Here is a 57671-nt window from a genome sequence, read left to right as displayed (position 1 = left end):
TTGATGTAGTGAAAGAACAGCTTTTGCAGCTCGAACAAAAAGGGGCGTTTTTTAGAGCTAACGGCCTGCTGGCATCGGTGAACGTCGACGGGCCAACACTCATTGCGATGCGCCAGGATGCTGACGTTCTGAAAATCATCGAATGTCTGCCGTGGTTGCGCTTTGAACTGGTGGAGCACATCCGCTTACCGAAGGGGTCGTCGTTCGCCTCAATGTGCGAGTTTGGCCCGCTCTGGCTGGATGATTTTGGTACCGGAATGGCGAACTTCTCGGCCCTAAGCGAAGTGAGCTATGACTATATCAAAGTGGCGCGGGATCTGTTTGTCATGCTGCGCCAGACGCCGGAAGGTCGCAATCTCTTCACGCTGCTATTACAGCTGATGAATCGCTATTGCCGCGGCGTGATTGTCGAAGGCGTTGAAACGCTGGAAGAGTGGCGCGATGTCCAAAACTCACCGGCTTTTGCTGCGCAAGGCTATTTTCTTTCTCGTCCATTGCCTCTTGATACCCTCGAAGACGTGATGCTGTCGCTTTGATGAAGATGTAGAACACCTCCTTTTTTCCTGCTGGGCTATCTTTAGGACAGGCAAGGAAGGAAATAAGGAGGTTAGACATGACGAAAACAGGCAAAATAACCACTTCAATAATAGGGGTTTTCTTGTTGTTGATCGTCGTACTCATCATTGTGATTGCGACATTTGACTGGAATCGGCTCAAACCGACCATCAACCAGAAAGTCTCTACAGAACTCAATCGGCCCTTCGCTATACGGGGTGACCTGGGCGTGGTTTGGGAACGCCAAAAGCAGGAAACCGGCTGGCGTAGCTGGGTTCCGTGGCCGCATATTCATGCCGAAGATATCATCCTTGGCAACCCGCCGGATATTCCTGACGTTACCATGGTGCATCTCCCGCGCGTTGAAGCCACGCTCGCCCCACTGGCATTGCTGACAAAGACAGTCTGGCTCCCGTGGATCAAGCTGGTAAAACCCGATGCGCGGCTGATCCGTCTGTCGGAGAAAAACAATAACTGGACCTTTAACTTCGCTGGGGACGAAAACCGCGACCCTAATCCGTCGCCATCCGCATGGTCTTTCCGGCTGGATAACATTTTGTTCGATCAAGGGCGGATCGCCATTAACGATAAAGTGACGAAGTCGGAGCTTGAGATCCTGATCGATCCGCTGGGGAAACCATTGCCCTTTAGCGAAGTGACTGGCACAAAAGGTAAAGAGAGCAACGTTCGCGTTGAGGACTATGTGTTTGGTCTGAAAGCGCAAGGGCGATATAACGGCGAACCGCTAAGCGGTAGCGGAAAAATTGGCGGAATGCTGGCGCTGCGCGGCGAAGGAACCTCTTTCCCGATTCAGGCTGATTTCCGTTCGGGCAGTACGCGCGTGGCGTTTATGGGTACGATAAACGATCCAATGAATATGGGCGGAGCGGATCTGCGACTTAAATTCTCGGGAGATTCGCTAGGGGATTTGTACGATTTGACCGGCGTGCTGCTCCCGGATACACCGCCGTTTGAAACTGACGGGCGTCTGATTGCTAAAATTGATCCGGAAAAATCCTCTGTTTTTGATTATCGCGATTTCAATGGCCGCATTGGCGACAGCGATATTCACGGAACGCTGACCTATACCACCGGTAAACCGCGACCCATGCTGAAGGGGGATGTTGAATCGCGCCAACTGAGGCTGGCAGACTTGGGGCCGCTGATCGGAGTGGATTCAGGCAAAGGGGCGGAGCGGGCAAAACAGTCTGAGCAGCGCAAAGGCGAGAAGAGCGTCCAGCCAGCGGACAAGGTTTTGCCATATGACCGATTTGAAACCGACAAATGGAACGTGATGGATGCTGACGTACGTTTCAAAGGGCGACGTATCGAACACGGCAGTAGTTTGCCGATCAGCGCTCTCTCCACACATATCATCCTGAAAAATGCCGACCTACGGCTGCAACCGCTAAAATTTGGCCTCGCGGGGGGCAGCATTGTCTCCAGCATCCACCTGGAAGGGGGCAAAAAGCCGATGCGGGGGCAGGCGGACATTCAGGCTCGACGCCTGAAGCTAAAAGCGCTGATGCCGGATGTAGAGTTGATGCAGAAAACGCTTGGAGAAATGAACGGTGACGCCAGGTTTAGCGGGAGTGGAAACTCGATCGCTGCGCTGCTGGGTAACAGCAATGGCAATCTGAAGCTGCTGATGAATGATGGGTTAATCAGCCGGAATCTGATGGAAATTGTTGGCTTGAATTTGGGCAATTATATCGTCGGACAGATATTTGGTGATGATGAGGTGCGGGTAAACTGCGCGGCAGCGAATCTGGATATTGTTAACGGGGTGGCGCGTCCGCAGATTTTTGCTTTCGACACCGAAAACGCGGTCATCAATGTCACCGGTACGGCGAGCTTTGCGTCGGAGCAACTGGATTTAACCATCGATCCGGAGAGCAAAGGTATCCGTATTATTACCCTGCGTTCGCCGCTGTATGTCCGTGGAACCTTTAAAAATCCACAGGCTGGCGTGAAGGCCGGACCGCTGATTGCGCGCGGTGCGGTTGCTGCCGCGCTGGCAACGCTGGTGACGCCAGCGGCAGCTCTGCTGGCGCTGATTTCGCCGTCAGAGGGGGACGCGAATCAGTGTCGGACGATCCTGTCGCAGATGAAGAAGTGATGAGAGCACCGGATGCGGTGTCACTACCGCATCCGGCAAAAGAATCACAACGACTGATGGCGGGTTTCGTGAGTTAATAGCAGCGCAATCAGTGTTAACGCCGCCATCGATGCCAGATACGTACCAACTGCCGCCAGGCCGTAATTCGCCTGCAGCCATGCGGCAATGTAAGGGGCAACGGACGCACCAAGAATCGATGACACGTTGTACGAGAACGACGCTCCCGTATAGCGCACTTCAGTCGGGAACAGCTCCGGCAGCAGCGCGCCCATCGGACCAAATGTCAGACCCATCAGGCTCAGGCCAAGCAACAGGAAGGCGAACACCAGCACCGGATTGCCAGAACCGAGCAGCGGTTTAAAGGCAAACAGCGCAAACAGAATGATAAGCGTGGTGATGATGAGCATGCTCTTGCGACGACCAAACGCATCGGCCAGCAGGCCCGCCACCGGCACCATTACGCCAAAGCCAATAACCGCCATCATCAGCATCCACAACACTTCATTACGCGGCAGGCCAAGCCCTACGGGGGCAGCGGCGGTGCTGAACGTCATTGAATAGACGGTCATGATATAAAACAGCGTATAGGTCGCCAGCATGATGAATGTGCCGAGGATCGTCACACGAACATGTTTTGTCAGCAGAGTACCCAGCGGGATTTTCACCTGTTTTTTCGCCGCAGCCACTTTGGCGAAGACCGGGGATTCATGCAGCGACACGCGAACGTACAAACCGATAATCACCAGTACCGCAGAGAAGATAAACGGTACGCGCCAGCCCCAGCTCATAAACTGTTCGTCGGTCAACAGCCAGGAAAGCAACAGGAACGTGCCGTTAGCAAAGAAGAAGCCGATAGGCGCGCCCAACTGCGGGAATGAGCCGTACAGCGCGCGCTTACGCGGTGGTGCGTTTTCCGTCGCCAGCAACGCCGCGCCGCCCCATTCACCGCCCAGACCTAAACCCTGACCAAAACGCGCCAGCGCCAGCAGCAACGGGGCGAAAATGCCGATTGTTTCATAGCCCGGCAGCAGGCCAATGACAACCGTCGAGATCCCCATGGTGAGCAGTGAGGCAACCAGCGTGACTTTACGCCCTACGCGATCGCCGAAATGCCCGAATACAGCAGAACCTATCGGCCTGGCCACAAAGGCGATAGCAAAGGTTGCGAGAGACTGCAGCGTTGCTGCGGTCGGATCCCCCTGCGGGAAGAAGATATGAGGAAACACGATCACCGCGGCGGTGGCGTAGATATAGAAGTCGAAGAACTCAATGGCAGTGCCAATGAGTGAAGCGACGACGACTTTATTGCGCGAGTTGACCGGGGTGTGTTCCTGTTCATTGTCGAGCGTTGTGGCTGTTGCTTGCATAATATTTTCTTATTTTTGGCCGAACGAAAGGCCATATTACGCACAGCAAAAGCGACATTTCAATCTGTAACAAACCTTGCGAGAGGTCAAAAAAAGAGCAAAAAGGGGATAATTTTTAGGCTGGAGATTTCACTTCCATGAAATGCTTCACATAATTTAAAACTTGGATGATAAAACTGGTTTTCGGTTAAATAAAAGTTACGGTCTGGATTTTAATTCTGATAATGCGGTTGATTTCGAATTAAGCATTGGTCAGGCCGGATAAGCGAGCGTTATCCGGCAGTATTTGATGAATTAGCGGTGGGTTTTCCCCGGCATACGCGGGTCATCTTTGTATTCCGCTGTGGCAATCCAGGCGGCGCAAAATAGGGTCAAACGAGCGAAGAAGTAAAAGAATGCCATCAGTCCAAGCACTGAACCAAACGCCGCGCCGGAAGGGGATTTTACCAACGATGGCAGCGTGTAGGTCATGACGATCTTAATCACTTCAAAGCCAATAGCCGCAATAAATGTCCCGCGAATCAGCGCCTTTTTACGCGGGCGGTGACGCGGTAGCCGCCAGAAAATCCAGAAGAACAGTAAGTAGTTGGCGAAAATGGAGATGGTCAGACCGATCAGCCGCCAGGCGGGCTTCAGCCATTCGATACCGTCGAGATACAGCGCGGAGATAATCATTTGCTGGGCGGAACCGGCAATGGAGGTAATGGACAGGGTAACAATTAGCGCAATCAGTAAGCCAATCAATGAGATAAAATCACGCAGATATTTAACCCAAATTTTTTCCTGATCCTGCGGAGTACGCTCCCAGACATCGCGCGACTGGGCACGAATAGCTTCGCGCAGGTTTCCCATCCAGTTAATGCCGGAATAGAGCGCGATACCAAGCCCTACCAGACCGACGGTGGTACGTTGCTGTACGGCGGTGTTAATGGTGTTTTTCAGCGTAGAGGCGAGTGTCGGATCGCTGACGTTGAGCAGAATTTTGCCGAAGATATCCTGCAACAGCGTAGGATGCGAAGCGAGAATAAAACCCGCGGCGGCAAACGACACCATCAGAATAGGGATCATCGACAGAAACGAGAAGTAGGTGATCGCGGCGCCAAACTGATTTCCCATGCGATCGTTAAACCGCTCCGCAGCGCGAATCAGATGGGCAATCATGGGCTGACGTTGAATTTTTTCAGCGAAGGTCAGGGCAGTTTTCAACGCCTGGTTAGTCTTACCGTTGGTCTCTGTATTTTCACGCTCCAGGGTCTCAATTTTTGGGATGGGAGCGTGCTCAAGTTCCTGAATGGGGCGTTTAATCTCTTTTTCCTGCGTCATCAGGGCAATAATCCTTGTTCTGTTCATTCTCAGGACAGTATAGCTTGTCAGTCCACGTAGTCTTTCATCACGCCGGTTAGCCATTCCATAAACAGATGTACTCGACGGGAGAGGTTGCGACGGTGCGGATAGAGCAAGGAAACCGGTAATGGCTCGGCACGATATTGCGGTAATACTTCTACCAGCGTACCGGCACGCAGGGCATCACGCACGCCCACGCGCGGTACCTGAATAATGCCCAGACCGGCAAGACATGCCGCATGATAGGTTTCGGTACTGTTCACTGTTAGCATGCCGCCGGTTTTGACCCATTTAGCGCCGTTGTCTGTCGCCACTTCGAATCCTTGCGCACGCGTTCCCAAATTGACCGAATAGTGCACCACCGCGTGCGAGGTTAAATCCTCCAGGCTTTCTGGATACCCAAAGCGGGCGAGGTATTGCGGGCTGGCGCAATTGATCTGCGTGAGTTTTCCCAGCGGACGCGCAATCAGGCCTGAATCTTTCAGCGTTCCTATGCGTACCACACAGTCGAAGCCTTCGCGGATCAAATCCACCAGGCGGTCGCTGCTGCTGAGTTCGAGCTCAAGGCCTGGATACTGATGCAAGAAAGTGGGTAAGCGGGGCATCACCAGATTTTTTGCTACGCCAACCGGCATATCGACGCGCAGCTTGCCGCTGATGCTGGAGGGATCGTGATGAAATAGTCCATCCAGTTCATCCAGATTGCTCAGCAAATCTTTTGCGCGTTCGTAATAGATCATGCCGTCTTGTGTGAGCTGAACGCGGCGGGTAGTGCGGTGCAATAACTGCGTGCCGAGATGATTTTCCAGGGCCTGGATTTGGCGGGATACGCTACCTTTAGGTAGACCGAGAGTGTCTGCCGCGCGTGAAAAACTCTCCAGTTCCGCGACGCGGATGAACAACTGCATTGCGTGAATTTTATCCATTCTCATGCCCTATTGTTGTTCCAGATGAAACAGTAATGCGCAACAGGCGATATTTATTGTTTTTCTATCACCTAATAAGCTTTATCTCAATCATCACAACGTCGGAAATGAGGTTTCTTATGACGCAACGTATTGCATTAGTGACTGGTGGTAGTCGTGGACTCGGTAAAAATGCCGCACTTAAGCTGGCAGACAGAGGAACGGACATTATCTTCACCTACAACAGCCAGCTGCAGGCGGCACTGGATGTGGTTGCTGAGATTGAGCGAAAAGGCAGAAAAGCTGCGGCAATACAACTGAATGTCAGCGATGTGGCTGGCTTTGAGTCCTTTGCCCGTGAGGTGCAAGCGCAGCTGAAAAGCATGTGGAATCGTGAATCATTTGATTATTTAGTGAACAATGCCGGTATTGGTCTGTATGGCACTTTTGCCGATACCTCCGAAGCGATGTTTGATCAATTAGTGAACATTCACTTTAAGGGCCCCTTCTTCCTGACCCAGCGTCTGTTGCCGTTGATCCAGAATGGCGGCAGGATCCTGAATGTCTCATCGGGACTGGCGCGTTTTGCGCTGCCAGGATATGCCGCCTATGCCTCAATGAAAGGGGCGATGGAAGTACTGACGCGTTATCAGGCGAAAGAACTGGGAGAGCGGGGGATTTCAGTAAACATCATCGCGCCTGGGGCGATTGAAACCGATTTTGGCGGTGGTCGACTGCGGGATAATCAAGAGCTGAATGCGTATGTAGCATCGCAAACGGCACTGGGGCGCGCGGGTTTGCCGGATGATATTGGCGACGCGATCGCCGCGTTGCTCAGTGATGAGTTGGCCTGGATGACAGCGCAGCGTATCGAAGTATCGGGCGGAATGTTCCTGTAAGTCGCGCGTATCTTATTCAACTTTTAAGCAATAGAAAACCGGCGCGCCACCCCAGGTAAAAATATAGCTGGTGGCGTTTACCGGTATTATCTGGAATCTAATATCCCGATCGCGGTGCGGAAAGAAATCCGGGATAAACGTTCTGAATTAAGTATTTTCTTCGGCAGCGGATTTGCCTCAGAAGAAACCATGGCACCTCCCCATCTCCATGCCAGTATATAAACGTCACTTGATTGCTGACGGATTGTGACTGTGCGCCATTTTCTTGATATTCTCCACGTATCAGGATTTAATTCTTTAAAATGTGTAAAATTCGACATTAAAAATTGAGTGCTTGATCGCTTATATGAAAACATGGTACATGTGCTGAAAATTTCGCATAGGAAGAATAATAAACCGTGAAATTCATTTATAACCTCAAATCTACCATAAACGAATACTAAACGACCGGTTCCTCATAGTACATTGGGATGTAGATTGGAAAGTATTTATAGCAGCCATATAATCCACCATACAAACGGTATGGATTATCTCAACGCTTATATGTAGAGGTGCATGTTCGTCTTCATTTAACGTGGGTATAAGATATGGGCTATCGTCTATATGGATTTATGATTGGTGCTGAAATTCATTTTGATATTTCTAATCGCCGACTGTATCGGCTTACGGGTAGCCATACCGAGAAAAACATCGCTTTTGCGTCAATTTACTTTAATGAAACAATGCTAAGGCTTTTTCTGTATTTATTAATAAATGCCAGAAGCCAGCCAGTAACGAAAGAAGAATTATTTGAAAAAATCTGGGAGGCGCATAATCTGAGCCCCTCTGCGCAACGATTATGGCAAGTCCTGCACAATCTTAATAATAAACTTGGCCTGCTGGGATTACCCAGAGATTTTATCCTTAATATAAGAGGTCAGGGTTATGTCATCAATTATCCTGATGTCATTCCCGTTTATTACAAAGTGAGTGAACTCCCGACTCATGCTGTCAAAAAAAGGGAGAAGATAGATAACCTGAGTGAGTGATGTCAACCCAGGTATTTGCCCTGAGCATGCTGTGCGAGGGGCTTTTTTTTATCGTTATCTTTTCTATTTATTTTCAACTAATGTTCGCTAAATAGCGTTATGGTTCGATAGATATCAAAAACGGCCCGGACGACAGGGTCAGATTCTGATGGTTGCCGAAGGCGTTGAGACTCAGGTTCAGGCCAACTATTTGCACTTAAAGAACTGTGACTTTTTCAAGGGTATTATTTATGCAGACCTGTCTCTTTGAAGACCTGATCACAGTGATGCAATCACCCGGAGCCTTCCGTATCGATTGATATACCAACGCTGCCAGGCAGCAAATCACAGGTGATGATCATTTGATGCGACATTTCGTTTTGTAACATTTTTTTCTGTTATCGTGAGTTTATTATTTTTAGTAAAGAATATAAACTTCGAAGAATTAATATTAATAAGCCGAGCTTTATCTCAAAACATTAAGGATTTCCTTAATATTTGGCGCCACATTTGTCCCTTTGTGTGATTATTTGGTTTGATCTGTAACTATTTTCGATTTCTACTTTTTTCTTCTCCGTCTATCGGTAAAATGGCCCCCGCCAAATGGTGACTTCTTATTTTACCTCTCGGGTAATACCCTTCCGCGTGTTAAGGCTAGTATCTTATTCAGACGGAGATAAGTAATGCAGGTAATAATGTTTGACAGGCAGTCGATATTTATTCATGGAATGAATGTAAGTTTGCAAGGGCGTATTCCAGGAGTTGATGTTCAGGGTGTCAGTCAGGCAGATGACCTTTGGCAGAAACTGGAAGAAACCCCTGATGCGCTGGTCATGCTGGATGGCGACCAGGACGCTGAGTTCTGCCGTAACTTGCTACAGCAGATAGCGCAACGCTTTTCGACGGTAAAAGTGCTGGTGACAGCAACGGACTGCCGTAAAAAATGGCTGCAGGAGGTTACGCAATTGAACGTGCTGGCTATTGTTCCACGCGACTCTGACGCGGAAACCTTCACGTTGGCACTCAATAGCGTTGCGATGGGAATGGTATTCATCCCCAGAGATTGTATGACAACTCCCGAGGGCAGCGGGCAAAATATCAGATCGCTTAGTGCGCGTCAGCGAGAGATTCTGACTATGCTTGCCGCCGGAGAATCAAATAAACAAATTGGTCGGTTGTTAAATATCAGCACCGGAACGGTCAAAGCCCATCTTGAGTCGCTGTATCAGCGCCTTGAGGTAAAAAACCGTACGCAAGCGGCAATGATGTTAAACGACGCCATTTAATGGGCGAATATTTCACAGTCAGAACGATTCTGGCTGTGAAAAAGTCCCCGAGCAGAATTCTGCAGCACAAAACCGGCTTATCCCAACGCTGAGAATCCACGCAATTAACGCTTCCTGTTGAAACCTTTCTTTTATTTGCGGCATTTTCTGGTGTATGAATTCCTCGCAGATTTCCAGATCCGCGAGCAGTAGTGTTTCTGCCTGCGTTACCGAAACAGGCGCAGGAAAGCTTTCATCGAATGTGATTTCATGCCCGTAGCCAATCACCCAGACACCATTTTTATCCTGATACTTTTCAAGTGACAGACCTTGCCATTGTTTAATAAATGCAACACAGGCGGGTGTGAAATGCGTTGAATTGAGTGGCATATTCATCTCTGTACAAAGAGACCTATTTTAAGAAACCGTCTCCGTTACGCCAGTTGCCATACAGCCCGTTTTTTCAGCAAAACGTCTTATGCTGCGGGTGACTGATAGTCGTGTTTTAACAGGCCGAAAATCCAGTCATCATTCCAGGTTTGATGCAGCCAGTAGCTTTCCCGCAGCGTGCCTTCGTGAATGAACCCGACCTTTTCCAGTAGACGTCGCGAAGCGTCGTTTCCTGCGGTGACGCAAGCCGTAAGCCGGCGTAGCCCTCCGGTGGTAAATGCAAAATCGCAAACGGCATGCAGGGATTCAGCACCATAACCTTTCCCCTGTGCTTCAGGGGCGAGCAGAAAACCGACCTCGGCACATTCATTGTTTTCATGAATATATCCAGTCACCCCAAGCGGTGCTCCCGATGCCTTATCGCACAGGACCAGACATAGCCAGTGCGGGCTGCCGGGAGACCATTCAGGCAGGCGGGAGTCAAAGGCTGCCCGTATCTCATCTTCAGTACGCGCGTCAGCGACAAAACGCATCACATCTGAATTCTGCTGTAACGTTAAGAAGAACGCCTAGTCGTCATTTGTCAGCGGACGGCAGATCAGACGCGAGGTTTTCAGTACAGGCACAGGCTTCCCTCCAGAATAGTTTTCAATGATTGTGCGGAAGTCACTGTAAAACATATTTATTTGCTATATGAATATGTTTTAGTCTACACCGGCACAGCGCTGCATTTAAAAAAGATAACGACAAACCATGATGAGGCCGCTTTTTTTTGGGTCCTTTTAGGGAAGATAATGACCAATAGCGCGTTACAGGCGACATGCACACCATTCGAACATTGTTTAGGGATAATCCGCCAGGCCTCGGTAGAAATTTTGCTGATGCTAGGCGTACGCATATCAGAAGGTAAAGATCCACGCTGGTTTCTCGAACAACTTGACCAGGCGCGACTGAATCTGGGCGGTTGGGGCGTTGTCGCCAGACGGTTACAAATGAATGATGCGCAATTGAGCCAGTTCACTCTACGGCTACGCCATCTTCAGCAGAGCGTGCCACAATATGAAAATGGCCAGGACGTCAGCGAAAACCAGCTGATTTCTGCGCTGCGCTTTGTCGCTTCTCTGGAGCAATTACGCCAGCAACAGCCCATCCTGAAGTATCAAACCGAAATTGCACCTGTAGAGCCGGATGCGCAGATGCGCGCGCAGCGTCAGCTTCGTGCATTAGAATTAACCCTCAAGTCACTGATTGCAAAGGTATGGCCGGATCAACATCCGCTCAATAGCTTCCTGAAACAGCACTTTGGCGGTGAACGCTTGCGTCGCTGGCTAAAGTTGGGGGAAGGGCATGATGCGTTGGACGGCATGATGTTTAGTGAACTGGCGCTAATGGTCGTTGATAAGAAGTTATTCGTTCGGCATTTTAGCGATATCTTTAACGATACTTCGGTGCTCATGTCGTTTGTTGAACCACGCATCACGCTGCGGATGTTTCTGGATGACTGCCGCCTGTCGCGTAACTGCGTTATCGCGCAACAACCGCTAACCTCAGTACAATTGCTGTTGCTGGAATACCAGTATCGGCAGATTACTCACCCTGTGCAGCGCGCATTTGAAGAACGGCGTACGCGTATTAATCCCGCGTCGTATCTGGAGTCCGATGAGGCGATGGTTCGCCAGTTTTGGCAAGCCGCAAAGCAAAAAGACGAGCAGGCGGGGGGCGATAAGCAGGAAATCGCAGACAGTATCGATCCGCCGGAGAAGCGAGCCAAACGCACGGCAGAAGAACGTGAACAGCTGATTTCCGGCATGTTGTGGGTTGCGGTCGGCGTGATGGTGCTGGTGATTTCGCTGGGAGCATTTTGGTTATTTACTTCGCCATCGCCGCAGGCGTCTTCCGGCCAGTCCGTTGAAATCGTACAGGAGGAGCCACGGCGTGATGCTCCCACTGCGCGGGAGGCAGTAACCCGAATGGGCATAACCTGGGATGCCTTTAACATGCGGGCGGCTATCGAGCGTAACGATACTCGCGTGACGTCACTGTTCCTGCAGGGCGGGATGGACTGGAGGCTGGCGTGGACAGAGCCGGCGTTCGCGGCAGGCAATACTGAGGTATTGAGGCTGCTGCTGCGTTATCCTTCGCAGATGAGTGAAAGTAAACCCTGTCGACAGTTTATGACTTCACTCAGCCACGCGATGTTGAATGGGACGTCACTCACATCGCTACATAAAAGCTATCTACAAAGTTTTTGTTCGGTTCCGGCGGTCATCGCACGTCAGCAATATGATCTTGAACAGGCTGAGCTGCGCGTTCGCGCACAGCCAAGCTCCGAGAACAAGAAATGGCAGAAAATTCATGCTGAGCTCTACGACGCAATTAACTGACGGTCGGATAACTCATACTGTCAACTGTTAGGGTTCGCCATACAGACCGATGAGACGGCGTACCACGCCGTTTGTCCAGCCAAAGCCGTCCTGCAACGGATATTCCCCGCCGCCGCCTTCGCGCGGCGCGGCGTCGGCTATATGGTATTTTTCGATTAGTTTGTGATGTTCCTGATAAAAGAGGTTCACCGTTTTTAACCAGTTTCGGGCAATTTCGTCCCCGAGATGGTCGTCGCCGTAAAGTTTGAAACCCTGGATCGCCATCCACTGCAGCGGGGCCCAGCCGTTGGGTTTATCCCACTGCTCACCGGTTTCATGCTCGGTTGCTAAGATCCCGCCCGGCGTGAGCAGGCGGCTGCGTACCGCATTGGCGAGTCGGTCGGCTTGTTCATGCGTTGCCATACCGACATACAGTGGCACAATACTGGCGGCAGAGAAAAGGGCCATTTGTTCGCGTCGCCAGTCGTAATCGCGGTAGCAGCCGTTTTCATCGTCCCACAGATAGCGGTTCACCGCATCTCGGCGGTCATTGGCTTTCTGGCGAAACTGCGCTTCCGTTTCTTTGTCGCCTTTCAGCGCGGAAATATTGGCGATAGTGCTTTCCAGCTTGTAGAGGAAGGCGTTCAGATCAATCGGGATGAACTGAGTGGTGCGTATGCTGGCAAGGCGGCCTGAATCGCGTAGCCACCGCGAGGAGTAATCCCAGCCGGAGGCCGCGCCCGCGCGCAAATCCCGATACACTTCATTGGGCGGACGGCCTGAATGCTTGGCGGTCTCAACATCTTCAAGCCATGACTCATCACGCGGCGTATCACGATCGTCCCAATAGCGGTTGAGCAGAGAGCCGTCCGACATTCTGATCACGTGACGGTAGGCCTGGTTGAGCACCAGGGAATCGGCGCCATCCATCCAGAATGCGTATTCCATTTTCAGATGTTCAAGGTAACGACGTGCGCCGCGTACGCCATCCTCTTCAAACAGTTCCACCATCAGCGCAAAGACCGGCGGCTGCGAACGGCTCAGGTAGTAAGTACGGTTACCGTTGGGGATGTGGCCATAGTTTTCAATCATCCAGGCAAAGTTATCCGCCATACATTTCAGCAGGTCTTCGCGACCGCTCTCTGCCAGACCCAGCATGGTAAAGTAGGAATCCCAGTAGTAGGTTTCGCTAAAACGTCCGCCGGGCACAATATATGACTGTGGTAACGCCAGCAGTGAGGACCAGGGAATGTGATCCTGCGGTTCGCGCGTCAGCACCGGCCACAGTTGATCGATATGCTCTTTCAGCGAGCTTGCCGGATCGGACACATATTCACTGGAGGGCGTTTCCGGTAGCCAGAAATGATTCTCGACGAAACGTCGCAGATCAAAGTCGCGGTGGCGTTTAACTTTGCGATAGCGGATCAGAATGTCTAACGGGTCCATTTTGGGCGCACAATCGGGGAAGGTTTTGCTATCGGCAAACAGTTTCGACGACTGAACGTGTTCGAACAATTCGAGGTAACGATCGGCTGGGGTTAACGCATCTGAGGCGGGTAACCCTGCAATCATCTCCGGCTCAGGCTCTGCCTCAATCATTTCATCCAGCTTTAACTCGCACGGATCCATTTCATAAAGCAGATCGATGTCGATCGTCAATTCTTCTGAAGGGGCGTGGGGTAGTTTCTGGTTGAGCATAATGAGAAAGACCTCCGATGGACGTTGAAAGATTAAGGCTATTGCCCGGTCGTCAGTTAAGCGTAGACATTCGCTTCGGTATCTGGTGAGTAAAGCGTGCGGTTGATCACGTTTTAGTGCAGCGTAATATTTAGAAAATAAGACTATCCCAATGAATATAATGAAAAAATCATAGTTTAGCGCAACCTGAAGATATTTCATTTTCAGAACATTCGATTGCAACGAGGTGTGAACGGAAAACCATAACGGCTTATCTCCGTAATAGGCACAGGCTATTCTATCGATAGTTATCCCCCATGTAATTGCTTGATACTTATCAAAATAATAAATCCCTTACTTTCTATGATGGTTAAGTCTGATAAAGACTATGCACTCATTTTTCTAATTTCTCTGGGTCACAATAACTCACAACGGTGAGGGTAAAATAATGAAAATCATTACCCGTCTTACCGCGATAGCCATAGCTGGCGTCGTGATTTGTTATTTTGGATTATCCGGTTATGTGTGGTATCACGATAATCAACGGAGTAAACAGGCTGATGTTCAGGCCTCTACGCTGGAAGAAAATAATAAAGTACTGGGATTTTTACGTGAAAAGGGATGTGATTATTGCCACACCCCTTCCGCGGAATTACCTTTCTATGCATCATTTCCCGTTGCAAAACAGTTGATGAATTACGATATTCAACTGGGATATAAGTCATTCAATCTTGAGGCTGTTCGTGCAGCGCTGGTCGCAGATAAACCCGTTTCGCAAAGCGACCTGAATAAAATTGAATGGGTGATGCAGTACGACACCATGCCGCCGACGCGTTATACCGCATTGCATTGGGCTGGCCAGGTAAGCGATACGGAGCGAGCAGAGATCCTGGGCTGGATTGCGAAACAGCGCGAGCAGTATTACGCCAGTAACGATACCGCCGCACAGCATCGTAATGAGCCAGTGCAGCCGATACCGGAAAGCATCCCGACTGATGCCCGTAAAGTGGCGCTGGGCTTTACGCTTTACCACGACCCGCGTATTTCCGGTGACAGCACGATTTCTTGCGCGCACTGCCACGCCCTGAATGCGGGCGGCGTGGATGGCCGCAAAACGTCAATCGGCGTAGGCGGCGCGGTTGGCCCTATCAATGCGCCGACGGTATTTAACTCGGTCTTTAACGTGGAACAATTCTGGGATGGCCGTGCGCCAACATTGCAGGCGCAGGCTGGCGGTCCACCGTTGAACCCGATCGAAATGGCGTCTAAATCCTGGGATGAAATTATCCAGAAACTGGATAAGGATCCGCAACTCAAACAAGAGTTTATCGCGGTTTATCCGCAGGGATTCAGCGGGGATAATATTACCGATGCGATTGCTGAGTTTGAGAAAACGCTGATTACGCCAAATTCACCGTTTGATAAATGGCTACGTGGTGATGAAGCGGCGTTAACTGCCCAGCAAAAACATGGCTATCAGCTGTTTAAAGATAATAAGTGTGCGACCTGTCATGGCGGTATTATTCTGGGCGGACGCTCATTTGAGCCATTGGGTTTGAAAAAGGACTTTAATTTCGGCGAGGTCACTGCCGCAGATATTGGCCGCATGAACGTCACTAATGAATTACGTGACAAACTGCGTCAGAAAGTTCCTGGTTTGCGCAACGTTGCGCTGACTGCACCTTATTTCCATCGCGGTGATGTGCCGACGCTTGATGGTGCGGTAAAACTGATGCTGCGTTATCAGGTAGGCAAAGAACTGCCGCAGGAAGATATCGACGATATCGTGGCGTTTCTTGAGAGTCTGAACGGGGTGTATACGCCGTATATGCAGGGTAAATAAGAGAAAACCGGATGGCAAAGCGCCATCCGGTATTTTATTGATTAACGCATGGTAACGAACTCTTCTGCTGCCGTTGGGTGAATCGCAACGGTGTTATCAAAGTCTTTCTTGGTGGCGCCCATTTTCAGTGCGACCGCGAAGCCTTGCAGCATTTCATCCATTCCAAAACCAATACCGTGAATACCGACAATCTTCTCTTCCGGACCGACGCAAACCAGCTTCATGCGGCACGGCTGACGATGTGAAGTGACAGCGGTATACATCGCGGTAAACGAGGATTTATACACTTTCACCTGGTCATCGCCGTGCTGTTCACGAGCCTGCTGCTCGGTCAGGCCCACCGTGCCAATTGGCGGATGGCTGAAGACCACGGTCGGGATGTTGCTGTAGTCCAGATGTTCGTCCGGTTTGTTGTTAAACAGACGCTCGGACAGGCGACGGCCTGCAGCGACGGCAACTGGCGTCAGCTCAACGGCACCGGTGTTATCGCCGACGGCATAAATTCCCGGAACACTGGTGTTCTGGTATTTATCCACGACGATGTAGCCTTTTTCGTTGGTTTTCACGCCAGTAACCGCCAGGTTGAAGTTGTCGGTGGCAGGTTCACGACCGATCGCCCAAATCAGGCAATCTACTGTTTCGCTACGACCATCTTCCAGTTGCAGGGTCAGGCTGCCGTCAGCGTTTTTAACAACCGCTTTCGGGATTGCGTGCGTATGCAGGGTCGGGCCTTCGGCGTTCATCACCTCAACCAGCGTGTCGACGATCATCGGATCGAAGCTGCGCAGCGGCGCGTGTTTACGCACAAACAGATGCGTTTGGGCGCCCAGGCCGTTAATCACGCCCGCCAGCTCAACGGCGATGTAACCTGCGCCGACGACCGCAACGCGTTTCGGCAGCGCGGGCAACTCAAAGAAGCCATCGGAGTCGATCCCGTATTCCACACCCGGAATGCTCGGATGGCTCGGGCGACCACCGGTGGCGATCAAAATATGATCGGCAGTAATGGTTTCACCGTTTACTTCAATGGTTTTGGCATCCACAAAACGGGCAAAGCCTTTAATCACATCGACGTTATTTTTACCCAGCACGTTGTCGTATGAGGTATGAATGCGATCAATGTAAGCGGTACGTGTGGCGATCAGTTTATCCCAATCGAACTTATTGATGGTGGTGTCGAAACCGTAATCCGGCCCGTACATGTGGATCGCTTCGCGGACCTGGGCGGCATGCCACATCACTTTTTTCGGTACGCAGCCCACGTTAACGCAGGTGCCGCCCAGTTCTTTGGCTTCAATCAGTGCGCATTTCTGGCCGTACATTGCTGCACGGTTAATGGAGGCAATACCGCCGCTGCCGCCGCCAATAGCGATGTAATCATAGTGCTTGGTCATGACCGCTCCTTCATGTTCATTGTAGGGCGGAGAAGCGTTACGCCATCCGCCAAAATATTCGCGATTGTATACCTGATATTAAAAGGTTCCACCGATGGCTGCGATTACTCAGGCACGATCCAGCTTACTGAGGTATGACCGGTTCCTGCCGGAACCAGTTTGCTGTGCAACCACGGCAGAACGCTGTTCATCTGTTGCTCCAGCTTCCACGGCGGGTTAATGACAATCATGCCTGACGCAGTCATACCACGCTGATCGCTGTCCGGGCGCACTGCCAGTTCAATTTGCAGAATTTTGCGGATGCCGGTCTCTTCCAGGTCGTGGACCATGCGCTTGATTTGCTGACGCAGAACCACCGGATACCACAGCGCATAGGTGCCGGTCGCGAAACGCTTGTAGCCTTCGTTAATACCGGTCACCACCGCCTGGTAGTCGCTTTTGATCTCGTAGGGGGGATCGATAAGGATCAACCCGCGACGGGAAACCGGCGGTAATTTCGCTTTTAGCTGCTGATAACCATCGGCCTTGGCCACGCGTGCGCGCTCATCTTTCTGAAATTCGCCGCGCAGCAGAGGAAAGTCGCTCGGGTGCAGTTCAGTTAACTGCAGGCTGTCCTGCTCGCGCAGCAACTGGCGAGCAATCAACGGAGAGCCAGGGTAGTAGCGCAACTGACCGCTACGGTTGAAGTGCTGCACCACGCCAATGTAGGGTTCCAGTTCGGCAGGCAAATCGTCCTGCTGCCAGATACGGGCGATCCCTTCCAGATATTCACCGGTACGTTCGGCATGCTCACTGCTCAGCTGATAACGGCCAGCGCCAGCATGGGTATCCAGATAGAGAAACGGTTTTTCTTTCTCTTTGAGCGACTCGATGATCAGGCTCTGGACGGTGTGTTTCAGGACGTCGGCGTGGTTGCCAGCGTGATAACTGTGGCGATAACTGAGCATGGGTAAACGTGTTCCAGGTTATAAACGTAGGCCCGAAAACAGCGCGATATCGGGCGAAAATAAAGCGTATCGCCACAGTATACAGAAAAGTCGTCACTGCCGCGAAAGCGCAACGCCTGGCATTGAAATCCTCTACACTTAACCCCATTGTACAAATTAATATGCACAGCGCCGGATACGCGCTTCATTCACTCTTTTCAACAGGACCGCGCTAATGACCAATCCATTGCTGACTCCCTTCGAACTGCCGCCGTTTTCTAAAATTCAGCCTGAGCACGTCGTGCCTGCCGTCACTAAGGCGCTGAACGATTGCCGCGAAAACGTTGAACGCGTGGTTGCGCAGGGCGCGCCGTACACCTGGGAAAATCTCTGTCAGCCGTTGGCGGAAGTTGACGATGTGCTGGGGCGTATTTTCTCTCCTGTTAGCCACCTGAACTCGGTGAAAAACAGCCCGGAACTGCGCGAAGCCTACGAACAAACGCTACCGCTGCTGTCTGAATACAGCACCTGGGTTGGACAACATGAAGGCCTGTACAAAGCGTACCGCGACCTGCGTGATGGCGATCATTACGCCACCCTGAGTACCGCGCAGAAAAAAGCGGTCGATAACGCGCTGCGCGATTTTGAGCTTTCTGGTATTGGTCTGCCGAAGGAAAAACAGCAGCGTTATGGTGAAATCGCCACCCGTCTGTCTGAGCTCGGCAACTTGTACAGCAATAACGTCCTCGATGCTACGATGGGCTGGACCAAACTGGTGACTGACGAAGCGGAACTTGCCGGGATGCCGGAAAGTGCGCTGGCTGCGGCGAAGGCTCAGGCGGAAGCCAAAGAGCAAAAAGGCTATCTGTTAACGCTGGATATTCCAAGTTACCTGCCGGTGATGACCTACTGTGACAACCAGGGACTGCGTGAAGAGATGTATCGCGCTTACTCCACCCGCGCGTCTGACCAGGGGCCGAACGCTGGCAAATGGGATAACAGCCCGATAATGGAAGAGATCCTCGCGCTGCGCCACGAACTGGCACAGCTGCTGGGCTTTGAAAGCTACGCCTTTAAATCTCTGGCGACCAAAATGGCGGAAAACCCGCAGCAGGTCCTCGACTTCCTGACCGATCTGGCGAAACGCGCCCGTCCGCAGGGGGAGAAAGAGCTGGCTCAACTGCGCGCCTTCGCGAAAGCGAAATTTGGTGTTGATGAGTTGCAGCCGTGGGATATCGCTTACTACAGCGAGAAACAAAAACAGCATCTCTACAGTATCAGCGACGAGCAACTGCGTCCTTATTTCCCGGAGAACAAAGCCGTTAACGGTCTGTTTGAAGTGGTTAAACGTATTTATGGCATCATTGCCAAAGAGCGCACCGATGTTGACGTCTGGCATCCGGAAGTTCGTTTCTTCGAGTTGTATGACGAAAACAACGAGCTGCGCGGCAGCTTCTACCTCGACCTGTATGCCCGTGAACATAAACGCGGCGGGGCGTGGATGGATGACTGCGTCGGCCAGATGCGTAAAAGTGACGGCACGTTGCAAAAACCGGTTGCCTACCTGACCTGTAACTTTAACCGTCCGGTGAACGGTAAACCTGCGCTGTTTACCCACGATGAAGTGATTACCCTGTTCCACGAGTTCGGCCACGGTCTGCACCATATGCTGACCCGTATCGAAACCGCGGGCGTTTCCGGTATCAACGGTGTGCCATGGGATGCGGTCGAACTGCCGAGCCAGTTTATGGAAAACTGGTGTTGGGAGCCGGAAGCGTTGGCGTTTATCTCCGGCCATTATGAAACCGGCGAACCGCTGCCGAAGGAACTGCTGGATAAAATGCTGGCGGCGAAAAACTACCAGGCGGCGCTGTTTATTCTGCGTCAACTGGAGTTCGGTCTGTTTGATTTCCGTCTGCACGCGGAATTTAACCCGCAGCAAGGGGCTAAAATCCTCGACACGCTGGCGGAAATTAAAAAACAGGTCGCAGTGGTGCCGGGCCCAACCTGGGGCCGCTTCCCACATGCCTTCAGCCACATTTTTGCTGGTGGCTACGCGGCGGGTTACTACAGCTATCTGTGGGCCGACGTACTGGCGGCGGATGCCTTCTCTCGCTTCGAAGATGAAGGGATTTTCAACCGTGAAACCGGACAGTCGTTCCTCGATAACATCCTCACCCGTGGCGGTTCTGAAGAGCCTATGGCGCTGTTCAAACGCTTCCGTGGCCGTGAGCCGCAGCTGGATGCGATGCTGGAGCATTACGGGATTAAAGGCTGATTATTCACGTGAAAATCTGCTTAGTCGATGAAACAGGCGCCGGAGACGGCGCCTTATCTGTTCTTGCCGCCCGTTGGGGACTGGAACACGATGAAGATAACCTGATGGCGCTGGTGATGACGACAGCACATCTGGAACTGCGCAAACGCGATGAACCCAAGCTCGGCGGTATCTTCGTCGATTTTGTTGGCGGCGCAATGGCTCACCGGCGCAAGTTTGGTGGCGGTCGCGGCGAAGCGGTGGCGAAAGCGGTCGGTATTAAAGGCGATTACCTGCCGGATGTGGTTGATGCCACTGCCGGGCTGGGGCGCGATGCGTTCGTGCTGGCCTCGGTGGGCTGTCGTGTGCGGATGCTGGAACGAAATCCGGTGGTCGCTGCGCTGCTTGATGATGGCCTGGCGCGGGGCTATGCGGACCCGGAAATCGGCCCGTGGCTGCAGGAACGTTTACAGCTAATCCACGCCTCAAGCCTGACGGCATTAACCGATATCACGCCACGTCCGCAGGTGGTCTATCTCGATCCGATGTTCCCACATAAGCAGAAAAGTGCGCTGGTTAAGAAAGAGATGCGCGTGTTTCAGTCGCTGGTGGGGCCGGACCTCGACGCCGATGGGCTACTGGAGCCGGCACGTCAATTGGCCACTAAACGCGTGGTAGTGAAGCGCCCGGACTACGCGCCACCGCTGGCGGATGTCGCCACGCCGAACGCGGTAGTTACGAAAGGGCATCGGTTTGATATTTATGCGGGGACGGCGTAGTTTCCAGGCCGGATAAGGCGGTAGCCGTATCCGGCATTACGGCTTAAACAAACGGCGCGTACGGATCGGCAACTTCAAACGCTGCCGCACGCTCTGCCTTCGGCGGGTAAATCAGCTCGCTGACAATCGACACCTTCAGCTTTTTCGCTTCTGCTCGCGTCAGTTTCACCTGTTGGTCCCATCCTTCGGTATACACCGCGCCCCACGCGCCGAGATCCAGACAGGTGACGTACATTTCCTGGCGATACGGCAGTGGTGCCACGTTCAGCAAGCTGGCGGCAGCATTGTTACCGGCGAATTTACCCAGCAAGATGGCGTGCTGGCAGGTCATCAGCGCATGATTGCCTTTGTCATCGGTGGCCGCATAGGCGACATCACCGGTGGCGTAGATATCCTCATGGCCCACCACCTGCAGATTGCCGTTTACATGCAGTCGACCCTGACGATCGCGCGGGGCGTTAATCTGCCCGGTCAGGCCGCTAGCCTGAACACCGACGGTCCAGATAACCGTTTGAGAGGCAATAACCTGCCCATCTTTCAGCGTGACGCCGCAGGCATCCACGCACTCTACTTCCGCATTAACCAGCCATTCAACGCCCAGTTCAGCGGAGGCTTCGATAATCACGTCGCGTAATTCCTGGCTCCAGCGTCCGCCAGGCTGAGCACCGCGCTCAACTACGACAATTCTGGTCTTAGCATCAGTACCCAAAATCTCGCGCAGACGGCCCGGTAATTCCAGCGCCATCTCAATCCCGGTAAAGCCGCCACCGCAGACCACGACCGTATTGCGAGCCTCGCTCTCTGGCTGCTGCGCCAGATCCTTAATGTGTTGCTCCAGTACGGCGGCGCTTTCGAGCTGGTCGAGGTCAAACGCGTACTCGGCAGCACCGGCAACGGCGTCGCGGTTTACGTGACTGCCGCTGGCGAGTACCAGGCGGTCGTAGCGGCGTAAATGAATTTCACCGTTGGCATCTTGCCAACTGACTTCTTTAGAGTCCGGGAGGATCTGCTCGACGTGACCTTGCAGGAAGTTGACGCCAGTGACGTCAAACAAGGGTTGCAGCGGTGCGACCAGGGTTTGAACGGCGCTTTCATAAAAGCGCGGGCGGACACGCAGCTCTGGCTGTGGCGCAATCACTGTAATATCAATGGGCTGCTGGTGTTTGTCCGCCAGTCGCGCGGCGCTTAATGCTGCCCACATACCGGCAAAGCCGGCGCCCACGATCAGAATTTGTTTATGCATTGGTTTTTTCTCACTGGTGACTACGAATTATTTACTCGGATTTTATTTGTCGTAGTTAAGGATTGCAATGCGATCGAGATCCTTTTTGCCTTAAAGGGTGGGGGTTTTTATTATCTGTTTGATAAATATGTATTTAAATTTTAATTGTGAAGAGGGGTACTTTGCTGTCTGGAATGAGTGAAACGAAAAAGCTACAATCAACTCAGATTAATTTTGGCTGAGATAAGAGAATGGCATTCTACAGTTCCGGGGTTGAGTACGGTATTCATAGCCTGATGTGTATGGTCGACAGTAAGGGCGACGCGCGGGATATGAGCGTGCGGGAAATTGCCGAACTGCAAAGCGTACCGTATGACTATCTGGCGAAAATTTTCACCCGTCTGTCGAAAGCGGGCCTGGTACGCAGCATTGAGGGTAAGGGCGGTGGTTTCCAGTTGGCTAAACCCGCTGAACACATCACGGTGCTGGATGTGGTGAATGCCATTGATGGCGATAAACGCATCTTTGAATGTCGTGAAATTCGCCAGCGGCTGGCGGTATTTGAGGAACATCCGCCCCAGTGGGCCTGTGAAGGCATTTGTGGTGTACGTTCGGTAATGGACATGGCCCAGCAGCGGATGGAAGAAGCGCTCGGTCAGCATACGATACTGGACTTGGCGCGCAAAATGTACCGCAAAGCGCCGGACACCTTTGTGGTGGAAGTGCAAGAGTGGATAGACGCGCGTAAAGGGTAGTGAGTGAAAATGCCCGATAGCGCAAGGCGATCGGGCATGTTGAATGTAGGCCGGATTGGGCAATAGCCTCCATCCGGCACTGAAGGTTATTGCTCGGTGCTTGGCGTATTAATCATGCGGTTCAGCCATGGCACCATAATCGCCATCACCACCGTTACGGCCAGGGTCACCAGACCAATCTTACTGAAGACGTTGGTGTAGATAGGCAACGTTTGCAGCGGGTCGGTGATGTTCTCAGGTACAGCGGTGAACGTCGCGACATAACCCCCCATCAGGAAGGCGGCGGCCTGCGTCAGGAACCACATCCCGAGAATGAAGCCCATCAGATGCTGCGGCACGAGAGCAGCGACCATCGCCAGTCCCAGGGCGCTAATCAGTAGTTCTCCCAGACTCTGGAACAGATACACCAGCACGATAAACCACGGCGATGTCAGCCCCTGCGCATCAGCAAACCACATCCCGGCAGCGGCAGCCGTCAGGAAGCCCAACGAGCACAGGAACATACCGAGCGTAAATTTCATCGGCATGGTCAGGTCTTTGCCTTTGTTTCCCAGACGGGTATAGATTGCGGCCAGCACCGGACTCGCCAGTACCACCCAGAACGGGTTCAATGCCTGGAAGCTTACCGGGTTGATGGCGAAACCAAGAATTTCATGATGCACGTTATTGATAGCAAAGAAGTTCAGCGAAGTTGGCATCTGCGCGTACAGCACGTAGAACACCACCGCTTCCAGCATCAGGATAAAGGCCACGAACATCTTGTTGCGCCCGGTTTTATCCAGTTTGAATGCCTGACGAAAGAAGATGATGGTCACGGCAATCGACAGGACGATCAGCACCAGGTTGGCAATCTGCACGTTATGCATCAGCCAGGCACAGATAAATACCATCACTACCGTACCAGCCAGCACGTACAGCAGATTCCGGAAATTCAGCGGCTTATGGTCCGGCTCTGAACCGATATTCTTCACCATTCCACGGCAGGCAAAGTAGACCAACAGCGCGACAATAAGCCCGGCCCCACACAGGTTGTAGGTCACCGCGTAGCCAAACTTATCGGCAATCACCGGTGCCAGCGACAGCGATAGCAGCGAGCCGATGTTAATCGACATATAAAACAGAGTGAAAGCCCCGTCCAGACGAGCGTCTTTCGGTGGATAGCATTTTGACAGCAGGCTTGCCGGGTTGGCTTTAAAAAGCCCGTTACCGACGGCAATGGTACCCAAAGCAATAAAGATCAGATCGGGCTTAAGCAGTGACATCCCGGTCATGAAGTAGCCTATCGCCAGCACAATGGCGCCAAGCACCAGCGTGCGCTTGGTGCCTAAAAGGTGGTCGCCGACGTAGCCGCCGATCGAGATCAGACCGTAGACCAGCGCGGCAAATGCACCAAAGGTGACAAACGCCTGTTCCTGCGAAAAGCCGAGCTGCTTAACAAAAAATACCGCCAGGATGCCCTGAACGCCGTAATAGCCAAATCGTTCCCATAATTCCACAAAGAAGATCATGAAGAACGGACGAGGTTGCTGCAGCAAGCCCGTAGGTGCAGTTTTATTCATATTCCATCGCCTTTCAAAGCCATCCCGAAAAGTATGAACGCGTATGCTTAAACGCGCCGAAAAAGTCTTATTTTGTTATAGACTGCGGTTATTGACCGCAAGCGTAGAGTATTATAGAGATAGTTTTCGATCCAATTAGTTGATCACACTAATTATGATTTATTTGTTGGATTGATGTACTAATTGCGTCTGGATGATAAAAACAAAAACGCCCGCACAGGCGGGCGTTTACAGGCTTTACGACTTGCAGCGCGCCGGGTTATCTCCCGACGGCCAGCGTTTTATGCTTCTTCGTCGTCACGCAACGGAACAATCAACATGTCGACGTGGACGGTGTTGATCAGTTGGCGTGCGGAGGACATCAGTTTGCTCCAGAAATCCTGGTGGTGGCCACAAACGACCAGATCCATGTCGTATTTTTTGATGGCATCAACCAGAACCTGACCCAGGTCGCCGCTACCGCTCAGGGTTTCGGTGATAGGGTAGCCTGCATTTGTGGAAAGCTCGGTTAGCGCGTGGTGGGTTTCTTCAGAAATGCGTTTCTGCATGTCGCCCAGATTCACGTCGATAAGCCCGGTGTACAGGTCGGAATAGTTTACGTCAACGTGGATAAGGGAGACTTTAGCATTGTAAGGCCGCGCCATAGAGACCGCTTTTTCAACCAGAACTTTGCTTTCCGGAGAAAGATCAACCGCGATAAGAATGTGTTTATAAGCCATAGTGTTACTCCTTCCATAAGTTGTCGATGACTAGCCTGCTGGCATTTACCTGCCGCCGCGTCATCCGCGTCCTGCGAACCTTGCGCGCGGGGCTAGCCCAGTCGTAAAAACGTACCATATAAGGACTATCCTTACATTATAGCGACCAGGATAATCCGTCAATCCACCTTGCTTGCCAAGCAGTTAAACAAATTTTTTAGTTAATTGCATTGATAGCGATTAACCTTCTGGCAAAAAAATTAACTAATCTCCTACACTATCTAGAGAGGCGTTCGGATGCGTGATACTAATACGAACGGTTCGACAGAACTCTTCACTGAATGATTTGGCAGGGTATCGGGGAGCGGTAGTCCCGGAAAGGAGTTCCGTGGGCGGGTCGCCGGGGAGGAGGTATGATTAGCACCATTGCATTGTTCTGGGCTTTATGTGTCGTTTGCATTGTTAATATGGCGCGCTATTTTTCTTCGTTACGCGCACTGTTAGTGGTACTTCGTGGTTGCGATCCATTGCTTTACCAGTATGTAGATGGTGGGGGCTTTTTTACCTCGCATGGGCAACCAAACAAGCAGATGCGTCTGGTGTGGTATATCTACGCTCAGCGTTACCGCGATCATCATGATGATGAGTTTATTCGCCGCTGTGAGCGGGTTCGCGGTCAGTTCATTCTCACCAGCGCGCTATGTGGCCTGGTGCTAATCAGCATGATTGCGCTGATTATCTGGCACTGATGCCAACGACAGATACAAAAAAAGCGGGCCAGTTTTCTGACCCGCTTTTTTTCCGTACATTCGCTTAGATAAGCTTCAGAGAGAGCCAGTAAAGCCCGCCGGAAAGAAGAATTGCGGCTGGCAGGGTGAAGACCCAGGCCATCAGAATGCTGGTCACCGTTTTACGCTGTAAACCGCCGCCATCAACAACCATCGTTCCTGCAACGGAAGAGGAGAGAACGTGCGTGGTGGAAACAGGCATACCGGTGTAGCTGGCGAGACCGATAGAGACTGCGGCGGTCATCTGCGCCGACATCCCCTGAGCATAGGTCATGCCTTTCTTACCGATTTTCTCACCGATAGTCGTCGCCACACGACGCCAGCCAATCATGGTACCAATGCCCAGCGCCAGTGCGACGGCCATAATGATCCAGATAGGTGCATACTCAATGGTGCTCAGCATGTCAGCTTTCAGTTTCTTCAGCAGACGCTGGTCGTCAGCGCTTACGCCAGGCAGTTTCACCACTTTATCGGTGGTATCAGAGATGCACAGCATAATGCGACGCAGTTGACCGCGCTGTTCAACGCTTAACTTGTCGAAAGTTTCCAGATTCGCCAGCATACCTTTCGCACGCTCCAGCGCGTTAATAGTATTAGCCGGGTGACAATGGAACTCGTTAGCTTGCGTTGGTGCGCCCGCTTCCGGAGATGGAATCAACTGATCCACGCCGGTGGCTTGCTTCAGCAGGTCAGGGCGTTGCTGGAAGAAGATTTCGACGTTATTGATTGCATCGCGGGTACGGGTAATTTCGTAACCGGAAGCATTCATATTTACTACGAAACCAGCGGGGGCGACGCCAATCAGCACCAGCATCACCAGACCAATGCCTTTCTGCCCGTCGTTAGCGCCATGAGAGAACGCTACGCCGATAGCGGAGAGGATCAGTGCAATACGCGTCCAGAACGGCGGCTTTTTCTTACCGTCTTTCTTTTCACGTTCTGCTGGCGTCAGGTGGATACGGGCACGTTTTTTCGTACCGCTCCAGTAGCGACGCAGAATGAAAATGAGACCACCTGCAACCACCAGACCGACAATCGGCGAGATGATAAGCGAGGCAAAAATACCCATTACTTTCGGAATGTTAAGTGCATCTACCACAGAAGTGCCGGTCATCAGCGCATTGGTTAAACCAATACCGATAATGGCACCAATTAGCGTGTGGGAGCTGGATGCAGGCAAACCAAAGTACCAGGTACCCAGGTTCCAGATAATTGCTGCCAGCAGCATGGAGAACACCATGGCGAGGCCATGTGACGATCCCATATTGAGCAGCAGATCCGTTGGCAGCATATGCACGATGGCATATGCCACGCTGAGACCGCCCAGCAAAACACCAAAGAAGTTGAACACCGCAGCCATGACCACCGCCAATTGCGAACGCATTGCACGGGTATAGATCACGGTTGCGACAGCATTTGCTGTATCATGGAAGCCGTTAATCGCTTCGTAGAACAGCACAAAAGCCAGAGCAAGCAATAGTAAAAGCCCGGTATGTAAATCCAGGCCAGCAAACAAATGTAGCATAGGACGTTACGCCATTTTGAGGACATGAACGCGGCGCATTATCAGTGACTTTGGCGGCGCGGGCAAAGTGAAATATAGAGTTTTTTTGATTTATCTCCTGCTTTGTTTTACACCACTAAAGAATTATCCTATATATTTCAGATAAATACCCTTTATCGATAGTTTGGTGCTGGTGCGACCACTGAGGAATCTTTACAATTCACACCCGCTTTTTTGAGAGGATCGCAACGTGGAAAGGTTTGATACCGTTATTATAGGCGCTGGCGCAGCAGGTATGTTTTGTGCCGCGCAGGCAGGACAAGCAGGTAGTCGTGTACTGCTGATTGATAATGGTAAAAAGCCTGGACGTAAGATTCTCATGTCTGGCGGGGGCCGATGCAACTTTACCAACCTTTATGTCGAACCGGCCGCATATTTGAGCCAAAACCCGCATTTTTGCAAATCGGCGCTGGCGCGTTATACGCAGTGGGATTTTATCGATCTGGTGGGCAAACACGGCATTGCCTGGCATGAAAAAACGCTGGGTCAGCTGTTTTGTGATGATTCCGCCCAACAAATTGTCGATATGCTGGTGGCGGAATGCGAAAAAGGTAACGTAACTATGCGGTTACGTAGCGAAGTCCTGAGCGTCGGGCGAGAGGGTGATGCTTTCATCCTCGAATTGAACGGGATGACCGTGGGCACGAAAAAGCTGGTTATTGCCTCTGGTGGTCTCTCTATGCCGGGTCTGGGCGCGACGCCGTTTGGTTATAAAATTGCCGAGCAGTTCGGCCTGAACGTATTGCCAACGCGCGCAGGTCTGGTGCCTTTCACCTTACACAAGCCGCTGCTGGAGCAGCTTCAGGTTCTCTCTGGCGTATCCGTTTCCTCCGTTATCACCGCCGAGGACGGCACCGTCTTTCGTGAAAATCTGCTCTTTACGCACCGTGGGCTTTCTGGCCCGGCCGTGCTGCAGATTTCCAGTTTTTGGCAACCTGGTGAATTTGTCAGCATTAATTTGTTGCCAGATGTTGACCTCGCGAGCTTCCTCGATGACCAACGCAGTGCTCATCCTAACCAGAGCTTAAAGAACACCCTGGCAATGCAGTTGCCAAAGCGGCTGGTGGAATGTTTGCAACAGCTTGGACAAATCCCGGATGTTTCGCTTAAGCAGCTTAATGTGCGCGATCAGCAAACGTTGGTCGAGACACTAACCGAGTGGCGGGTACAGCCGAACGGTACGGAAGGGTATCGTACCGCTGAAGTCACGTTGGGCGGCGTTGATACCAATGAGCTGTCATCGCGCACGATGGAAGCACGTAAAGTACCGGGACTCTATTTTATCGGCGAAGTTATGGACGTCACCGGTTGGCTGGGCGGCTATAACTTCCAGTGGGCATGGTCGAGTGCCTGGGCGTGCGCGCAGGATTTGGCGCCAGCCTGACTGTGATGCCCGACAACCTGAGCTGTCGGGCGTTATCATTAGTTCAGACCCAGAAAATACTGGGCGATTTTAAAGTAGATAATTAACCCGGTACCGTCGATAAGCGTGGCGATAAACGGGGCCGAAACCACGGCGGGATCAATGCCGATACGCTTGAGCACCATGGGGATCACTGATGACACCACGGCGCTCCACAGCGTAATGCAAACCAGCGTCAGGCTGACGATCAGCGTGATTTCCATGCCGATACCCATCATCCACGCGCGCAAGCACCCTGCCAGACCCAGCGTCAGAGCGATCAGCAGCGAAGTTGAAACTTCTTTGCGGATCACCCGGCCCATATCGCGCAGCCGCACTTCCCCCAGCGCCATTGAACGTACCAGCGTCGAAGTGATCTGCGTACCGCTGTTGCCACCAGTACCAATTAATAGCGGAATAAAAAAGGCCAGGGCAATTGCGGATTCCAGCGCTTCTTCAAAATGCTGAAGCACGCTGCTGGTATAGGCTTCTGCGACAAACAGCAGCAGGAGCCAGACCGAACGTTTTTTCCACAATGTCCACGGACTAATTTCCAGATAGGGTTTTTCCAGCGGCAGCGTGGCGCCCTGAAGCTGAACGTCTTCGGTAACATCATCTTCCTGTAGATGAGCGATCTCTTTTTCCATCAGACAACCAATCAGCTCGCCTTTCTCAACGACAGCAACCAGGTCGACTTCGCGTTCGGCTAACTCGGCAACGACCTGCGCCCGTTCATCATCAGGCTTTACATGAAATAAACAGCTGTCCGTAAGATGGTTGATGTTAAGCGACGTATCTTTTTCCTGTAATAAGCGCTTGATGGATAACACCCCGCGCAGCGCTTTTCCTGCCACAACAAAGACCTGGCCTGGAATATCATCTGTTGTGAGTTGGGAAACAAAGTATTCGCGAGCGCCGTTCACGCTGAGATGGTCGGGTAGAGTAATAAAATCGGTGCGCATATATTGCGCGATAGCGTCGCCATTGAAATCCGGCATAGGATGATGGGCGGCGCAGAGTGGCATAGATGACATGATGTAATTCCCTATAAAAAATCTCTCATAGGGGCGAACAAGACAGGGGTTAGCGCAGGCAGATCCCTACGTCCTGGTTTTAGCACTGAACAACGTATCTGTCCGATGGTGAAATCGTCAGAAGTTACCTTGGCAACACCTTGATTCGATGGATGCCTGTATTTCCCTGAGTGGTCTCTCTCGATACCAGCAGGGCGGTAACTTGTATTTGTACAGGAGCCTCGCCATAACGAGATCGGTAAATGAGCCGCTATTATAGGGATGCCTAATCATTGATTATGTTTATAGTTGCGATTGTTTATCAATCGTTGATATACGAAATATTCCTTGTGCCAGGTCTGAACTGGAAACGACAACCGAATAGACATATTGAATCCAGGTGTTAGTATTCAATAGACAACAGTTATGAGTATGCGTGTTTCATTTCCGGCCAGGAACGCTGATGATGACAACATTACTACCCGATTTCACAGCATTTTCGTCACTCACGTCCTTCGCGGTGTGCGTTGCTTTCACGCCTGTCCGCACTCTGGCCATTATTTCTCATTCCTTCTCATCCCGGATGGAATCTCCCGCTGAATAGCTGTTCAGTGGGCTTTGTGACACGCATCGTTTGATAACAGGGATTACGGCGGGTCGGATATGGATAAGATTAAGCGTCATCTGGTGTGGTGGGGCGCGGGTATTGTGGTAGCGGTTGCCGCAATAGCGTGGTGGATGTTACGTCCTGCGGGAATTCCGGAAGGTTTCGCGGCCAGCAACGGCAGAATTGAAGCTACCGAAGTGGATATTGCCACCAAGATTGCCGGACGAATTGACACAATCCTCGTCTCGGAAGGGCAGTTCGTTCGCCAGGGCGACGTGCTGGCGAAAATGGATACCCGTGTGCTGCAGGAGCAGCGACTGGAAGCTGTCGCGCAAATCAAAGAAGCCGAAAGCGCGGTGGCGGCGGCACGAGCGCTGCTGGAACAGAGGCAAAGTGAAATGCGCGCCGCGCAGTCGGTGGTAAAGCAGCGCGAGGCGGAACTGCAATCGGTCTCTAAACGTCACGTACGTTCCCGCTCGCTGTCCCAGCGTGGGGCTGTGTCTGAGCAACAGCTGGATGACGACAGGGCTGCGGCGGAAAGCGCGCGCGCGGCGCTGGAATCCGCAAAGGCGCAGGTCTCTGCGGCAAAAGCCGCGATTGAAGCCGCCCGCACCAGCATTATTCAGGCGCAAACCCGCGTAGAAGCCGCGCAGGCCACCGAACGTCGTATTGCAGCTGATATTGATGACAGCGAACTGAAAGCCCCGCGCGATGGTCGCGTACAGTACCGCGTAGCCGAACCGGGTGAGGTCCTTTCCGCGGGGGGGCGCGTGCTGAATATGGTCGATCTCAGTGATGTTTACATGACGTTCTTCTTACCGACTGAACAGGCCGGTTTATTAAAGATTGGCGGTGAAGCCCGCCTGGTGCTGGACGCTGCACCGGATCTGCGTATTCCGGCGACCATCAGCTTTGTGGCAAGCGTGGCGCAGTTCACGCCGAAAACGGTCGAAACCAGCGATGAACGACTGAAGCTGATGTTCCGTGTTAAAGCGCGTATCCCGCCAGAACTGTTGCAGCAGCATCTGGAGTATGTGAAAACCGGTCTACCGGGCATGGCGTGGGTGCGTGTCGATGAAAATCGCCCCTGGCCTGACGACCTGGTCGTGAGGTTGCCGCAATGACGCATCTGGCGCGCCTTCCCGTTCCTCCCGTGGCGCACCTTGACGGCGTGAGTCAGCATTACGGGAAAACGGTAGCGCTGAACAATATCACGCTGGATATTCCCGCCCGCTGTATGGTGGGGCTGATTGGTCCGGATGGCGTCGGAAAATCGAGTCTGCTGTCGCTCATCTCCGGCGCGCGGGTCATTGAACACGGCAACGTGATGGTGCTGGGCGGCGATATGCGTGACCCGAAACATCGCCAGGATGTCTGTCCGCGTATTGCCTGGATGCCGCAGGGATTAGGGAAAAACCTGTACCATACGTTGTCGGTATATGAGAACGTCGATTTCTTTGCCCGGCTGTTTGGCCATGACAAAGCGGAACGCGAAGCGCGGATAACCGAGCTGCTGAACAGCACCGGACTGGCGCCGTTTCGCGACCGTCCCGCCGGGAAACTCTCAGGTGGGATGAAGCAAAAGCTGGGACTGTGCTGCGCGTTAATTCACGACCCGGAACTGTTAATTCTCGATGAACCCACCACCGGGGTCGATCCGCTGTCCCGCGCCCAGTTCTGGGATCTGATTAACAGCATTCGCCAGCGGCAGACCAACATGAGCGTGCTGGTTGCGACCGCCTACATGGAAGAAGCCGAGCGCTTTGACTGGCTGGTGGCGATGAACGCCGGGGAAGTATTAGCCACCGGGAGCGCCCAGCAGCTGCGTGAACAAACCAACAGCGACACGCTGGAGCAGGCGTTTATCGCGCTGTTACCCGAAGCCCAGCGTCAGGCGCATAAGCCGGTGGTGATCCCGCCGTATCACGCTGAACACGAAGAGATTGCTATTGAAGCGAAAGATCTGACTATGCGCTTCGGTAAGTTTGTTGCCGTTGACCACGTTAACTTTCGTATTCCGCGCGGGGAGATCTTCGGTTTTCTCGGCTCCAACGGGTGCGGTAAATCCACCACCATGAAGATGCTCACTGGTCTGCTGCCCGCAAGCGAAGGTGAGGCATGGTTGTTTGGGCAAGCGGTAGATCCGAAGAATATCGATACCCGCAGCCGGGTAGGCTATATGTCGCAGGCGTTTTCGCTTTACAGCGAGCTGACCGTGCGGCAAAACCTTGAGCTGCACGCGCGACTGTTCCATATCCCCGAGGCAGAAATCCCGGGACGGGTACAAGAGATGAGCGAGCGCTTTTCGCTGACCGATGTCGAAGACGCGTTGCCTGGCGCGCTGCCGTTGGGGATCCGTCAACGCCTGTCGCTGGCGGTGGCGGTGATCCATCGTCCGGAAATGCTCATTCTTGATGAGCCGACCTCCGGGGTCGATCCGGTGGCGAGGGACATGTTCTGGCAACTGATGGTCGATCTGTCGCGGCAGGACAAAGTGACCATTTTTATCTCCACCCACTTTATGAACGAAGCGGAGCGCTGCGACCGGATGTCGCTGATGCACGCCGGAAAAGTACTCGCCAGCGGCACGCCGCAGGAACTGGTGAAACAGCGTGGTGCCGCCAGTCTGGAAGAGGCGTTTATCTCCTGGTTACAGGAAGCGGCAGGCCCGGTACCGGAAGCTCAGTTACCGCCAGCCAATGTTCCGAAAGCGCATGAAAATAGTCAGCCGCCGCGGCAGGGCTTTAGCCTACGGCGCTTGTTTAGCTACAGCCGACGTGAAGCGCTGGAGCTGCGACGTGACCCGGTTCGTTCAACGCTGGCGCTGATGGGCACAGTGATCCTGATGCTGATCATGGGCTACGGCATCAGCATGGATGTGGAAAACCTGCGTTTTTCGGTGCTCGATCGTGACCAGACCGTCAGCAGCCAGGCGTGGACGCTCAATCTGGCGGGATCGCGTTATTTTATCGAACAGCCGCCGCTCACCAGTTATGACGAGCTGGACAAACGGATGCGTTCGGGCGAAGTAGCGGTAGCAATAGAGATCCCGCCAAACTTTGGCCGCGATATCGCGCGTGGCACGCCGGTGAAGATTGGCGTCTGGGTCGATGGCGCAATGCCGAGCCGTGCTGAAACGGTCAGAGGCTATGTGCAGGCGATGCACCAGACCTGGCTACAGGACGTGATGGCACGTCAACCCAATGCCAGAGGGCAAAATGGGCTGATGACCATTGAAACTCGCTATCGCTACAACCCCGATGTGAAGAGTTTGCCGGCGATTGTTCCAGCAGTCATCCCGCTGCTGCTGATGATGATCCCTTCTATGCTCAGCGCCTTGAGCGTGGTGCGCGAGAAAGAACTTGGATCGATTATCAACCTGTACGTTACGCCCACCACCCGCAGCGAGTTTTTACTCGGTAAACAGTTGCCTTACATCGTGCTGGGCATGCTGAACTTCCTGCTGCTGTGCGCGCTGTCGGTGTTTGTGTTCGGCGTCCCGCATAAGGGCAGCTTTATGACCCTGACGCTGGCCGCGCTGCTGTACGTCACCATTGCCACCGGGCTTGGGCTATTCATCTCCACGTTTATGAAAAGCCAGATCGCGGCCATTTTTGGTACGGCAATTATTACGCTGATCCCGGCGACGCAGTTTTCCGGGATGATTGACCCGGTCGCCTCGCTCGAAGGGCCTGGACGCTGGATTGGCGAAATTTACCCGACCAGCCATTTTCTGACCATCGCGCGCGGGACGTTCTCTAAAGCGCTGGATCTGACGGATCTCTGGCAGCTGTTTATGCCGCTGGCGATAGCCATTCCGGTGGTGATTGGTTTGAGCGTATTACTGCTGAAAAAACAGGAGGGGTGATGCGCCGACTACGTAATATTTATAACCTCGGTATCAAAGAGTTACGCAGCCTGCTAGGCGACAAGGCGATGCTGACGCTGATTGTCTTCGCCTTCACGATTTCGGTTTACTCCTCCGCCACCGTCCTTCCGGGCTCGTTGCACCTGGCACCGATTGCCATCGCCGATATGGACCAGTCGCAGTTGTCGAATCGGATTGTGAACAGCTTTTATCGCCCGTGGTTTTTACCGCCGGAGATGATCACCGCCGATGAGATGGATGCCGGGCTGGATGCCGGACGCTATACCTTCGCCGTGAATATTCCGCCTGATTTTCAGCGTGATGTGTTGGCCGGGCGTCAGCCGGATATTCAGGTTAACGTCGATGCCACGCGGATGAGCCAGGCTTTTACCGGCAACAGCTATATCCAGAACATCATCAGCGGCGAGGTGAACAGCTTTGTGGCCCGTTACCGTGACAACAGTGAGCCGCCGGTGGCGCTGGAAATGCGCATGCGCTTTAACCCCAATCTGGAACCTGCACGCTTCGGTGCGGTGATGGCAATTATCAACAACATCACCATGCTGGCGATTGTGCTCACTGGCTCGGCGCTAATTCGCGAGCGCGAGCACGGGACAATAGAACATCTGCTGGTGATGCCGGTGACGCCGTTTGAGATCATGATGGCAAAAATCTGGTCGATGGGGCTGGTGGTGCTGGTGGTTTCCGGTCTGTCGCTGATGCTGATGGTAAAAGGCGTGCTCGGCGTACCAATTGAGGGATCGATTCCTCTGTTTATGCTGGGGGTGGCGCTGAGCCTGTTCGCAACCACTTCGATCGGTATTTTTATGGGCACGCTGGCGCGCTCTATGCCGCAGCTGGGACTGCTGATGATACTGGTGTTGTTGCCGTTACAGATGCTCTCCGGCGGCTCCACACCGCGTGAAAGCATGCCGCAGGTGGTGCAGGACATCATGTTGACGATGCCAACGACGCATTTTGTGAGTCTCGCGCAGGCGATACTTTACCGTGGCGCAGGGTTCGGTATTGTCTGGCCGCAGTTCCTGACGTTGCTGGCGATTGGTAGTGCGTTCTTCATGATAGCGCTGCTGCGCTTTAGAAAGACGATTGGTACGATGGCGTAAACATCCGGCACAGGCACTCACTCTTCTTTCGGCAGGCACTGCAAATGACCGTGGCGCACCCCGCGTTGGGAGATCACGTCATCGGCAAAATGTTGCACATCGCCCATGTCGCCTTTTAGTACGGCGATTTCCAGGCAGTCGTCATGGTTGATGTGCACGTGCAGTGTAGCGACCGACAAATCGTGGTGGTGATGCTGGGTCGAAACAATGCGGCTCGCCAGGTCACGCTTCTCATGCTCATAAACATACGAAAGCACCGCGAACCCTTGTGTGCCGTGCTCCTGGGTCGTTTCCTGCGCCAGTGCGCTGCGCAGAATATCGCGGATCGCTTCGGAACGGTTGTGGTAGCCACGGCGTTGGCTCAGGCCGTCGAGCGTTTCTAATAAATCGTCATCAAGTGTGATGGTGATACGTTGCATCAGATTTCAACCTTACGATATTGCGCGGCGGCGCACGGGAATGAAAGCGTTACAGCCTTTGTACGGCGTCGGCGGTCAGGGTAAACGGCGTTGGCGTGCATACCGCCAGGCTCAGGGTGTCAAACTGGCACTGGCTGACAGAGAGCGAGGAAGTTAGCGCGGTACTGTCGACGCTGACAATTTGCCAGGCGCTGCCGCCGCGCTGTTTAACGATAGCTTCTTTACGCGTCCAGATGCGCCAGAATGCTGCCAGTTGCTGCTCCGGGTGTTCAGCCTCGACTTCGGCATGTTCTCCGAGACTGAATACCGTATTTGCCAGCGTTTGCCAGTTATCTTGTGGGCGGACGACTTCAATATCGCAGCCGACTTCCCCTTCGTCGCTGAGCAGCAGGGCGATATCATCGCCGCTGTGGCTGAGATTGAACCACAACGGGGTGTCGGCGGAAAAAGCCGGTTTTCCTTGCTCACCGTAGACGATGTCCGGTAATGGTGAAAGAACATGGGAAAGCAGCACCCGGCCTGCAATCCAGCGCGCACGGTGAGCTCCTTGTGGGGCTTGTTCACTCAGTGCGTTGGGCAGTGCGTCAGTGCTTAAAACAGAAACTTTCCCAAGAACGATCCGGTACATATCAGGGCTAACCTTTAGTAATAATGGGGTTGTGTACCATTCTTCACATGCTGTTTGCAAGTTTATCCAGGCAATCGGCTTTTGGGCCTGCCGGGTCCAAGCAAAATTGCCAGTTTGCTGCCGCCTGTGGTCGTTTCCATCCAGATTTTACATACGCTGGTTAACGGCACAGAGAGCAGCATGCCTACCGGGCCGAGCAGCCATCCCCATACCAACAGAGAGAGGAAGACGATAAGCGTCGATAATCCCAAGCGATGCCCCATCATGCGCGGTTCGAGGATGTTGCCAATCACCATATGCACCACCAGGAACAGCGCGCCAACCAGCACACATTCGTAAATGCCGTTGAACAGTAGCGCCTGGATCATGGGCGGGACGGCGGAAATGACCGAGCCAATGTTGGGCACGTAGTTTAGCAAGAAGGCTAGTACGCCCCACATCAGAGCAAACTGAATCCCCATTAGCGCCAGCCCCAACCAGACGATAGCGCCGGTCCATAGGCTGAGCAACGTTTTCAGCGCCAGATAGTGAGATACACCCTTGAGCGCCCGATGCAGCCCCGCAATATGGATTTGTGGGTTGTTCAGCGCAAAGCGCAGCTTATAAGGAACATGACGCACCTCAAACAGCATAAAGACGACCGTCATTACCAGCAGAACAACGCTGGCCATGGCGCCGGAAAGACTTGTCATCAGCGTGGTGGTGAAGGTCATTATTTTGTCGGAGTCCATGCGTTGTAGCATGCGCTCCGGGGACATATGCAGATTTAGAAAGGGAAGCATCTCTTGCAGATGCAGGACCTTGCGCGTCAGCTCCTTATTGTATTTGGGCAGCATGGCCATGAATTCAGTGATCGAAGATGCCAGAACGCCGACCAGTGCCGTGAGGACGATCAGCATGACCACTACCACGAGCGTAATGGCTACCGGGCGGCTTACTCCCCGGCGAATAAACCAGGTGACCAGCGGATTCAATACAATGGCAAAAAAGAGGGCCAGCAGCAGCTGTACAATGATATCCGCCGCAGCATGAATACCCGCGAGGATCACCACCAGAGCAGCCAGTTTGAGTAAAATGTGCAAACCCGTTTTATCGGGCTGAGCAGTTGTCATATTTTCTTCCTGTTTGCGTTTTGCATTAAGTGTAGCGGCTGGCTTGCGGCTGAGATTCCTAAACTGACTGCTGATTTCTGTGCGGCAACATGGTAGAAATGAAACACTGTTGTGAAAACGTGGTGACTCTCCATGCCCGAACCCGTCGCTGAACTGACGCTGAGCGGTTTACGCCTTAATCTGCGCATTGTCTCTGTGGTGATGTTCAACTTCGCCAGCTATCTGACCATCGGCCTGCCGCTCGCGGTATTGCCAGGCTATGTCCATGATGTGATGGGGTTCAGCGCCTTCTGGGCTGGATTGGTCATCAGCCTGCAATATTTCGCTACGCTGCTGAGCCGTCCACATGCCGGTCGCTATGCCGACCTGCTGGGGCCAAAGAAAATTGTGGTATTCGGGCTGTGTGGCTGCTTTTTAAGTGGTCTGGGTTATTTACTGGCGGGGTCAACGAACGACTGGCCGCTGGCCAGTCTGCTGCTGTTATGCCTGGGTCGCGTGATCCTTGGGATCGGGCAAAGCTTTGCCGGGACCGGCTCTACGCTGTGGGGCGTAGGGGTCGTGGGTTCAATGCACATTGGGCGGGTGATTTCCTGGAACGGCATCGTGACCTATGGTGCGATGGCGATAGGCGCCCCACTGGGTGTACTGTGTTATGCCTGGGGTGGCTTACAGGGACTGGCGCTGACGGTAATGGGCGTAGCGCTGTCGGCAATATTGCTGGCGCTTCCTCGTGAGGCGGTAAAGGCCAGCAAAGGCAAACCATTGCCGTTCCGCGCGGTGCTCGGGCGCGTCTGGTTGTATGGTATGGCGCTGGCCCTGGCCTCCGCCGGATTTGGCGTGATCGCCACTTTCATTACCCTGTTTTATGATGCCAAAGGCTGGGACGGCGCGGCTTTCGCGCTGACGCTTTTTAGCTGCACGTTTGTGGGCACGCGTCTGTTGTTCCCAAATGGGATCAACCGCTTAGGCGGACTGAATGTGGCGATGATCTGCTTTAGCGTCGAGATTGTTGGGCTGTTACTGGTCGGGATGGCTTCCATGCCGTGGATGGCAAAAATCGGTGTTCTGCTGGCCGGGGCGGGGTTCTCGCTGGTTTTCCCGGCGTTGGGCGTGGTGGCGGTAAAAGCCGTCCCGCAGCAAAACCAGGGCGCTGCGCTGGCGACCTACACGGTGTTTATGGATTTATCGCTGGGGGTTACCGGGCCGCTGGCTGGGCTGGTAATGACGTGGGCGGGCGTGCCAGTTATCTATCTGGCGGCGGCAGGGCTGGTAGCAGTGGCGTTATTACTGACCTGGCGGTTAAAAAAACGGCCTCAGGTGGGGTCACCGGAGGCCGCGTCATCGTCTTAACCGTTACTGGATAACCAGCGTGTTAATGATGTTTTCTGCTGTCGTCTGCGCTTTTTGCTGATCGTCAGCAGGCAGCGTGATTTGCAGGGTCAGCAGTTGGTTATCTACTTTGCCTAACACCACAGAAGAGTAAGCGGTCTGGCCTTTAGCCGAGATGATGCTGTCTAACTGCTGCAGCGTGTGGCCTTTCAGCTCAATGGATTTATTGGTGACGACCTGCAGCTGCGGGTCGCGGCTACGTTGCTGCTCTTCCAGGCGTTTTGCCAGCACAGCCAGGTCGTCGTTGGTATTGTCGCCGACAATCACAATCACCGCTTTCTGGCCGGTTGCGTCAGAATAGACGTGCATATTGTTCGCCTGAGTCCCCAGCTTACCGCTCTGATCGGTCATATCCGCTGGCAGAGAAAAACTGAGTTTGCCGTCCAGCAGGCTGACCGGTTGTCCGGTGGCGTTACTTTCTGCGGCAGTCTTCTCTGCTGGCGCTTTTGTATCGCTATTATCACAGGCCGCAAGCCCCATAACCAGCAGGCCAATACCGACATATTTAACCAGATTGCGCATTGACTTCTTCCTTTCGATAAACGGCCATAACGGCTCATTCGTCCATCTTATCACAACTCGGAAAATGAACCTTTAACTCGTCTGCAATGCAGAGATTTCGGATTTATCTGCGAGCCTTTTCAGCAGCATATTCAGCAGCACGCCGTACATCGGCAGGAAGAAAATAATGCTGATCAGCACCTTGAAACAGTAATCGACCAGCGCGATTTCCATCCAGTGTTCGGCCATAAAGGCATCCGGGCTGCGCCAGAAGGCGATAAAGAAGAAGGCTAACGTATCGCTGATGTTGCCAAACAGGGTGGAGGCCGTTGGTGCCAGCCACCAGCGACGGTTCTGGCGCAGGCGGTTAAAGACATGCACATCCAGAATTTGTCCCAGCGCGTAAGCCATAAAGCTGGCGGCGGCGATACGGGCAACAAACAGGTTAAAGTGCAGCAGTGCGCCAAATCCCTGCCACGATCCCATATAGAACAGTGATGAAACGACATAAGAGATCAGCAGCGCGGGGATCATCACCGCGAAGATGATGCGTCGTGCCAACGGCGCGCCAAAAATACGCACGGTCAGGTCAGTGGCGAGGAAAATAAACGGAAAGCTAAACGCGCCCCATGTGGTATGGAAACCAAAAATGGAGATCGGTAGCTGCACCAGATAGTTGCTGGAGGTGATCACCAGCAGATGAAATAGCGATAGCCAAAACAACGCTTTTACGCGCTGAGATTGTGTAAACGGAGTCATATTGTGACCTTTTTGTTGGATGGGGTGAGGGAACCCAATAAAAAACCGTCGCATGATACTGCTTTAAGAACACATTGCAATGGTTGTTTTTCACGCAATCGTTATCCTGATTGGCTTACGTCACAACAGAGCGTAAAATAACGCCGTTTTTGAATGAACGAGACTACGATGAGCGATCTGTTTACCTCTCCCGACCATACTCTTGATGCTCAGGGGCTGCGCTGTCCGGAACCTGTTATGATGGTGCGCAAAACCGTGCGCGGCATGCAGGCGGGTGAAACACTGCTGATTGTCGCCGACGATCCGGCGACAACCCGTGATATTCCCGGTTTCTGTACCTTTATGGAACATGAGCTGGTGGCCAAAGAGACCGACTCGCTGCCGTACCGCTATCTGCTGCGTAAAGGTCAGTAGTTTTGTTTGCCGGATGGCGCCAATGCTTATCCGGCAAAAAACTATCCTTTACGTAACAACCGCAGCGCGTTAGCGGTCACCAGTACCGTCGCCCCCGTATCTGCCAGTACAGCCAGCCACAGTCCGGTTATCCCGAGCAGTGTGGTGACGAGGAAAATCCCCTTCAGACCCAACGCAATCGCAATGTTCTGGCGAATATTGGCGTGGGTAGCGCGTGCCAGTTGAATCATTTGCACCAGACCACGCAGGCGGTTGTGGGTCAGGGCGGCATCGGCGGTCTCCAGCGCGACGTCGGTTCCGCTCCCCATGGCAATACCGATGGTGGCTGCTTTCATCGCCGGAGCGTCGTTGATGCCGTCGCCAACCATCGCCAGCGGCGACTGTTGGTTGAGATGGGTAACGGCCTGTACTTTATCTTCCGGCAATAGCCCCGCTTTGAATTCAAGACCCAGTTCGCCTGCAATGGCGGCCGCTGCACGTGGGTTATCACCGGTCAGAATCACCCCTTTCACGCCAATCTGATTAAGTTCGCTGATGGCGTGGCGGGCATCCTCGCGTAGCGTGTCCTGTAAGGCCAGCACGCCGAGTACGGCCTCGTTACGTAGCACCAGCACCACCGTTTGGCCCGCGCTTTCAAGTTCGCTTATCTGCCCGGCAAAAGCATCGGCAGGTTGCTTACCGGCGGCGCAAATCAGCACGCGCTCGCCATCGACCAGCGCTTCAATGCCAGTGCCGACTAATGCGCGCTGTTCTTTCGCGACAGGTATAACCAGTTCACGCGTTTGTGCTTCCCGAACAATCGCCTGCGCCAGCGGGTGTGTCGCGCCTTGTTCTACTGCCGCCGCCAGCGCCAGTAGTTCAGCTTCACCAATACCGCTCGCCGGGTGAATCGCCGTGACGCGCGGTTTACCCACGGTCAGAGTGCCGGTTTTATCAAACGCGACCTGCGTAACTCTACCCAGTTGTTCCAGCGCGGCCCCGCCTTTGATTAACGCGCCACGACGCGCCGCGGCGGCAAGACCAGAGGTAATGGCTGCGGGGGTTGAAATCACCAGCGCGCATGGGCAGCCAATCAGCAGCAGCGTCAGCCCTTTATAAATCCACTCCTGCCAGGATGCGGCAAACAGCAGCGGTGGTACAAGGGTGACCAGCAGCGCAACCGCCATAATGGCTGGGGTGTAGATCCGGCTGAAACGGTCAATAAAGCGCTCAATGGGGGCGCGACGTTCATCCGCTTCTTCAATCAACTGCAAAATACGGTCAATGGCGCTGGCGCCCGGTTCGGAGAGCACTTCCAGCGTGACCAGACGATCCACGCTGGTGGCGCCTGCCGGGACTTTCTCGCCGGTGGCACGTTCAACCGGGATCGATTCGCCGGTCAGGGCGCTTTCATCAAAACTGGCAAAACCGGAAACCAGTTTGCCGTCAGCTGGTAAACGCCCACCCGCGGCAACTTCGATAATATCGCCAGGGCGGAGGGTATTAATAGCCACCTCTTCGCGTTCGCCGTTACGCAGACGTGTGGCGGTTTCCGGTTTGAGCGCCATCAGCGCGCTGACCCCTTTACGGGCACGGCTGGCAGCCCATCCTTCCAGGCGCTCGCCAATTAAAAACAGCAGCAGCACCATGGCGGCTTCCGCCGTCGCGCCGATAAACAGCGCGCCGATGGCGGCCACGCTCATTAATGTTTCAATGGCAAAGTAGCTGCCAGTTTTCATCAGACGCAGAGCCTGACGGGCAATGGGGCACAGACCGACCAGGGTGGTAGCGATAAACGCTATCTGGCCGAAGGGGTGATTGAATTGCTCCAGCCCCCAGCTAATCGCCATCATGATAATCAGCGAAATCAGCGGCAAGTTTTCTTTAAAACGTGACTCGGGGGCGGCTTCCGTCGCGTTTTCATCGCGCAGGGTATAGCCTGCTTTTTGCACTGCGTTTTCAACTTGCTGGCGGATATCGGAACTGGCGTCGACGACCAGTTTTTCGGTGGCAAACAACACCTGGGCCTGGTTGACGCCGCTGACCTGGCGGGCTGCATTCTCTACTTTTCGGGCGCAGGCCGCGCAGTCCATGCCTGCCACTTTCCAGGAATAACGGGTACCTATTACGGTATCGGATACGGGGGGTGGGGTAGAGCAACTTCCCTCGCAGCAGCAATCGTCAGCCTTTTGTGGCGCAGGGACTGGCTTGAAAGAAGAGAATTGTGGGGCTTTTTTGCCATTGGTAGCGGGTGTCGGCATGGCATCCTCCGGTTGATAATCATTTCGTATTAACCGGAGGATACACTCTGGAGTCGACTCCAGAGTCAAGCTTTTTAAAGATACAACGAACGAACAATCAGGAAATGTCCGGCGAAGTAGCAGGCGGCTGCAATGGCGTTATCGGCGCGGAAGCGGCGACGATAATGGCTACTCAGCCAGACAATATTGCCGATGAACAGGAGTGATGCGCCCATAAATGCCGACAGCGCCGGAGCGGTCGGGCGGAAGAACCACAGTTCGCCAGCCATCCAGACCATCATCAGCGTGATGCCAATAAAGGTACAAATAGCAACGCGCAATTCTTCCAGACGCGTCCAGATCACGGCAATCAGCAACGCCCCCAGCACCGCCAGTACCAACGGCAAAGGCCAGAAGAGCGACAACGTCATTTGGCTGGCGAAGTAAATGGTATACAGCAGATGCGACAGGAAGAATGCCCCTACTGCGTACAGCAGGCGTTGGCGCGGCAATAGCGTCAGCGCGTCGCCCAGCAGCGAGGCCAGCAAGCCAGCCAGTACCAGGTAACTGATAGCGTTAAACATTGGCGCCTGCCAGGCCAGCAGCGCCAGCAGGAGTAACGTCAGGGGTTTAAAGACCCAGCGTTGCCAGGCAGGCCCACGATAGGAAGCATCCACGAACAACCATGCGGAAAGGCAGACAGCGATAAACGACCAAAGCATCTTAGTTCCTTGAATTCGTTATTTTTTCGTAAGCGGGGTGCTTACGGCTCTATTGTCCAGTGTAGAGGTCGATACTGCCAGATGACAACACCATAACGGGCAATGTATGCTTATTTCCGCATTTTCTGATGGGTTAATAATATGAGCAAACCACCACTTTTTTTCATTGTTATCATTGTCTTAATCGTTGTCGCAGCGTCGTTTCGCTTTGTTCAGCAGCGACGTGAAAAAGCGGATAATGATGCCGCGCCGCTGGTACAAAAGCAGGTGGTGGTGACGAATAAGCGGGAAAAGCCGCTTAACGACCGACGCTCCCGTCAACAGGAAGTGAGTCCGGCGGGAACCAGCATGCGCTATGAAGCCAGCTTTAAGCCACAAAGCGGTGGCCTGGAACAAACGTTTCGTCTGGATGCTCAGCAGTACCATGCGTTAACGGTCGGAGATAAAGGGACGCTGAGCTACAAAGGTTCGCATTTTGAAGGGTTTAGTGCGCAACCGTAGTTAAGTTGGCCGGAAATGGCGTCAGCCGCCATCCGGCATCACCTCATTTCTTCAACTGATCTTTAATCTTCTTTTGCCAGACCAGCAGCTCAAAGACGCCAAACAGAAAAATACGGATTTTCTCTCCACTGGTCATCTGCGGGCCATCTTTGGGCATGGTGCTTTTTAGCAGCGCCAACTGCATGCCGTGCATCAGCACCATAAATATCAGTGCGACGTTAACGAAGATGTTAAGCGGGCGTGGAAAAGGTTGGAAAATATTCAGTAGTAAAAATGCCCAGACGCACAGCATCAGCAGGCGTCCCAGGTTAATCAGCATCGTGTTCTCCTCGTGCTTCACGATGGTACAGGCGATAGGCGACCTGTCCGGCGACTTTCTCACGGTATAGCGACCAGTTCACCGGAACCGGCGGCAAACCGTTTTCAACTTCGCTTTCCACGTAAATATACGCTTCGTTCGCCAGCCAGCCATTCGTTTCCAGAAGAGTTAATGTTTCTTCCAGTAATCCTTTGCGAAACGGTGGGTCAACAAATACCACGTTATGCGGCGTACCTGCCTGAGCCAGAAATGCCAGTGTATTCGCGTTAACGACTCGGGCGTGATTTGCCTTCAGCGTGGCGAGATTCTTTTGGAGCTGCTGAGATACCGCGCGATCCATTTCCAGTAGCGTTGCATTTGCCGCATAGCGAGAGAGCGCTTCCAGCCCCAGTGCGCCACTGCCAGCGAAGCAGTCCAGGCAGTGGGCATCGACCATTACCGGCGCCAGCCAGTTGAACAGCGTTTCGCGTACGCGGTCGGTGGTCGGACGCAATCCGGGGCTGTCCGGAACCGGGAGTTTACGGCCTCGCCATTGCCCGCCAATAATGCGGATCTGTCCGCTGCCAGAGTGATTCGGTTTTTTCATTTCTATTATTGCTCAATCCGCCTATAGCATGTCATTCCAGGCGGTGATGTGAGTTAAGTTAAGTGATAGACTATTTCATCATTTTTTTAGCTGCTATGTACATAGCGTTGACGCTGTGCCATGAAGCAACAGCGGGGAGTGTAGTCGCAAATGGCGAAAGAGAAAAAACGTGGCTTTTTTTCCTGGCTGGGCTTTGGTCAAAAAGAGCAGGCACCGGAAAACGAGACAGAAGTAAAAAACGAAGAACAACAACCGGTTACTGAAGAAATTGCCGTCGTTGAGGAACCGTCTCCCGCGCAGGAAACCCATAGCGAAGCAGAAACGGAAGCATTTGCTGCTGAGGTTGTGGAAGTCACTGAGCAGGTTGCGGAAATCGAAAAACTGCAGCCGGAAGAAGAACCGGTTACCGAACAACCGCAGCCGGAAATTGAGCCGGTTGCTGAACCCGTTGCTGAAACTGTAGTGGAAACGCCAGCGTCGGCGGTTATCGAACGCGAAGAATTGCCGCTGCCAGAAGAGGTGAAAACCAAAGAAGTTTCTGCCGAAGAGTGGCAGGCTGAGGCGGAAACCGTGGAAATCGTTGAGGCGGCTGAAGAAGAAGCTGAAAACGAGCCGCAACTGACCGACGAAGAGCTCGAAGCACAGGCGCTGGCCGCTGAGGCTGCTGAAGAAGCGGTTATGGTGGTGCCGCCAGAAGAAACGAAAGAAGAAGAACCGGAAGAAGAAGAGGTAGTCCAGGAGCAGGAAAAACCAACGAAAGAAGGTTTCTTTGCGCGCTTGAAACGCAGCTTGCTGAAAACCAAAGAAAACCTTGGTTCCGGATTTATCAGTCTTTTCCGGGGTAAAAAGATCGACGATGATCTATTTGAAGAGCTGGAAGAGCAACTGCTGATTGCCGATGTGGGCGTAGAAACGACCCGCAAGATCATTGCGAATCTGACGGAAGGCGCCAGCCGCAAGCAGCTCAAAGACGCAGAAGCGCTGTACGGTCTGCTGAAAGACGAGATGGGCGAGATTCTGGCGAAGGTTGACGAACCGCTGAATGTTGAGGGTAAAACGCCATTTGTTATCTTAATGGTTGGCGTTAACGGTGTGGGGAAAACCACCACCATCGGCAAGCTGGCGCGTCAGTTTGAGCAGCAGGGTAAATCGGTGATGCTGGCGGCGGGCGATACTTTCCGTGCGGCGGCGGTAGAGCAGCTGCAGGTCTGGGGTCAACGTAACAACATTCCGGTGATTGCTCAGCATACCGGCGCGGATTCTGCGTCCGTCATCTTTGATGCCATCCAGGCGGCAAAGGCGCGTAACGTAGACGTGCTGATCGCTGATACCGCAGGGCGTTTGCAGAATAAATCGCACCTGATGGAAGAATTGAAAAAAATCGTTCGCGTCATGAAGAAGCTGGACGTTGATGCGCCGCATGAGGTTATGCTGACTATCGATGCCAGTACCGGGCAGAATGCGATAAGCCAGGCCAAACTGTTCCATGAAGCGGTGGGCTTAACCGGTATCACCCTGACCAAGCTGGACGGAACGGCGAAAGGCGGGGTCATTTTCTCGGTTGCCGATCAGTTTGGCATCCCTATCCGCTATATCGGTGTGGGCGAACGTATCGAGGATTTACGTCCGTTTAAAGCGGGCGATTTTATAGAGGCACTTTTTGCCCGAGAGGATTAACAATGATTCGCTTTGAACATGTCAGCAAGGCCTATCTCGGTGGGAGACAAGCGCTGCAGGGAGTGACCTTCCATATGCAGCCTGGCGAGATGGCGTTTCTGACCGGCCATTCCGGCGCGGGGAAAAGTACCCTGCTGAAGCTGATCTGTGGGATTGAACGGCCCAGCGCCGGGAAAATCTACTTCAGCGGGCATGACATCAGCCGTTTGAAAAACCGTGAGGTACCGTTTCTGCGTCGTCAGATTGGTATGATTTTTCAGGATCACCACCTGTTGATGGACAGAACCGTGTTTGACAACGTGGCAATCCCGCTGATCATCGCGGGTGCCAGTGGGGACGATATTCGTCGTCGCGTGTCAGCGGCGCTGGATAAGGTAGGGCTGCTGGACAAAGCGAAAAACTTCCCGATTCAGCTCTCCGGCGGTGAACAACAGCGCGTGGGCATCGCCCGTGCGGTGGTGAATAAACCTGCGGTACTGTTGGCGGATGAACCAACGGGTAACCTGGATGACGCGCTGTCAGAAGGGATCCTGCGTCTGTTTGAAGAGTTTAACCGCGTCGGGGTCACGGTATTAATGGCTACGCACGATATTGGCCTGATCTCCCGTCGCTCCTATCGCCAAATGGTTCTGAGCGATGGGCATCTGCATGGAGGCCTGGCGCATGAATAGACGTGACGCTATCAATCAAATCAAACAGTTCGGTAGCCGACTGGATCGTTTTCGTAAATCGGGCGGTGCGCCTGGTGACGGCGGTCGCAACGCGCCAAAGCGGGCAAAAGCCGCGCCAAAACCGAACTCGCGGAAAACCAACGTCTTTAACGAGCAGGTACGTTACGCGTTCCAGGGCGCGTTACAAGACCTGAAAAGTAAGCCGCTGGCGACGTTTCTGACGGTGATGGTTATTGCCATCTCCCTGACGCTGCCAAGCGTGTGCTACATGGTTTATAAGAATGTAAACCACGCGGCGAGCCAGTATTATCCGTCCCCGCAGATCACCGTTTACCTGCAAAAAACGCTGGATGATGATGCGGCGGCGCGAGTGGTTGGTCAGTTGCAGGCTGAGCAGGGCGTGGAGAAAGTGAATTATCTTTCTCGCGACGACGCGCTGGGCGAATTCCGTAACTGGTCTGGCTTTGGCGGCGCGCTGGATATGCTGGAAGAGAACCCGCTGCCGGCTGTGGCGGTGGTGATCCCGAAACTGGATTTTCAGGGCACGGAATCGCTGAACACCCTGCGCGACCGTATCGCACAAATCAACGGGATTGATGAAGTGCGGATGGATGACAGCTGGTTCGCTCGCCTGGCGGCGCTGACGGGCCTTGTCGGACGCGTTTCCGCGATGATTGGCGTGCTGATGGTGGCGGCGGTCTTCCTCGTCATCGGTAACAGCGTGCGTCTGAGTATTTTTGCGCGTCGCGATACCATTAACGTCCAGAAACTGATTGGTGCGACGGATGGATTTATCCTGCGTCCGTTCCTTTACGGCGGCGCGCTGTTGGGTTTTTCCGGTGCATTTCTTTCACTGATTTTGTCAGAAATTTTGGTGATGCGGCTGTCGTCAGCGGTGACTGAAGTGGCACAGGTTTTCGGGACCAAGTTTGATATCAACGGCTTATCATTCGATGAATGCCTGCTGTTACTGCTGGTGTGCTCAATGATTGGCTGGGTGGCAGCCTGGCTTGCCACGGTTCAACATTTACGTCACTTTACCCCCGATTAAAAAATCTCTGGTATAATCTTTCCCTGCACTGAGTCGTTCGCTCTGCAGGGAAAGAGTCCCTGTAACCTCTTCCCGATGCATTCACCGTGATGTCACATTTTGTGCGTAATCTATACACAGTACGACATGGAACTTGTGGATAAAATCACTGTCTGATAAAAGATTGAATGATATTCTCGTTGCTCATAAGCTCTGGCATGGTTGTTGCTACTGGTTTTTGCTAATTAGCATTTTGCCAATGCGCCAGATGAAAAGATTGAGAGGATTTGAATGACCAAAGAAATGCAAAATTTAGCTTTAGCCCCTGTTGGTAACCTGGAATCTTACATCCGGGCTGCAAACGCGTGGCCGATGTTGTCGGCTGACGAGGAGCGGGCACTGGCTGAAAAGCTGCATTACCAGGGCGATCTGGAAGCAGCTAAAACGCTGATCCTGTCTCACCTGCGCTTTGTTGTTCATGTTGCTCGTAATTATGCGGGCTATGGCCTGCCGCAGGCGGATCTGATTCAGGAAGGTAATATCGGCCTGATGAAAGCCGTGCGCCGTTTCAACCCGGAAGTGGGTGTGCGCCTGGTGTCTTTCGCCGTGCACTGGATCAAAGCTGAGATCCACGAATACGTTCTGCGTAACTGGCGTATCGTTAAAGTCGCGACCACCAAAGCACAGCGTAAGCTGTTCTTTAACCTGCGTAAAACCAAGCAGCGTCTGGGCTGGTTTAACCAGGACGAAGTCGAAATGGTTGCTCGTGAGCTGGGCGTGTCCAGTAAAGACGTGCGTGAAATGGAATCCCGTATGGCGGCGCAGGACATGACGTTTGATATGTCTTCAGACGACGAGTCTGACAGCCAGCCGATGGCACCGGTTCTGTATCTTCAGGATAAGTCATCTAACTTTGCTGACGGCATTGAAGAAGACAACTGGGAAGATCAGGCTGCGAACAAACTGACCCACGCAATGGAAGGTCTGGACGAACGTAGCCAGGACATCATTCGTGCTCGTTGGCTGGATGAAGATAACAAGTCAACGTTGCAGGAACTGGCCGATCGCTACGGCGTCTCCGCTGAACGTGTTCGTCAGCTTGAAAAAAACGCCATGAAAAAACTGCGTGCGGCGATCGAAGCGTAATCTTCCTGCCAAACTGGAAATGCTAATAAACCCTGGATGAAAATCCGGGGTTTTTTGTTTTTATCTCTCCTTCTCTCTCCTGACGTTCTATGCTTTTTGTCATCAAGTTGTTATCTGCATGTCAAATTTAGCTATTCCATAATCATAAAAATCGGGTATGTTTTAGCAGAGTATGCTGCTAAAGCACGGGTAGCTATCCAATAATTGAAATAAAGTGCTGAACAACAACATCACAACACACGTAATAACCACAATAATGGGGATTGTCAGGATGAATATGAAGGGTAAAGCGTTATTGGCAGGATGTATCGCCCTGTCTTTGAGCAATATGGCGTTTGCTAAGGATATTAAAGTTGCTGTTGTCGGCGCGATGTCCGGTCCGGTAGCACAATATGGCGATCAGGAATTTACCGGCGCAGAGCAGGCGATTGCAGATATTAACACCAAGGGCGGCGTGAAAGGCGACAAACTGGTCATGGTGAAATATGACGATGCCTGTGACCCGAAACAAGCGGTAGCGGTTGCTAACAAAGTGGTCAACGACGGGATTAAATACGTTATCGGTCACCTGTGCTCTTCTTCCACTCAGCCTGCGTCAGATATCTATGAAGACGAAGGTATTCTGATGATCACCCCAGCGGCAACGGCGCCAGAGCTGACCGCACGCGGCTATAACCTGGTGTTACGTACCACCGGTCTGGATTCCGATCAGGGCCCTACGGCCGCCAAATATATTGTTGAAAAAGTGAAGCCGCAGCGCATTGCGATCGTTCACGACAAACAACAGTACGGTGAAGGCTTGGCGCGCTCCGTGCAGGACAACCTCAAGAAAGCCAACGCTGACGTGGTGTTCTTCGACGGGATCACCGCCGGTGAGAAAGATTTCTCTACGCTGGTGGCGCGTTTGAAGAAAGAGAACATCGATTTCGTTTACTACGGCGGTTACCACCCGGAAATGGGGCAGATCCTGCGTCAGGCACGCGCTGCGGGTCTGAAAACTCAGTTTATGGGACCAGAAGGGGTAGCGAACGTGTCGCTGTCTAATATCGCCGGTGAATCAGCAGAAGGCTTACTGGTAACGAAACCGAAGAACTACGACCAGGTACCAGCGAACAAACCGATTGTGGACGCCATCAAGGCCAAGAAACAGGATCCGAGTGGTGCATTCGTATGGACCACCTACGCTGCGCTGCAATCTTTGCAGGCTGGTCTGAACCAGTCTGACGACCCGGCTGAAATTGCCAAATACCTGAAAGCAAACTCGGTGGAAACCGTCATGGGGCCGTTGTCCTGGGATGCGAAGGGCGATCTGAAAGGCTTCGAGTTTGGCGTGTTTGACTGGCATGCTAACGGGACGGCGACAGACGCCAAGTGATTTTCCCGGCGCCTTTCGCGCCGCAGGTGTGTTGGCTGCGTTATTCAACCCCGGTCACTTACTTATGTAAGCTCCGGGGATTTTATAACTTGCCGCCTGCCTGCAACACGTAATTCTTGGGAAACTACTAGTAATACAATTGGTTGGGGGCGGTTTTCTACCGTTTCTCCCAACCATTTTCCTGGGCCGTAAACCCTAACGCCTGCATAAACGCGGCCATCACGCTGCGGTCTTCAACGCCGACATCGGCCATCCACCATGCACTCACATCAGGATTTACCCGGATGACCTCTTCGATCAAATACTGGCCCACACCACGACGGCGGGTGATATCGCGCACGCGCAATGAATCCAGTGCGCCTTGTGTGCCGCTCAGCGTGACCCGCACTGCGCCGAGCAGGCGCTCGTTAAAGCGCGCGGCGTAGATCCGATGCGTTTCATCTACGCTTAACGATGAGGGGGAGTACTCCGGCCAGATTTTGCCCAGATCAATCTGATCCTGGGCGCTAAAGTTATCTAAACGAACGATGGTCAGCTTCATTAACAGCATGTCCAAATCACAAAAGATGGAATCAGTGTACCGAAATAATTCACCCGGATGCTTTCTCTTTTTTATTCAATTAACCAGGTTAATAGTTTTGTAACAACGATATTGACAGTTTGAAACATCAGAGATTGAAAAATAGGCAGGATAATACCCTGGAATGCAGCATTTTATTCCGCTCTTTGTGCCGTTATTTTATGCTGACAAACGTGCTTTTTTTTGTTTATCTATAGTGAAAAGCAGAATATTATCTTTTCTTAATCGACTGAAAAATAGAGCTTTTAGCATCAATTTGCTTAAAAAACTGCGCTAAACCATTAATGAGACTGGTAAAAATAGTGCAGTTCAAAAAAAGCACAGTCTGCTTTTTAACCATATAAATACAAAATATTAATTACGTCACGAATGGGGATTCAGGAATATGAAACGGAATGCAAAAACAATCATCGCAGGAGCGATAGCACTGGTCATGTCACACGCGGTCATGGCGGATGATATCAAGGTCGCTGTGGTTGGCGCGATGTCAGGCCCGGTCGCGCAGTGGGGTGATATGGAATTTAATGGCGCGCGTCAGGCCATTAAAGATATCAATGCCAAAGGCGGGATCAAAGGCGACAAACTGGTCGCCGTGGAATATGACGACGCTTGCGATCCGAAACAGGCCGTGGCGGTAGCGAACAAAATCGTCAATGACGGCATTCAGTACGTTATTGGACATCTGTGCTCATCTTCCACGCAACCGGCATCCGATATCTACGAAGATGAAGGCATTCTGATGATTTCCCCGGGCGCGACCAACTCGGAGCTGACCCAGCGCGGTTACGCACACATTATGCGTACAGCGGGCCTGGACTCCTCTCAAGGGCCGACCGCCGCGAAATACATTCTGGAGAAGGTGAAACCACAGCGTATCGCCATCATTCACGATAAGCAGCAATATGGTGAAGGTCTGGCGCGTTCGGTACAGGACAGCCTGAAAGCAGGCAATGCCAATATCGTCTTCTTTGACGGAATCACCGCCGGAGAAAAAGATTTTTCTGCGCTGATTGCCCGCCTGAAAAAAGAAAATATCGACTTTGTTTATTACGGCGGCTACTACCCGGAAATGGGACAAATGTTGCGCCAGGCTCGTTCTGTCGGCCTGAAAACCCAGTTTATGGGACCAGAGGGCGTAGGTAATGCGTCGCTGTCTAACATTGCCGGTGATGCCGCTGAAGGCATGTTGGTGACTATGCCTAAACGTTATGACCAGGATCCAGCGAATAAAGCGATCGTTGATGCGCTCAAAGCTGACAAGAAAGATCCAAGCGGCCCGTACGTGTGGATCACGTATGCAGCCGTCCAGTCATTGGCAACCGCCATGGACCGCAGCGGCAGCAAAGAGCCGTTGGACCTGGTGAAAGATTTGAAAGCACACGGGGCTGATACCGTGATTGGGCCGCTGAAATGGGACGAAAAAGGCGATTTGAAGGGATTTGAGTTTGGTGTCTTCCAGTGGCACGCGGACGGATCATCGACCGTTGCGAAGTAATCGCTGAAGACGAGTTATCCCACCGCCCGTGTAAAACGGGCGGGTTAAGAAAGGTTACCTTATGTCCGAGCAGTTCCTCTATTTCTTGCAGCAGATGTTTAACGGCGTCACGCTGGGAAGCACCTATGCGCTGATCGCCATCGGCTACACGATGGTGTACGGCATTATTGGCATGATCAACTTCGCCCACGGCGAGGTGTATATGATCGGCAGTTATGTCTCCTTTATGATCATCGCTGCGCTAATGATGATGGGCATTGATTCCAGTTGGCTACTGGTCGCGGCGGGTTTCGTCGGCGCGATTGTGATTGCCAGCGCCTACGGCTGGAGCATAGAACGCGTGGCGTATCGGCCCGTGCGCAGCTCCAAGCGACTGATCGCGCTGATTTCCGCTATCGGGATGTCCATCTTCCTGCAAAACTACGTCAGCCTGACGGAAGGCTCGCGCGACGTCGCATTACCCAGCCTGTTTAACGGCCAGTGGACCGTCGGCAGCAGCGAAAACTTCTCTGCTTCCATCACCACCATGCAGCTGGTTATCTGGATAGTAACCTTCCTGGCGATGCTGGCGCTGACGCTGTTTATCCGTTACTCCCGTATGGGACGCGCCTGCCGTGCCTGCGCGGAAGATCTGAAAATGGCCAGCCTGCTCGGTATAAATACCGATCGCGTGATTGCGCTGACCTTTGTGATTGGCGCGGCAATGGCGGCGGTCGCGGGTGTGCTGCTCGGTCAGTTCTATGGCGTAATTAACCCCTACATCGGTTTTATGGCCGGGATGAAGGCCTTTACCGCAGCGGTATTGGGCGGTATCGGTAGTATTCCAGGGGCGATGATCGGCGGCCTGATTCTGGGCGTCGCGGAAGCGCTCTCCTCTGCTTACTTGAGTACTGAATACAAAGACGTGGTGTCGTTCGCGCTGCTGATTCTGGTGCTGCTGGTGATGCCGACCGGTATTCTGGGTCGCCCGGAGGTAGAGAAAGTATGAAACCGATGCATTTTGCAATGGCGCTGCTCTCTGCCGCGATGTTCTTCGTCCTGGCGGGCGTCTTTATGGGCGTCCAGCTGGAGCTTGACGGCACCAAACTGGTGGTGGATTCCGCGGCGGATATTCGCTGGCAGTGGGTGTTTATCGGTACTGGCGTGGTCTTCCTCTTCCAGTTGCTGCGTCCAGCCTTCCAGAAGGGTCTGAAGAGCGTCTCCGGGCCGAAGTTTATTCTGCCGGCGATTGATGGCTCCACCGTTAAACAGAAGCTGTTTCTGGTGGCGCTGCTGGTGATTGCCGTGGCGTGGCCGTTTATGGTGTCACGCGGTACGGTGGATATCGCCACGCTGACGATGATTTATATCATCCTCGGCCTCGGCTTAAACGTGGTGGTGGGGCTTTCCGGCCTGCTGGTGCTGGGCTACGGCGGCTTTTATGCCATCGGCGCTTACACTTTCGCACTGCTGAACCACTATTACGGCCTCGGCTTCTGGACATGCCTGCCGCTGGCAGGGCTGGTTTCCGCTGCTGCGGGCTTCTTGCTCGGTTTCCCGGTGCTGCGTCTACGCGGGGATTATCTGGCGATTGTGACCTTAGGCTTCGGCGAAATCGTTCGTATCCTGCTGCTCAACAACACCGAAGTGACCGGTGGCCCGAACGGTATCAGCCAGATCCCGAAACCGACTTTTTTCGGTCTGGAGTTTAGCCGTACCGCCCGTGAAGGCGGCTGGGATACCTTCAGCAACTTCTTTAACGTGAAGTACGATCCCTCCGACCGTGTGATTTTCCTGTATCTGGTGGCGCTGCTGCTGGTGGTCTTCTCGCTGTTTGTTATCAACCGTCTGCTGCGTATGCCGTTGGGGCGTGCGTGGGAAGCGCTGCGCGAAGATGAAATTGCCTGTCGCTCGCTGGGCTTAAACCCTACGCGCATCAAGCTGACCGCCTTTACCATCAGCGCCGCGTTCGCCGGTTTTGCTGGTACGTTGTTCGCCGCGCGCCAGGGCTTTGTCAGCCCGGAATCCTTCACCTTTGCCGAGTCGGCCTTTGTGCTGGCAATTGTGGTTCTGGGCGGAATGGGCTCACAGTTCGCGGTGATCCTCGCGGCCATCCTGCTGGTGGTGTCCCGCGAGTTGATGCGTGATTTCAATGAATACAGCATGTTAATGCTGGGTGGTTTAATGGTACTGATGATGATCTGGCGTCCGCAGGGCTTGTTGCCGATGACCCGTCCACAGTTGAAACTGAAAAACGGGGAAGCAAAAGGAGAGCAGGCATGAGTCAGCCATTATTATCCGTTAACGGCCTGATGATGCGCTTCGGCGGTCTGCTGGCGGTAAACAACGTTGAGCTGGAGCTGCGGCCACAGGAGATAGTTTCGTTAATTGGGCCAAACGGCGCGGGAAAAACCACGGTCTTTAACTGTCTGACCGGTTTTTATAAACCCACCGGCGGTACCATTAAGCTGCGCGACCAGCATCTGGAAGGGCTGCCGGGACAGCAAATCGCGCGGATGGGCGTGGTGCGCACTTTCCAGCACGTCCGTTTGTTTCGCGAGATGACGGTGATTGAAAACCTGCTGGTGGCGCAACATCAGCAGCTGAAAACCGGCGTGTTTTCGGGCCTGTTGAAAACCCCGTCGTTCCGCCGCGCGCAGAGTGAAGCGTTGGATCGCGCCGCCACCTGGCTGGAGCGTATTGGTTTGCTGGAGCATGCCAACCGTCAGGCCAGTAACCTGGCCTACGGCGATCAGCGTCGTCTGGAGATCGCCCGTTGCATGGTGACCCAGCCGGAGATCCTGATGCTCGACGAACCCGCCGCAGGTCTTAACCCGAAAGAGACCAAAGAGCTGGACGAGCTGATTGCTGAGCTGCGTAATCATCACAACACGACAATCTTGTTGATTGAACACGACATGAAGCTGGTGATGGAGATTTCGGACCGTATTTACGTGGTGAACCAGGGCACGCCGCTGGCGAACGGGACGCCGGAACAGATTCGTAACAACCCGGACGTGATCCGCGCCTATTTAGGTGAAGCATAATGGGGGCGAGAGATAATATGGATAAGGTGATGTTATCGTTTGATAAAGTCAGCGCCCACTACGGCAAGATACAGGCGCTGCACGACGTCAGCTTGTATATCAATCAAGGTGAAATCGTGACGCTTATTGGCGCCAACGGCGCGGGAAAAACCACGCTGCTCGGTACGTTGTGCGGCGACCCGCGCGCGACCAGCGGGCGAATCGTCTTTGATGATAAAGACATTACCGACTGGCAGACGGCGAAAATCATGCGCGAAGCGGTGGCGATTGTCCCGGAAGGGCGTCGCGTGTTTTCCCGCATGACGGTGGAGGAGAACCTGGCGATGGGCGGTTTTTTTGCCGAGAAGGACCAGTTTCAGGAACGCATCAAGTGGGTGTATGACCTGTTTCCTCGCCTGCATGAGCGCCGTATTCAACGTGCGGGAACGATGTCCGGCGGCGAACAGCAGATGCTGGCGATAGGCCGTGCGCTGATGAGCCAGCCGAGGCTGCTACTGCTTGATGAACCATCGTTGGGCCTGGCGCCGATTATCATCCAGCAGATCTTTAACACCATAGAGCAATTGCGCGAGCAGGGGATGACCATCTTCCTCGTCGAACAGAACGCGAACCAGGCGCTGAAGCTCGCCGATCGCGGCTACGTGCTGGAAAACGGTCATGTGGTGCTGGAAGACACCGGCGATGCGTTACTGGCTAATGAAGCGGTGCGCAGCGCGTATCTGGGCGGTTAATTCTCTGCTTCCCTGCTGGATGGCGGCGTAAACGCTTTATTCGGCCTACGGTATGTGTAGGCCGGGTAAGAGGCATAAACATCGCCATCTGGTGTTTCATTTAAATTGCCTATACGTGTCTCAGCTCCCACTTTCCCTTCTTACAACTTTCACCGCCTTGCCATCTGTTTGTCGCCTTACTATCTTTTTTTTGTAATAAAAAAGTTATTTTTCTGTCATTCGAGCATGTCATGTTACCCCCGCGAGCATAAAACGCGTGATATCGCGCATCCGGCACAACAAGAGAGATAACCGATGATATCGTTACGACATACAGCTTTAGGACTGGCACTTAGCCTGGCGTTTGCAGGTCAGGCACTGGCGGTCACCACCATCCCATTCTGGCATTCAATGGAAGGCGAACTGGGTAAAGAAGTTGATTCTCTGGCGCAACGCTTTAATGCCGCCAATCCCGACTACAAAATTGTTCCGCAGTACAAAGGCAACTATGAGCAGAACCTGAGCGCAGGTATTGCCGCTTTCCGTACCGGAAACGCGCCTGCGTTGCTGCAGGTTTATGAAGTGGGTACGGCAACGATGATGGCTTCGAAAGCCATTAAACCGGTGTATGAAGTATTCAAAGAGGCTGGCATTAACTTCGATGAGTCTCAGTTTGTACCGACGGTTTCCGGCTATTACACC

The 57671-nt window shown here is 53.0% G+C and carries 51 protein-coding genes, 1 pseudogene and 1 riboswitch (2 of these 53 cut by a window edge); of the genes and pseudogenes, 29 read left to right on the top strand and 23 right to left on the bottom strand.

What is annotated here, in order from left to right:
* Positions 1 to 536: the 3' portion of a cyclic-guanylate-specific phosphodiesterase gene (gene pdeH, locus ACU8YC_RS17100; RefSeq protein ID WP_187253838.1), read on the top strand. Its footprint begins 232 nt before the window's first position; 536 of the gene's 768 nt are visible here — the last part of the coding sequence; its start codon lies off the left edge, out of view; the stop codon is at positions 534 to 536.
* Between the two features lie 77 nt (positions 537 to 613).
* On the top strand, positions 614 to 2674 hold the full coding sequence (locus ACU8YC_RS17095) for an AsmA family protein (protein WP_446895575.1): 2061 nt from the start codon (positions 614 to 616) through the stop codon (positions 2672 to 2674).
* A gap of 44 nt (positions 2675 to 2718) precedes the next feature.
* Here the strand turns inward: ACU8YC_RS17095 and ACU8YC_RS17090 are convergent, their stop codons facing one another.
* From ACU8YC_RS17090 to ACU8YC_RS17080, 3 genes are all read right to left on the bottom strand, one after another.
* A complete protein-coding gene (locus ACU8YC_RS17090; protein WP_003023312.1) occupies positions 2719 to 4041 on the bottom strand; it encodes an MFS transporter in 1323 nt (440 codons plus the stop codon).
* A 294-nt stretch (positions 4042 to 4335) separates the two neighbouring features.
* The gene (gene yhjD, locus ACU8YC_RS17085) at positions 4336 to 5364 is read right to left on the bottom strand and encodes an inner membrane protein YhjD (protein ID WP_151216919.1); all 1029 of its coding nucleotides are present in this window, start codon (positions 5362 to 5364) and stop codon (positions 4336 to 4338) included.
* 47 nt (positions 5365 to 5411) lie between these two features.
* On the bottom strand, positions 5412 to 6311 hold the full coding sequence (locus ACU8YC_RS17080; RefSeq protein ID WP_151223973.1) for a LysR family transcriptional regulator: 900 nt from the start codon (positions 6309 to 6311) through the stop codon (positions 5412 to 5414).
* A gap of 119 nt (positions 6312 to 6430) precedes the next feature.
* On the opposite strand from ACU8YC_RS17080, the gene ACU8YC_RS17075 reads away from it, so the two are divergent.
* From ACU8YC_RS17075 to ACU8YC_RS17065, 3 genes are all read left to right on the top strand, one after another.
* Complete coding sequence (locus tag ACU8YC_RS17075) at positions 6431 to 7189, top strand: SDR family oxidoreductase (RefSeq protein WP_278238823.1); 759 nt, start codon at positions 6431 to 6433, stop codon at positions 7187 to 7189.
* 587 nt (positions 7190 to 7776) lie between these two features.
* A complete protein-coding gene (locus ACU8YC_RS17070) occupies positions 7777 to 8217 on the top strand; it encodes a winged helix-turn-helix domain-containing protein (RefSeq protein WP_151216916.1) in 441 nt (146 codons plus the stop codon).
* Positions 8218 to 8879: 662 nt separating this feature from the next.
* Positions 8880 to 9482 carry a response regulator transcription factor gene (locus ACU8YC_RS17065; protein ID WP_187253833.1) on the top strand — a complete coding sequence of 201 codons (603 nt, stop codon included), beginning with the start codon at positions 8880 to 8882 and terminating at the stop codon, positions 9480 to 9482.
* An 18-nt stretch (positions 9483 to 9500) separates the two neighbouring features.
* On the opposite strand, the gene ACU8YC_RS17060 is transcribed toward ACU8YC_RS17065, so the two are convergent.
* The gene (locus ACU8YC_RS17060; RefSeq protein ID WP_187253832.1) at positions 9501 to 9851 is read right to left on the bottom strand and encodes a glycoside hydrolase family protein; all 351 of its coding nucleotides are present in this window, start codon (positions 9849 to 9851) and stop codon (positions 9501 to 9503) included.
* 86 nt (positions 9852 to 9937) lie between these two features.
* Positions 9938 to 10477: pseudogene (locus tag ACU8YC_RS17055) on the bottom strand (GNAT family N-acetyltransferase).
* A gap of 168 nt (positions 10478 to 10645) precedes the next feature.
* On the opposite strand from ACU8YC_RS17055, the gene ACU8YC_RS17050 reads away from it, so the two are divergent.
* Positions 10646 to 12235 (top strand): STY4199 family HEPN domain-containing protein, encoded by a 1590-nt coding sequence (locus tag ACU8YC_RS17050; RefSeq protein WP_187253830.1) that lies wholly within the window; start codon positions 10646 to 10648, stop codon positions 12233 to 12235.
* Positions 12236 to 12262: 27 nt separating this feature from the next.
* On the opposite strand, the gene ACU8YC_RS17045 is transcribed toward ACU8YC_RS17050, so the two are convergent.
* Positions 12263 to 13912 carry an alpha,alpha-trehalase gene (locus ACU8YC_RS17045; RefSeq protein ID WP_151216912.1) on the bottom strand — a complete coding sequence of 550 codons (1650 nt, stop codon included), beginning with the start codon at positions 13910 to 13912 and terminating at the stop codon, positions 12263 to 12265.
* A gap of 427 nt (positions 13913 to 14339) precedes the next feature.
* Between ACU8YC_RS17045 and ACU8YC_RS17040 the strand changes: the two genes are divergently transcribed.
* Positions 14340 to 15734: a cytochrome-c peroxidase gene (locus ACU8YC_RS17040; protein WP_151223968.1), complete on the top strand. Its 1395-nt coding sequence runs from the start codon at positions 14340 to 14342 to the stop codon at positions 15732 to 15734.
* A 41-nt stretch (positions 15735 to 15775) separates the two neighbouring features.
* Here ACU8YC_RS17040 and gorA read toward each other — a convergent pair whose 3' ends face one another.
* Together gorA and ACU8YC_RS17030 are read right to left on the bottom strand one after the other, a co-directional pair.
* Positions 15776 to 17128 (bottom strand): glutathione-disulfide reductase, encoded by a 1353-nt coding sequence (gorA, locus tag ACU8YC_RS17035; protein ID WP_446895574.1) that lies wholly within the window; start codon positions 17126 to 17128, stop codon positions 15776 to 15778.
* Between the two features lie 104 nt (positions 17129 to 17232).
* On the bottom strand, positions 17233 to 18075 hold the full coding sequence (locus ACU8YC_RS17030) for a 23S rRNA (adenine(2030)-N(6))-methyltransferase RlmJ (RefSeq protein WP_187259780.1): 843 nt from the start codon (positions 18073 to 18075) through the stop codon (positions 17233 to 17235).
* A gap of 214 nt (positions 18076 to 18289) precedes the next feature.
* Here ACU8YC_RS17030 and prlC point away from each other — a divergent pair, with 214 nt between their 5' ends.
* Complete coding sequence (gene prlC, locus ACU8YC_RS17025) at positions 18290 to 20332, top strand: oligopeptidase A (protein ID WP_370619391.1); 2043 nt, start codon at positions 18290 to 18292, stop codon at positions 20330 to 20332.
* Positions 20333 to 20340: 8 nt separating this feature from the next.
* A complete protein-coding gene (rsmJ, locus tag ACU8YC_RS17020) occupies positions 20341 to 21090 on the top strand; it encodes a 16S rRNA (guanine(1516)-N(2))-methyltransferase RsmJ (RefSeq protein ID WP_003023353.1) in 750 nt (249 codons plus the stop codon).
* A 43-nt stretch (positions 21091 to 21133) separates the two neighbouring features.
* Here the strand turns inward: rsmJ and ACU8YC_RS17015 are convergent, their stop codons facing one another.
* On the bottom strand, positions 21134 to 22333 hold the full coding sequence (locus tag ACU8YC_RS17015) for an NAD(P)/FAD-dependent oxidoreductase (RefSeq protein ID WP_210904176.1): 1200 nt from the start codon (positions 22331 to 22333) through the stop codon (positions 21134 to 21136).
* A gap of 230 nt (positions 22334 to 22563) precedes the next feature.
* Here ACU8YC_RS17015 and ACU8YC_RS17010 point away from each other — a divergent pair, with 230 nt between their 5' ends.
* The gene (locus ACU8YC_RS17010) at positions 22564 to 23067 is read left to right on the top strand and encodes an RrF2 family transcriptional regulator (RefSeq protein WP_005122505.1); all 504 of its coding nucleotides are present in this window, start codon (positions 22564 to 22566) and stop codon (positions 23065 to 23067) included.
* Positions 23068 to 23153: 86 nt separating this feature from the next.
* On the opposite strand, the gene dtpB is transcribed toward ACU8YC_RS17010, so the two are convergent.
* Together dtpB and uspA are read right to left on the bottom strand one after the other, a co-directional pair.
* A complete protein-coding gene (gene dtpB, locus ACU8YC_RS17005) occupies positions 23154 to 24626 on the bottom strand; it encodes a dipeptide/tripeptide permease DtpB (RefSeq protein WP_048215357.1) in 1473 nt (490 codons plus the stop codon).
* Positions 24627 to 24907: 281 nt separating this feature from the next.
* Entirely contained in the window at positions 24908 to 25345 is a 438-nt protein-coding gene (gene uspA, locus ACU8YC_RS17000) for a universal stress protein UspA (protein ID WP_003023368.1), read from the bottom strand.
* Positions 25346 to 25737: 392 nt separating this feature from the next.
* Here uspA and uspB point away from each other — a divergent pair, with 392 nt between their 5' ends.
* The gene (gene uspB, locus ACU8YC_RS16995) at positions 25738 to 26073 is read left to right on the top strand and encodes a universal stress protein UspB (RefSeq protein ID WP_151216907.1); all 336 of its coding nucleotides are present in this window, start codon (positions 25738 to 25740) and stop codon (positions 26071 to 26073) included.
* A 64-nt stretch (positions 26074 to 26137) separates the two neighbouring features.
* On the opposite strand, the gene pitA is transcribed toward uspB, so the two are convergent.
* On the bottom strand, positions 26138 to 27637 hold the full coding sequence (gene pitA / locus ACU8YC_RS16990; protein WP_187253825.1) for an inorganic phosphate transporter PitA: 1500 nt from the start codon (positions 27635 to 27637) through the stop codon (positions 26138 to 26140).
* Between the two features lie 229 nt (positions 27638 to 27866).
* Between pitA and ACU8YC_RS16985 the strand changes: the two genes are divergently transcribed.
* Positions 27867 to 29060: a BaiN/RdsA family NAD(P)/FAD-dependent oxidoreductase gene (locus ACU8YC_RS16985; RefSeq protein ID WP_187253824.1), complete on the top strand. Its 1194-nt coding sequence runs from the start codon at positions 27867 to 27869 to the stop codon at positions 29058 to 29060.
* Positions 29061 to 29098: 38 nt separating this feature from the next.
* Here ACU8YC_RS16985 and ACU8YC_RS16980 read toward each other — a convergent pair whose 3' ends face one another.
* A complete protein-coding gene (locus tag ACU8YC_RS16980) occupies positions 29099 to 30112 on the bottom strand; it encodes a magnesium transporter (RefSeq protein WP_151216906.1) in 1014 nt (337 codons plus the stop codon).
* A 57-nt stretch (positions 30113 to 30169) separates the two neighbouring features.
* Positions 30170 to 30353: riboswitch (M-box (ykoK) riboswitch) on the bottom strand.
* Between the two features lie 401 nt (positions 30354 to 30754).
* Between ACU8YC_RS16980 and ACU8YC_RS16975 the strand changes: the two genes are divergently transcribed.
* The 3 genes from ACU8YC_RS16975 to ACU8YC_RS16965 are packed head-to-tail and all read left to right on the top strand — an operon-like array spanning position 30755 to position 35690.
* Positions 30755 to 31822, top strand: coding sequence for an HlyD family secretion protein (locus tag ACU8YC_RS16975; RefSeq protein WP_151216905.1), 1068 nt, complete (start codon positions 30755 to 30757; stop codon positions 31820 to 31822).
* On the top strand, positions 31819 to 34566 hold the full coding sequence (gene rbbA, locus ACU8YC_RS16970; protein ID WP_187253822.1) for a ribosome-associated ATPase/putative transporter RbbA: 2748 nt from the start codon (positions 31819 to 31821) through the stop codon (positions 34564 to 34566). Before ACU8YC_RS16975 ends, rbbA begins: the two co-directional genes overlap by 4 nt.
* Positions 34566 to 35690 (top strand): ABC transporter permease, encoded by a 1125-nt coding sequence (locus ACU8YC_RS16965; RefSeq protein WP_187259953.1) that lies wholly within the window; start codon positions 34566 to 34568, stop codon positions 35688 to 35690. The genes rbbA and ACU8YC_RS16965 overlap by 1 nt, the downstream gene beginning before the upstream one ends.
* A gap of 17 nt (positions 35691 to 35707) precedes the next feature.
* On the opposite strand, the gene nikR is transcribed toward ACU8YC_RS16965, so the two are convergent.
* From nikR to ACU8YC_RS16950, 3 genes are all read right to left on the bottom strand, one after another.
* Positions 35708 to 36109 (bottom strand): nickel-responsive transcriptional regulator NikR, encoded by a 402-nt coding sequence (nikR, locus tag ACU8YC_RS16960; RefSeq protein ID WP_151216902.1) that lies wholly within the window; start codon positions 36107 to 36109, stop codon positions 35708 to 35710.
* Positions 36110 to 36158: 49 nt separating this feature from the next.
* Complete coding sequence (gene acpT, locus ACU8YC_RS16955; RefSeq protein ID WP_151216901.1) at positions 36159 to 36737, bottom strand: 4'-phosphopantetheinyl transferase AcpT; 579 nt, start codon at positions 36735 to 36737, stop codon at positions 36159 to 36161.
* Positions 36738 to 36799: 62 nt separating this feature from the next.
* Positions 36800 to 37849: an AI-2E family transporter gene (locus ACU8YC_RS16950; RefSeq protein WP_151216900.1), complete on the bottom strand. Its 1050-nt coding sequence runs from the start codon at positions 37847 to 37849 to the stop codon at positions 36800 to 36802.
* 132 nt (positions 37850 to 37981) lie between these two features.
* On the opposite strand from ACU8YC_RS16950, the gene ACU8YC_RS16945 reads away from it, so the two are divergent.
* Positions 37982 to 39199 carry an MFS transporter gene (locus ACU8YC_RS16945; protein WP_446895573.1) on the top strand — a complete coding sequence of 406 codons (1218 nt, stop codon included), beginning with the start codon at positions 37982 to 37984 and terminating at the stop codon, positions 39197 to 39199.
* A 3-nt stretch (positions 39200 to 39202) separates the two neighbouring features.
* Here ACU8YC_RS16945 and ACU8YC_RS16940 read toward each other — a convergent pair whose 3' ends face one another.
* Positions 39203 to 39760 (bottom strand): DcrB family lipoprotein, encoded by a 558-nt coding sequence (locus tag ACU8YC_RS16940; RefSeq protein ID WP_151216899.1) that lies wholly within the window; start codon positions 39758 to 39760, stop codon positions 39203 to 39205.
* Between the two features lie 72 nt (positions 39761 to 39832).
* Positions 39833 to 40498 (bottom strand): 7-cyano-7-deazaguanine/7-aminomethyl-7-deazaguanine transporter, encoded by a 666-nt coding sequence (locus ACU8YC_RS16935; protein WP_019078120.1) that lies wholly within the window; start codon positions 40496 to 40498, stop codon positions 39833 to 39835.
* A gap of 168 nt (positions 40499 to 40666) precedes the next feature.
* Between ACU8YC_RS16935 and tusA the strand changes: the two genes are divergently transcribed.
* The gene (gene tusA / locus ACU8YC_RS16930) at positions 40667 to 40912 is read left to right on the top strand and encodes a sulfurtransferase TusA (RefSeq protein ID WP_005121576.1); all 246 of its coding nucleotides are present in this window, start codon (positions 40667 to 40669) and stop codon (positions 40910 to 40912) included.
* A gap of 41 nt (positions 40913 to 40953) precedes the next feature.
* Here the strand turns inward: tusA and zntA are convergent, their stop codons facing one another.
* Together zntA and ACU8YC_RS16920 are read right to left on the bottom strand one after the other, a co-directional pair.
* Complete coding sequence (gene zntA, locus ACU8YC_RS16925) at positions 40954 to 43152, bottom strand: Zn(II)/Cd(II)/Pb(II) translocating P-type ATPase ZntA (protein ID WP_286539375.1); 2199 nt, start codon at positions 43150 to 43152, stop codon at positions 40954 to 40956.
* A 74-nt stretch (positions 43153 to 43226) separates the two neighbouring features.
* Complete coding sequence (locus ACU8YC_RS16920) at positions 43227 to 43853, bottom strand: lysoplasmalogenase (RefSeq protein ID WP_151216897.1); 627 nt, start codon at positions 43851 to 43853, stop codon at positions 43227 to 43229.
* 141 nt (positions 43854 to 43994) lie between these two features.
* Here ACU8YC_RS16920 and ACU8YC_RS16915 point away from each other — a divergent pair, with 141 nt between their 5' ends.
* A complete protein-coding gene (locus ACU8YC_RS16915; RefSeq protein WP_187253818.1) occupies positions 43995 to 44354 on the top strand; it encodes a DUF2500 domain-containing protein in 360 nt (119 codons plus the stop codon).
* A gap of 43 nt (positions 44355 to 44397) precedes the next feature.
* Here ACU8YC_RS16915 and ACU8YC_RS16910 read toward each other — a convergent pair whose 3' ends face one another.
* Together ACU8YC_RS16910 and rsmD are read right to left on the bottom strand one after the other, a co-directional pair.
* Positions 44398 to 44673 (bottom strand): DUF1145 family protein, encoded by a 276-nt coding sequence (locus ACU8YC_RS16910; RefSeq protein ID WP_042311836.1) that lies wholly within the window; start codon positions 44671 to 44673, stop codon positions 44398 to 44400.
* A complete protein-coding gene (gene rsmD, locus ACU8YC_RS16905; RefSeq protein ID WP_446895572.1) occupies positions 44663 to 45259 on the bottom strand; it encodes a 16S rRNA (guanine(966)-N(2))-methyltransferase in 597 nt (198 codons plus the stop codon). The genes ACU8YC_RS16910 and rsmD overlap by 11 nt, the downstream gene beginning before the upstream one ends.
* Positions 45260 to 45409: 150 nt before the next feature.
* On the opposite strand from rsmD, the gene ftsY reads away from it, so the two are divergent.
* The 5 genes from ftsY to livJ all read left to right on the top strand — a co-directional run bounded on the left by ftsY (position 45410) and on the right by livJ (position 51158).
* Positions 45410 to 46936: a signal recognition particle-docking protein FtsY gene (gene ftsY, locus ACU8YC_RS16900; protein WP_446895571.1), complete on the top strand. Its 1527-nt coding sequence runs from the start codon at positions 45410 to 45412 to the stop codon at positions 46934 to 46936.
* 2 nt (positions 46937 to 46938) lie between these two features.
* On the top strand, positions 46939 to 47607 hold the full coding sequence (gene ftsE, locus ACU8YC_RS16895) for a cell division ATP-binding protein FtsE (RefSeq protein WP_003023420.1): 669 nt from the start codon (positions 46939 to 46941) through the stop codon (positions 47605 to 47607).
* Positions 47600 to 48658, top strand: coding sequence for a permease-like cell division protein FtsX (gene ftsX, locus ACU8YC_RS16890; protein WP_103769551.1), 1059 nt, complete (start codon positions 47600 to 47602; stop codon positions 48656 to 48658). Before ftsE ends, ftsX begins: the two co-directional genes overlap by 8 nt.
* Positions 48659 to 48928: 270 nt before the next feature.
* A complete protein-coding gene (gene rpoH / locus ACU8YC_RS16885) occupies positions 48929 to 49783 on the top strand; it encodes an RNA polymerase sigma factor RpoH (protein WP_003023425.1) in 855 nt (284 codons plus the stop codon).
* A 271-nt stretch (positions 49784 to 50054) separates the two neighbouring features.
* Positions 50055 to 51158 carry a branched chain amino acid ABC transporter substrate-binding protein LivJ gene (gene livJ / locus ACU8YC_RS16880; protein WP_151216893.1) on the top strand — a complete coding sequence of 368 codons (1104 nt, stop codon included), beginning with the start codon at positions 50055 to 50057 and terminating at the stop codon, positions 51156 to 51158.
* Between the two features lie 157 nt (positions 51159 to 51315).
* Here the strand turns inward: livJ and panM are convergent, their stop codons facing one another.
* A complete protein-coding gene (gene panM, locus ACU8YC_RS16875) occupies positions 51316 to 51699 on the bottom strand; it encodes an aspartate 1-decarboxylase autocleavage activator PanM (protein WP_151217210.1) in 384 nt (127 codons plus the stop codon).
* Positions 51700 to 52123: 424 nt separating this feature from the next.
* On the opposite strand from panM, the gene livK reads away from it, so the two are divergent.
* From livK to ugpB, 6 genes are all read left to right on the top strand, one after another.
* Entirely contained in the window at positions 52124 to 53233 is a 1110-nt protein-coding gene (gene livK / locus ACU8YC_RS16870; protein ID WP_446895570.1) for a high-affinity branched-chain amino acid ABC transporter substrate-binding protein LivK, read from the top strand.
* A gap of 61 nt (positions 53234 to 53294) precedes the next feature.
* Entirely contained in the window at positions 53295 to 54221 is a 927-nt protein-coding gene (gene livH / locus ACU8YC_RS16865; protein WP_003023435.1) for a high-affinity branched-chain amino acid ABC transporter permease LivH, read from the top strand.
* Positions 54218 to 55495, top strand: coding sequence for a branched chain amino acid ABC transporter permease LivM (gene livM, locus ACU8YC_RS16860; protein WP_003023436.1), 1278 nt, complete (start codon positions 54218 to 54220; stop codon positions 55493 to 55495). The genes livH and livM overlap by 4 nt, the downstream gene beginning before the upstream one ends.
* Complete coding sequence (gene livG / locus ACU8YC_RS16855; RefSeq protein ID WP_446895569.1) at positions 55492 to 56259, top strand: high-affinity branched-chain amino acid ABC transporter ATP-binding protein LivG; 768 nt, start codon at positions 55492 to 55494, stop codon at positions 56257 to 56259. The genes livM and livG overlap by 4 nt, the downstream gene beginning before the upstream one ends.
* A 17-nt stretch (positions 56260 to 56276) precedes the next feature.
* The gene (gene livF / locus ACU8YC_RS16850) at positions 56277 to 56990 is read left to right on the top strand and encodes a high-affinity branched-chain amino acid ABC transporter ATP-binding protein LivF (protein ID WP_151216891.1); all 714 of its coding nucleotides are present in this window, start codon (positions 56277 to 56279) and stop codon (positions 56988 to 56990) included.
* A 294-nt stretch (positions 56991 to 57284) separates the two neighbouring features.
* Positions 57285 to 57671: the beginning of a sn-glycerol-3-phosphate ABC transporter substrate-binding protein UgpB gene (gene ugpB, locus ACU8YC_RS16845; RefSeq protein ID WP_151216890.1), read on the top strand. The gene runs 930 nt beyond the window's last position; 387 of the gene's 1317 nt are visible here — the first part of the coding sequence; its start codon is at positions 57285 to 57287; its stop codon lies beyond the right edge, outside the window.

It is taken from the genome of Citrobacter sp. VF227 (genome assembly GCF_052950715.1).
Note: the sequence above shows the minus strand (reverse complement) of the source record. Positions and strands in the feature narration are given on the sequence as shown.

Bases quoted from the DNA above. Each gene is read 5' to 3' on its own strand.
- ACU8YC_RS17010 (WP_005122505.1), top strand. From the start codon at position 22,564: ATGGCATTCTACAGTTCCGGGGTTGAGTACGGTATTCATAGCCTGATG.
- acpT (WP_151216901.1), bottom strand. From the start codon at position 36,737: ATGTACCGGATCGTTCTTGGGAAAGTTTCTGTTTTAAGCACTGACGCA.
- ftsY (WP_446895571.1), top strand. From the start codon at position 45,410: ATGGCGAAAGAGAAAAAACGTGGCTTTTTTTCCTGGCTGGGCTTTGGT.
- uspB (WP_151216907.1), top strand. From the start codon at position 25,738: ATGATTAGCACCATTGCATTGTTCTGGGCTTTATGTGTCGTTTGCATT.
- panM (WP_151217210.1), bottom strand. From the start codon at position 51,699: ATGAAGCTGACCATCGTTCGTTTAGATAACTTTAGCGCCCAGGATCAG.
- ACU8YC_RS16935 (WP_019078120.1), bottom strand. From the start codon at position 40,498: ATGACTCCGTTTACACAATCTCAGCGCGTAAAAGCGTTGTTTTGGCTA.
- ACU8YC_RS16915 (WP_187253818.1), top strand. From the start codon at position 43,995: ATGAGCAAACCACCACTTTTTTTCATTGTTATCATTGTCTTAATCGTT.
- pitA (WP_187253825.1), bottom strand. From the start codon at position 27,637: ATGCTACATTTGTTTGCTGGCCTGGATTTACATACCGGGCTTTTACTA.
- tusA (WP_005121576.1), top strand. From the start codon at position 40,667: ATGAGCGATCTGTTTACCTCTCCCGACCATACTCTTGATGCTCAGGGG.
- ACU8YC_RS17070 (WP_151216916.1), top strand. From the start codon at position 7,777: ATGGGCTATCGTCTATATGGATTTATGATTGGTGCTGAAATTCATTTT.
- livH (WP_003023435.1), top strand. From the start codon at position 53,295: ATGTCCGAGCAGTTCCTCTATTTCTTGCAGCAGATGTTTAACGGCGTC.
- ACU8YC_RS17015 (WP_210904176.1), bottom strand. From the start codon at position 22,333: ATGCATAAACAAATTCTGATCGTGGGCGCCGGCTTTGCCGGTATGTGG.
- ACU8YC_RS16975 (WP_151216905.1), top strand. From the start codon at position 30,755: ATGGATAAGATTAAGCGTCATCTGGTGTGGTGGGGCGCGGGTATTGTG.
- zntA (WP_286539375.1), bottom strand. From the start codon at position 43,152: ATGCCGACACCCGCTACCAATGGCAAAAAAGCCCCACAATTCTCTTCT.
- ACU8YC_RS17080 (WP_151223973.1), bottom strand. From the start codon at position 6,311: ATGGATAAAATTCACGCAATGCAGTTGTTCATCCGCGTCGCGGAACTG.
- ACU8YC_RS16940 (WP_151216899.1), bottom strand. From the start codon at position 39,760: ATGCGCAATCTGGTTAAATATGTCGGTATTGGCCTGCTGGTTATGGGG.
- ACU8YC_RS17045 (WP_151216912.1), bottom strand. From the start codon at position 13,912: ATGCTCAACCAGAAACTACCCCACGCCCCTTCAGAAGAATTGACGATC.
- ftsE (WP_003023420.1), top strand. From the start codon at position 46,939: ATGATTCGCTTTGAACATGTCAGCAAGGCCTATCTCGGTGGGAGACAA.
- ACU8YC_RS17075 (WP_278238823.1), top strand. From the start codon at position 6,431: ATGACGCAACGTATTGCATTAGTGACTGGTGGTAGTCGTGGACTCGGT.
- livM (WP_003023436.1), top strand. From the start codon at position 54,218: ATGAAACCGATGCATTTTGCAATGGCGCTGCTCTCTGCCGCGATGTTC.
- ACU8YC_RS16920 (WP_151216897.1), bottom strand. From the start codon at position 43,853: ATGCTTTGGTCGTTTATCGCTGTCTGCCTTTCCGCATGGTTGTTCGTG.
- uspA (WP_003023368.1), bottom strand. From the start codon at position 25,345: ATGGCTTATAAACACATTCTTATCGCGGTTGATCTTTCTCCGGAAAGC.
- rpoH (WP_003023425.1), top strand. From the start codon at position 48,929: ATGACCAAAGAAATGCAAAATTTAGCTTTAGCCCCTGTTGGTAACCTG.
- nikR (WP_151216902.1), bottom strand. From the start codon at position 36,109: ATGCAACGTATCACCATCACACTTGATGACGATTTATTAGAAACGCTC.
- ACU8YC_RS17095 (WP_446895575.1), top strand. From the start codon at position 614: ATGACGAAAACAGGCAAAATAACCACTTCAATAATAGGGGTTTTCTTG.
- ACU8YC_RS16965 (WP_187259953.1), top strand. From the start codon at position 34,566: ATGCGCCGACTACGTAATATTTATAACCTCGGTATCAAAGAGTTACGC.
- ACU8YC_RS16910 (WP_042311836.1), bottom strand. From the start codon at position 44,673: ATGCTGATTAACCTGGGACGCCTGCTGATGCTGTGCGTCTGGGCATTT.
- livJ (WP_151216893.1), top strand. From the start codon at position 50,055: ATGAATATGAAGGGTAAAGCGTTATTGGCAGGATGTATCGCCCTGTCT.
- ACU8YC_RS17030 (WP_187259780.1), bottom strand. From the start codon at position 18,075: ATGCTCAGTTATCGCCACAGTTATCACGCTGGCAACCACGCCGACGTC.
- ACU8YC_RS17065 (WP_187253833.1), top strand. From the start codon at position 8,880: ATGCAGGTAATAATGTTTGACAGGCAGTCGATATTTATTCATGGAATG.
- rsmD (WP_446895572.1), bottom strand. From the start codon at position 45,259: ATGAAAAAACCGAATCACTCTGGCAGCGGACAGATCCGCATTATTGGC.
- prlC (WP_370619391.1), top strand. From the start codon at position 18,290: ATGACCAATCCATTGCTGACTCCCTTCGAACTGCCGCCGTTTTCTAAA.
- ftsX (WP_103769551.1), top strand. From the start codon at position 47,600: ATGAATAGACGTGACGCTATCAATCAAATCAAACAGTTCGGTAGCCGA.
- ACU8YC_RS16950 (WP_151216900.1), bottom strand. From the start codon at position 37,849: ATGACAACTGCTCAGCCCGATAAAACGGGTTTGCACATTTTACTCAAA.
- livF (WP_151216891.1), top strand. From the start codon at position 56,277: ATGGATAAGGTGATGTTATCGTTTGATAAAGTCAGCGCCCACTACGGC.
- ACU8YC_RS17040 (WP_151223968.1), top strand. From the start codon at position 14,340: ATGAAAATCATTACCCGTCTTACCGCGATAGCCATAGCTGGCGTCGTG.
- yhjD (WP_151216919.1), bottom strand. From the start codon at position 5,364: ATGACGCAGGAAAAAGAGATTAAACGCCCCATTCAGGAACTTGAGCAC.
- ACU8YC_RS16980 (WP_151216906.1), bottom strand. From the start codon at position 30,112: ATGTCATCTATGCCACTCTGCGCCGCCCATCATCCTATGCCGGATTTC.
- livG (WP_446895569.1), top strand. From the start codon at position 55,492: ATGAGTCAGCCATTATTATCCGTTAACGGCCTGATGATGCGCTTCGGC.
- livK (WP_446895570.1), top strand. From the start codon at position 52,124: ATGAAACGGAATGCAAAAACAATCATCGCAGGAGCGATAGCACTGGTC.
- rbbA (WP_187253822.1), top strand. From the start codon at position 31,819: ATGACGCATCTGGCGCGCCTTCCCGTTCCTCCCGTGGCGCACCTTGAC.
- ACU8YC_RS17090 (WP_003023312.1), bottom strand. From the start codon at position 4,041: ATGCAAGCAACAGCCACAACGCTCGACAATGAACAGGAACACACCCCG.
- ACU8YC_RS17050 (WP_187253830.1), top strand. From the start codon at position 10,646: ATGACCAATAGCGCGTTACAGGCGACATGCACACCATTCGAACATTGT.
- ACU8YC_RS16945 (WP_446895573.1), top strand. From the start codon at position 37,982: ATGCCCGAACCCGTCGCTGAACTGACGCTGAGCGGTTTACGCCTTAAT.
- dtpB (WP_048215357.1), bottom strand. From the start codon at position 24,626: ATGAATAAAACTGCACCTACGGGCTTGCTGCAGCAACCTCGTCCGTTC.
- ACU8YC_RS17060 (WP_187253832.1), bottom strand. From the start codon at position 9,851: ATGCCACTCAATTCAACGCATTTCACACCCGCCTGTGTTGCATTTATT.
- gorA (WP_446895574.1), bottom strand. From the start codon at position 17,128: ATGACCAAGCACTATGATTACATCGCTATTGGCGGCGGCAGCGGCGGT.